General features: G+C 52.9%; 49 protein-coding genes and 3 tRNA genes (1 of these 52 running past the window's edge). 32 read left to right on the plus strand and 20 right to left on the minus strand.

The window, feature by feature from the left end; all coding sequences use genetic code 11:
- From Q0796_RS06105 to Q0796_RS06130, 6 genes are all read right to left on the minus strand, one after another.
- Nucleotides 1–1454: VWA domain-containing protein (locus tag Q0796_RS06105; protein ID WP_298441150.1), on the minus strand; the 1454-nt coding region annotated here is incomplete at its 3' end.
- Nucleotides 1447–2415, minus strand: coding sequence for a VWA domain-containing protein (locus tag Q0796_RS06110; RefSeq protein WP_298441152.1), 969 nt, complete (start codon nt 2413–2415; stop codon nt 1447–1449). The genes Q0796_RS06105 and Q0796_RS06110, both read right to left, overlap by 8 nt.
- Nucleotides 2408–2854 carry a DUF4381 domain-containing protein gene (locus tag Q0796_RS06115; protein ID WP_298441154.1) on the minus strand — a complete coding sequence of 149 codons (447 nt, stop codon included), beginning with the start codon at nt 2852–2854 and terminating at the stop codon, nt 2408–2410. Before Q0796_RS06115 ends, Q0796_RS06110 begins: the two co-directional genes overlap by 8 nt.
- Nucleotides 2851–3759: a DUF58 domain-containing protein gene (locus Q0796_RS06120; protein WP_298441156.1), complete on the minus strand. Its 909-nt coding sequence runs from the start codon at nt 3757–3759 to the stop codon at nt 2851–2853. Before Q0796_RS06120 ends, Q0796_RS06115 begins: the two co-directional genes overlap by 4 nt.
- Entirely contained in the window at nt 3760–4716 is a 957-nt protein-coding gene (locus tag Q0796_RS06125) for a MoxR family ATPase (RefSeq protein ID WP_298441157.1), read from the minus strand. It lies immediately after the preceding gene.
- Nucleotides 4717–4775: 59 nt separating this feature from the next.
- Entirely contained in the window at nt 4776–5117 is a 342-nt protein-coding gene (locus Q0796_RS06130) for a hypothetical protein (protein ID WP_298441159.1), read from the minus strand.
- A gap of 162 nt (nt 5118–5279) precedes the next feature.
- Here Q0796_RS06130 and fadI point away from each other — a divergent pair, with 162 nt between their 5' ends.
- Together fadI and fadJ are read left to right on the plus strand one after the other, a co-directional pair.
- Nucleotides 5280–6584, plus strand: coding sequence for an acetyl-CoA C-acyltransferase FadI (fadI, locus tag Q0796_RS06135; RefSeq protein ID WP_298441161.1), 1305 nt, complete (start codon nt 5280–5282; stop codon nt 6582–6584).
- Complete coding sequence (gene fadJ, locus Q0796_RS06140) at nt 6584–8710, plus strand: fatty acid oxidation complex subunit alpha FadJ (protein WP_298441162.1); 2127 nt, start codon at nt 6584–6586, stop codon at nt 8708–8710. The genes fadI and fadJ overlap by 1 nt, the downstream gene beginning before the upstream one ends.
- 382 nt (nt 8711–9092) lie before the next feature.
- Here fadJ and Q0796_RS06145 read toward each other — a convergent pair whose 3' ends face one another.
- The 3 genes from Q0796_RS06145 to Q0796_RS06155 form a co-directional block, all read right to left on the minus strand.
- Complete coding sequence (locus Q0796_RS06145; RefSeq protein ID WP_298441163.1) at nt 9093–9800, minus strand: hypothetical protein; 708 nt, start codon at nt 9798–9800, stop codon at nt 9093–9095.
- A 63-nt stretch (nt 9801–9863) separates the two neighbouring features.
- The gene (locus Q0796_RS06150) at nt 9864–14066 is read right to left on the minus strand and encodes an EAL domain-containing protein (RefSeq protein ID WP_298441164.1); all 4203 of its coding nucleotides are present in this window, start codon (nt 14064–14066) and stop codon (nt 9864–9866) included.
- Between the two features lie 109 nt (nt 14067–14175).
- The gene (locus Q0796_RS06155; protein WP_298441165.1) at nt 14176–16962 is read right to left on the minus strand and encodes an insulinase family protein; all 2787 of its coding nucleotides are present in this window, start codon (nt 16960–16962) and stop codon (nt 14176–14178) included.
- 306 nt (nt 16963–17268) lie between these two features.
- On the opposite strand from Q0796_RS06155, the gene sixA reads away from it, so the two are divergent.
- Entirely contained in the window at nt 17269–17736 is a 468-nt protein-coding gene (sixA, locus tag Q0796_RS06160; protein ID WP_298441167.1) for a phosphohistidine phosphatase SixA, read from the plus strand.
- Here sixA and smrB read toward each other — a convergent pair.
- The gene (gene smrB, locus Q0796_RS06165) at nt 17716–18255 is read right to left on the minus strand and encodes an endonuclease SmrB (protein ID WP_298441169.1); all 540 of its coding nucleotides are present in this window, start codon (nt 18253–18255) and stop codon (nt 17716–17718) included. The two genes, sixA and smrB, sit on opposite strands and share 21 nt — an antisense overlap.
- A gap of 127 nt (nt 18256–18382) precedes the next feature.
- Here smrB and prmB point away from each other — a divergent pair, with 127 nt between their 5' ends.
- The 5 genes from prmB to Q0796_RS06190 are packed head-to-tail and all read left to right on the plus strand — an operon-like array spanning nt 18383 to nt 23088.
- Nucleotides 18383–19315, plus strand: a complete 933-nt coding sequence (prmB, locus tag Q0796_RS06170; RefSeq protein ID WP_298441171.1) for a 50S ribosomal protein L3 N(5)-glutamine methyltransferase — start codon at nt 18383–18385, stop codon at nt 19313–19315.
- A 23-nt stretch (nt 19316–19338) separates the two neighbouring features.
- Nucleotides 19339–20436, plus strand: coding sequence for a chorismate synthase (aroC, locus tag Q0796_RS06175; RefSeq protein WP_298441173.1), 1098 nt, complete (start codon nt 19339–19341; stop codon nt 20434–20436).
- Between the two features lie 13 nt (nt 20437–20449).
- Nucleotides 20450–21640: an MFS transporter gene (locus Q0796_RS06180; protein WP_298441175.1), complete on the plus strand. Its 1191-nt coding sequence runs from the start codon at nt 20450–20452 to the stop codon at nt 21638–21640.
- A 19-nt stretch (nt 21641–21659) separates the two neighbouring features.
- A complete protein-coding gene (locus Q0796_RS06185; protein ID WP_298441176.1) occupies nt 21660–22805 on the plus strand; it encodes an ATP-NAD kinase family protein in 1146 nt (381 codons plus the stop codon).
- A 10-nt stretch (nt 22806–22815) separates the two neighbouring features.
- Nucleotides 22816–23088 (plus strand): YfcL family protein, encoded by a 273-nt coding sequence (locus Q0796_RS06190; RefSeq protein ID WP_298441178.1) that lies wholly within the window; start codon nt 22816–22818, stop codon nt 23086–23088.
- A 71-nt stretch (nt 23089–23159) separates the two neighbouring features.
- Here Q0796_RS06190 and mnmC read toward each other — a convergent pair whose 3' ends face one another.
- Nucleotides 23160–25160, minus strand: coding sequence for a bifunctional tRNA (5-methylaminomethyl-2-thiouridine)(34)-methyltransferase MnmD/FAD-dependent 5-carboxymethylaminomethyl-2-thiouridine(34) oxidoreductase MnmC (mnmC, locus tag Q0796_RS06195; RefSeq protein WP_298441180.1), 2001 nt, complete (start codon nt 25158–25160; stop codon nt 23160–23162).
- A gap of 126 nt (nt 25161–25286) precedes the next feature.
- Between mnmC and fabB the strand changes: the two genes are divergently transcribed.
- The 10 genes from fabB to purF all read left to right on the plus strand — a co-directional run bounded on the left by fabB (nt 25287) and on the right by purF (nt 36399).
- Nucleotides 25287–26510: a beta-ketoacyl-ACP synthase I gene (fabB, locus tag Q0796_RS06200; protein ID WP_298441182.1), complete on the plus strand. Its 1224-nt coding sequence runs from the start codon at nt 25287–25289 to the stop codon at nt 26508–26510.
- A 95-nt stretch (nt 26511–26605) separates the two neighbouring features.
- Nucleotides 26606–27742 (plus strand): 4-phosphoerythronate dehydrogenase, encoded by a 1137-nt coding sequence (locus tag Q0796_RS06205; protein WP_298441183.1) that lies wholly within the window; start codon nt 26606–26608, stop codon nt 27740–27742.
- Nucleotides 27732–28742 carry an aspartate-semialdehyde dehydrogenase gene (locus Q0796_RS06210; protein WP_298441185.1) on the plus strand — a complete coding sequence of 337 codons (1011 nt, stop codon included), beginning with the start codon at nt 27732–27734 and terminating at the stop codon, nt 28740–28742. The genes Q0796_RS06205 and Q0796_RS06210 overlap by 11 nt, the downstream gene beginning before the upstream one ends.
- Before the next feature lie 69 nt (nt 28743–28811).
- Entirely contained in the window at nt 28812–30377 is a 1566-nt protein-coding gene (locus Q0796_RS06215; protein WP_298441187.1) for a FimV/HubP family polar landmark protein, read from the plus strand.
- 98 nt (nt 30378–30475) lie between these two features.
- Nucleotides 30476–31270: a tRNA pseudouridine(38-40) synthase TruA gene (truA, locus tag Q0796_RS06220; protein WP_298441189.1), complete on the plus strand. Its 795-nt coding sequence runs from the start codon at nt 30476–30478 to the stop codon at nt 31268–31270.
- Nucleotides 31271–31497: 227 nt separating this feature from the next.
- On the plus strand, nt 31498–32409 hold the full coding sequence (gene accD / locus Q0796_RS06225; protein WP_298441192.1) for an acetyl-CoA carboxylase, carboxyltransferase subunit beta: 912 nt from the start codon (nt 31498–31500) through the stop codon (nt 32407–32409).
- Nucleotides 32406–33650 (plus strand): bifunctional tetrahydrofolate synthase/dihydrofolate synthase, encoded by a 1245-nt coding sequence (gene folC, locus Q0796_RS06230; RefSeq protein ID WP_298441194.1) that lies wholly within the window; start codon nt 32406–32408, stop codon nt 33648–33650. Before accD ends, folC begins: the two co-directional genes overlap by 4 nt.
- A 2-nt stretch (nt 33651–33652) precedes the next feature.
- Nucleotides 33653–34219 carry an SPOR domain-containing protein gene (locus Q0796_RS06235; protein ID WP_298441195.1) on the plus strand — a complete coding sequence of 189 codons (567 nt, stop codon included), beginning with the start codon at nt 33653–33655 and terminating at the stop codon, nt 34217–34219.
- A 106-nt stretch (nt 34220–34325) separates the two neighbouring features.
- Nucleotides 34326–34817, plus strand: coding sequence for a CvpA family protein (locus Q0796_RS06240; RefSeq protein WP_298441197.1), 492 nt, complete (start codon nt 34326–34328; stop codon nt 34815–34817).
- Nucleotides 34818–34884: 67 nt separating this feature from the next.
- Nucleotides 34885–36399, plus strand: coding sequence for an amidophosphoribosyltransferase (purF, locus tag Q0796_RS06245; protein ID WP_298441199.1), 1515 nt, complete (start codon nt 34885–34887; stop codon nt 36397–36399).
- A gap of 106 nt (nt 36400–36505) precedes the next feature.
- On the opposite strand, the gene Q0796_RS06250 is transcribed toward purF, so the two are convergent.
- A complete protein-coding gene (locus Q0796_RS06250) occupies nt 36506–37105 on the minus strand; it encodes a Yip1 family protein (protein WP_298441201.1) in 600 nt (199 codons plus the stop codon).
- A gap of 166 nt (nt 37106–37271) precedes the next feature.
- Here Q0796_RS06250 and miaE point away from each other — a divergent pair, with 166 nt between their 5' ends.
- Nucleotides 37272–38006 carry a tRNA isopentenyl-2-thiomethyl-A-37 hydroxylase MiaE gene (gene miaE, locus Q0796_RS06255; protein WP_298441204.1) on the plus strand — a complete coding sequence of 245 codons (735 nt, stop codon included), beginning with the start codon at nt 37272–37274 and terminating at the stop codon, nt 38004–38006.
- A gap of 6 nt (nt 38007–38012) precedes the next feature.
- Here miaE and Q0796_RS06260 read toward each other — a convergent pair whose 3' ends face one another.
- Together Q0796_RS06260 and Q0796_RS06265 are read right to left on the minus strand one after the other, a co-directional pair.
- Nucleotides 38013–38756: a UDP-2,3-diacylglucosamine diphosphatase gene (locus tag Q0796_RS06260; RefSeq protein WP_298441206.1), complete on the minus strand. Its 744-nt coding sequence runs from the start codon at nt 38754–38756 to the stop codon at nt 38013–38015.
- Entirely contained in the window at nt 38746–39240 is a 495-nt protein-coding gene (locus tag Q0796_RS06265; protein ID WP_298441207.1) for a peptidylprolyl isomerase, read from the minus strand. The genes Q0796_RS06260 and Q0796_RS06265 overlap by 11 nt, the downstream gene beginning before the upstream one ends.
- Nucleotides 39241–39455: 215 nt before the next feature.
- Here Q0796_RS06265 and cysS point away from each other — a divergent pair, with 215 nt between their 5' ends.
- Nucleotides 39456–40835 (plus strand): cysteine--tRNA ligase, encoded by a 1380-nt coding sequence (gene cysS / locus Q0796_RS06270; protein WP_298441209.1) that lies wholly within the window; start codon nt 39456–39458, stop codon nt 40833–40835.
- A 74-nt stretch (nt 40836–40909) separates the two neighbouring features.
- Here cysS and folD read toward each other — a convergent pair whose 3' ends face one another.
- Entirely contained in the window at nt 40910–41764 is an 855-nt protein-coding gene (gene folD, locus Q0796_RS06275) for a bifunctional methylenetetrahydrofolate dehydrogenase/methenyltetrahydrofolate cyclohydrolase FolD (protein WP_298441211.1), read from the minus strand.
- A 217-nt stretch (nt 41765–41981) separates the two neighbouring features.
- Between folD and Q0796_RS06280 the strand changes: the two genes are divergently transcribed.
- From Q0796_RS06280 to Q0796_RS06320, 9 genes are all read left to right on the plus strand, one after another.
- Nucleotides 41982–42058 (plus strand) — tRNA-Pro (locus Q0796_RS06280).
- Nucleotides 42059–42086: 28 nt separating this feature from the next.
- Nucleotides 42087–42163, plus strand: a tRNA-Arg gene (locus tag Q0796_RS06285).
- 18 nt (nt 42164–42181) lie between these two features.
- Nucleotides 42182–42257, plus strand: a tRNA-His gene (locus tag Q0796_RS06290).
- 435 nt (nt 42258–42692) lie between these two features.
- Entirely contained in the window at nt 42693–43994 is a 1302-nt protein-coding gene (gene tig / locus Q0796_RS06295; RefSeq protein ID WP_298441212.1) for a trigger factor, read from the plus strand.
- Nucleotides 43995–44093: 99 nt separating this feature from the next.
- A complete protein-coding gene (gene clpP / locus Q0796_RS06300) occupies nt 44094–44708 on the plus strand; it encodes an ATP-dependent Clp endopeptidase proteolytic subunit ClpP (RefSeq protein ID WP_298441213.1) in 615 nt (204 codons plus the stop codon).
- A 67-nt stretch (nt 44709–44775) separates the two neighbouring features.
- Complete coding sequence (gene clpX, locus Q0796_RS06305; RefSeq protein ID WP_298441215.1) at nt 44776–46053, plus strand: ATP-dependent protease ATP-binding subunit ClpX; 1278 nt, start codon at nt 44776–44778, stop codon at nt 46051–46053.
- A gap of 170 nt (nt 46054–46223) precedes the next feature.
- Nucleotides 46224–48566 (plus strand): endopeptidase La, encoded by a 2343-nt coding sequence (gene lon / locus Q0796_RS06310; RefSeq protein WP_298441216.1) that lies wholly within the window; start codon nt 46224–46226, stop codon nt 48564–48566.
- Nucleotides 48567–48856: 290 nt separating this feature from the next.
- On the plus strand, nt 48857–49129 hold the full coding sequence (hupB, locus tag Q0796_RS06315; protein WP_298441218.1) for a nucleoid-associated protein HU-beta: 273 nt from the start codon (nt 48857–48859) through the stop codon (nt 49127–49129).
- Nucleotides 49130–49282: 153 nt separating this feature from the next.
- The gene (locus tag Q0796_RS06320; protein WP_298441220.1) at nt 49283–51148 is read left to right on the plus strand and encodes a SurA N-terminal domain-containing protein; all 1866 of its coding nucleotides are present in this window, start codon (nt 49283–49285) and stop codon (nt 51146–51148) included.
- A 94-nt stretch (nt 51149–51242) separates the two neighbouring features.
- On the opposite strand, the gene Q0796_RS06325 is transcribed toward Q0796_RS06320, so the two are convergent.
- Together Q0796_RS06325 and Q0796_RS06330 are read right to left on the minus strand one after the other, a co-directional pair.
- Entirely contained in the window at nt 51243–51803 is a 561-nt protein-coding gene (locus tag Q0796_RS06325; protein ID WP_298441222.1) for a DUF4136 domain-containing protein, read from the minus strand.
- Between the two features lie 175 nt (nt 51804–51978).
- A complete protein-coding gene (locus Q0796_RS06330; protein WP_298441224.1) occupies nt 51979–52689 on the minus strand; it encodes a sporulation protein in 711 nt (236 codons plus the stop codon).
- A gap of 84 nt (nt 52690–52773) precedes the next feature.
- Between Q0796_RS06330 and yciH the strand changes: the two genes are divergently transcribed.
- Genes yciH through ruvX form a run of 3 tightly spaced genes read left to right on the plus strand, consistent with a single transcriptional unit; the run spans nt 52774 to nt 54085 of the window.
- A complete protein-coding gene (yciH, locus tag Q0796_RS06335) occupies nt 52774–53103 on the plus strand; it encodes a stress response translation initiation inhibitor YciH (protein ID WP_298441226.1) in 330 nt (109 codons plus the stop codon).
- A 2-nt stretch (nt 53104–53105) separates the two neighbouring features.
- The gene (locus Q0796_RS06340; RefSeq protein WP_298441228.1) at nt 53106–53669 is read left to right on the plus strand and encodes a YqgE/AlgH family protein; all 564 of its coding nucleotides are present in this window, start codon (nt 53106–53108) and stop codon (nt 53667–53669) included.
- Nucleotides 53666–54085, plus strand: coding sequence for a Holliday junction resolvase RuvX (ruvX, locus tag Q0796_RS06345; RefSeq protein WP_298441230.1), 420 nt, complete (start codon nt 53666–53668; stop codon nt 54083–54085). Before Q0796_RS06340 ends, ruvX begins: the two co-directional genes overlap by 4 nt.
- A gap of 55 nt (nt 54086–54140) precedes the next feature.
- Here ruvX and Q0796_RS06350 read toward each other — a convergent pair whose 3' ends face one another.
- From Q0796_RS06350 to Q0796_RS06355, 3 genes are all read right to left on the minus strand, one after another.
- Nucleotides 54141–56411 (minus strand): GGDEF domain-containing phosphodiesterase, encoded by a 2271-nt coding sequence (locus Q0796_RS06350; RefSeq protein ID WP_298441233.1) that lies wholly within the window; start codon nt 56409–56411, stop codon nt 54141–54143.
- Nucleotides 56412–56428: 17 nt separating this feature from the next.
- Nucleotides 56429–56557, minus strand: a complete 129-nt coding sequence (locus Q0796_RS18290) for a zinc-finger domain-containing protein (RefSeq protein WP_363322307.1) — start codon at nt 56555–56557, stop codon at nt 56429–56431.
- A gap of 74 nt (nt 56558–56631) precedes the next feature.
- A protein-coding gene (locus Q0796_RS06355; protein WP_298441234.1) for an AAA family ATPase crosses the window boundary here: on the minus strand, nt 56632–57671 show its end. The gene runs 2632 nt beyond the window's last position; the window shows 1040 of its 3672 coding nt (coding positions 2633–3672); its start codon lies off the right edge, out of view — the gene reads right to left on this strand; it ends in the stop codon at nt 56632–56634.

A 57671-nucleotide genomic window follows, 5' to 3' on the forward strand; every position in this document is an offset into this window, starting at 1 on the left:
TGTTGGGACTGGCCGTCTTGTTGGGACTGGCCGTCTTGTTGGGACTGGCCGTCTTGTTGGGACTGGCCGTCTTGTTGAGACTGGCCCTCTTGTTGGGACTGCCCTTCTTGCTGCTGTTGCAGCTGCTCCAATAGCTGCTTATTGCCACTGGCACCGGGGTGATCCGGCTGCTGTTCTAGCACCTGTTCAAACCGCTTCAGGGCTTCATCAAGTTGGCCTAATTGCGCCAGTGCATTGCCTTGGTTGTAGAGGCCATCAATGCCGTCTACTTGATTAAAGGCATCCAGCGCTTGTTGGTAATTGCCCGCCCGATAATGGGCGCTGCCTTGCCAAGCGGGATCGGTGAAGGCTTCAGCGGCTTGCTGATATTGCTGCTGTTGAAACAGTTGCTGGCCTTGCTGATCGCCGGTTAACCAGGGGCCGGCGTTGGCCGGTTGCGGTTGCAGCAGCAAGAGCGGCGCGAACGCCAGTAGGGCGTGACGCCGCAGCGCCAATGCCAGCAGCGGCAACATCAACACAATCAGATAGCCGCCAACGTCTTGCCAGAGAGCGTGACTTTGGTTTTGTTGCCCCGGATTGGCTTGTTCGTTGCCGCTTAGGCGGGGCAATAACCGTTGCAGATCGTCGCCATTGGCCTGATAGGGGATCAGCTGCCCGCCAGAAGCACTGGCAATTTTGGCCAAAGCGGAATAGTTGGTTTGCGCTAAGGCCACGCTGCCGTCGAGAGCTCGGATCAGTTCACCGTTTGGCTTGGCCATGGGCGCGCCTTCGGCACTGCCGATAGCAAGCACCTGAATCGCCCAAGGTTGCTGGCGGGCGATCTCCATGCTGGCTGGCAGGTATTCTGGTAACACATCATCGGTGATCAGAATGATTTCGCCACTTTGGTGGCCAGCGTCGTGCAGCAACTGACCGGCTTGTTCAAGGGCTTTGGGCAGGTTTGAACCCAGCACCGGCATGATCTCTGGGCCAAGGGCTGGCAGCATGTTGGCGATGGTGCTGCGATCGCTGGTCAGCGGCGCCAACGCAAACGCATCGCCGGCATAAGCAACCAGGCCAATTTCGCCTTCATCCAGCAGCGTTAGCAGATCCTGTGCTTTATAACGGGCGTGGGCGATGCGGTTGGGTTTGAGATCCGTTGCCCACATGGAGGCGGACAGATCCAGCACCAGCACTCGCCCTTGTTGTAATTGAAACAGCGGCACTGGCTGCTTTTCCCACGTGGGGCCGGTCAGCGCAACAATCATCAACAATAAGGCGCTCAGTGGCCACGCCAACCGAGCCACGGGGGCATCGCCACTTTGGTTATACAACATCGCGCGTTGCAGGTGCGATGGGATCAATTGGGTGAGTTGCCGACCTTGTTGCTGTTGGCGTTTCATCAGCCAATACAGCGGCGGTAAGAGCACCAGCAGCCACAGGGCAAGTGGTCGCAATAAGTGAAAATCAGCCAAAACGCCTCCCCGCGGCAGACAGCATCAGCAGCAACAGTGCTGGCATCAGTAGATATGGGTACAACTCGGTTTGTGGCCGCCATTTACTTTGCTCGCGTTCAACCGGTTCGAGTTGATCAATGGCAAGGTAGATCTGTTCCAATTGATCGGTTGAGCGAGCGCGGAAGTATTGGCCACCGGTCGATTCACTGAGCCGTTTAAAGGTGGCTTCGGCGGCGTCCAGTTCTTGTGATGGGTTAATGGTGCGACTGCCAAAGAAACGCCGCTGCTGTACTTCGCTGGCGCCGACGCCAATGGTGTACAGCTTTACTCCGGCTTGTTTGGCCAATTGCACCGCTTGTTCTGGGGTAAATTGGCCGGTGGAGTTCTCGCCATCGGTTAACAGCACCAGCACTCGGCTGCTTTGGGGCAGTTGTTCAAACCGCTTGGTGGCTAAGGCGATGGCATTGCCGATGGCGGTTTGGCGACCAACCAAGCCAAGTTCCGCTTCTTGTAAGAAGCGGCGCACGGTGTTGCGATCAAAGGTGAGCGGGGCTTGCAGGTAGGCGTCGTCGGCAAACAGGATCAAGCCAAGGCGGTCGCCGTCGCGCCGCTGGATAAAGTCACCCACCACGCTGCGAACCATGGTAAAGCGATCCACCAACTGACCTTGTAACTGCATATCTTCCAGCTGCATTGAGCCGGACAGATCCACCGCGATCATCAGATCGCGCCCTTCGCGTTTAAGCGCAACAGGCTCGCCCAGCCACAGTGGCCGAGTGCTGGCGAGTACCGCTAAAACCCAGATCAGCAGGGCCACCAGATACCACCCCGAGTGTGGTTTGGCTGTGCTCGCCAGGGGCAACTGCTGGCTTAACAGCCCCGGTAACCGCAGTGCCGCTGGCGGCGCCTTGGGCTGGCGTGGCAGTAACCACGGCAGCGGCAACAGCAGCAACAGCCACGGCCAATGCAAACTAAGCATGGTGGCCCCCTTGGGCGATCTGTTTGATGGCAGCGCGGGCGGCTTGGCGTAGGGCTTCACCGCCGTGTTGGCTTTCCGCCTGATAGGGGTTGCCAAGCAGGGCTGACCAATCCGCGCGGTGCAGTTGATTCAGTTGCTGGTGCCACTGCTGTGAATGCAGTGCCGCGGTGTGTTGGCGCTGACCATAGGCGGCGAGGGTTTGTTTCAGCAGTTCGCTGATCTGCTGGCCAAATTGCGCTTGGCTGCTGTCGAGCTGCTGCAGCTGTTGTTGGGCAAGCACAGCAAAGCGGTTGCGCTGACGCTGGCGTTGCCAGTACCAACCAAGGGCGATAAAGCCGGCTAAAGCGCAGCAAAGTAGCAGCCACCAGCCCCACGCCCAAGGAAAGGCAGTGACGGCGGCGGGCAGGGTAATGTCTTGCAGTTGTTGTAACGGATTCATAGCCACAGTTGCTGCCACTGTTGCTCTAAGGGCAGGGCAGCGCTGATCTCGGTAAACGGAAGTTGATGTTGACGGCCAAAACGTTCGGCCTGTTGCTGTGCTTGATGCCATCGCTGGGCCAGCTGTTGGCTGCCGTGGGGATCAAGCCAGCGGTTGTTGTTGTCTTGCGGCAATCGGACGGGCACGGCGTGGCGCTGCTGCGCTAACTGCTGAAACAGCGGATCGGTGATGCAGAACAAGCGCACTTGCACGTGTTTACGCAGCTGCCGAATGCGGTTGATGGCGGCGTCATTCAGCCCCAATGGGTTGGTGATGATTACCACCTGACTGCCAGGACGCGCCAACCGCTGCAAGCGTTCTAGGGCGTGCAGCCAGTAGTCGCTGTTGCCTTGGCTGGGTTGCTGCAGCTCCACCATCGCTTCAAGCAGTGGCAACAACCCCGCTCGACGTGCCTTGGGCTTTAGTTCGCGGTGTTGTTGTTCGTTGGCGATGACGCCACCTAAGCGATCCCCTTGGCTGCTGGCGTGCCAGCCGATGGTGGCGGCCAAATGCGCCGCTTGCACCGCTTGCAGCACCAGCTTAGAACCCAATTGCATGGTGCTGCCTAAATCGACGCACAGCAGCAGCGGCTGCTCGCGTTCATCGCGAAACAGTTTGGTGTGGGCCTTGCCGGTGCGGGCGGTTACGCGCCAATCGATGGTGCGAACGTCGTCGCCATATTGATAGGCGCGCACTTCCGCAAACTCCATCCCACGGCCTTTAAGGCGCGATAAGCGTTCACCGGCTTGGGCGGCACGGGCGTTGCCAGTATGGTGGCTGCGAACCAAGGTTTGGTGCTCTGCGCGGGCGATCAGTTCTTTTAAGTTCAGGGCAACGCCGTTGCCGTGACGAGGCAAAGCCAGCATCTATGGCACCGCCACCAGTTTCAGTAGGCGGGCAATGACTTGGTCTTTGCTGATCCCTTCGGCTTCCGCTTGATAGCTAAGCAAAATACGGTGGCGTAGCACATTTGGTGCGACCGCTTGGATGTCTTCTGGGGCAACGTAATCGCGGCCGTGGATCCAAGCGCGGGCACGGGCGCAGCGCTCTAGGGCGATGCTGGCTCGCGGGCTAACGCCCCACTGCAGCCATTGTCCCAGTTGTTCATCTAACTGCGCCGGGCGGCGAGTGGCCATGGTGAGTGCCACGATGTAGTGCTCTAACTGCGGCGCTAAGTACAGCTTCAGCGCCGCGCCACGGGCAGCAAACAGTTCCGCTTCGGTGAGCGGCTGTGGCCGGGTTAAGGCTTCGTGCTGGGCTTCATTGCGGGACAACGCCAAAATTTGCAGCTCGGTGTCTGCATCGGGGTAATCCAGCGAGAGGTGCAGCAAAAAGCGATCCAGCTGCGCTTCGGGCAGTGGGTAGGTGCCTTCGTTTTCAATCGGGTTTTGGGTGGCCATCACCAAAAACAGTTTTGGCAGTGGGTAGCTGGTTTTGCCTACGGTGATCTGGCCTTCTGCCATCGCTTCAAGCAGCGCCGATTGCACCTTAGCGGGGGCACGGTTGATCTCATCCGCCAAGATGAGGTTATGAAACAGCGGCCCGGTTTGAAATTCAAACTGGCCGGTTTCTTGGCGAAAAATATCGGTGCCGGTGAGATCCGCTGGCAGCAGATCGGGGGTGAACTGAATGCGGTGAAAATCTCCTTCGATGCAATCGGCTAAGGCTTTTACCGCTCGGGTTTTGGCTAAGCCCGGTGGCCCCTCGACCAAAAGGTGGCCATCGGCGAAGAGGGCAATCAATAACCCTTCCACTAAGTTGGGCTGACCGATCACCATCTGTTGTAGGTATTGTTGGATTTGATTGAGGCGTTGCGGTTGCATCGGTTCTCTCTTGTTGATGATTATCTGTGGCGGTGCGTGCCGCCTATTTTAAACAAATGCTATTGAAAGTACTGCAATATTCGTTCGCCAAGCAAGTAAGGTGCGGCACTGGCAAAAGGCAGTAATGAGGCCAGTACCACCTTGCTGCTATGGGCACCGGCGCGGTTAAGGTGCAGGCTGTAAAACAGGCCATAAGCGAAGATCAGCGGGTACAGCAGCAGAGTTAGACTGATGTAGTAGCGAATTAGTGCCATTGGCAGCTCAACAAATTGTTTTGGCAGGCTAAAGTCGACGTAATGAAAGCCCATCATCCAGAACAGCATCTGCATCCCCAGCGGCACATAGAGCAGGGCGATCCAAACAGAGAGGGGTTTACGGCGGTGATCGGCTAGGGCTTTCATCCTGAACAGCGGTTCCTTTGATGGCGAGTTGATTTGGCTTTTTCAGGCTCAAATTTACACAACTGTTTAAAACCGAAGCAACAGAAGTTAGTATTGGATCACATTTAACTGGTCAGACCTCGATTTGATCACGTGCAGATTGTTGGATGAAGAGGGAACAGAATGAGGCAACAATTGAAAACGGCTGCGGGCGATAGGATCGCGATTGTGGCTGGCTTACGAACGCCATTTGCCCGTCAGGCAACGGCATTTCACGGGGTATCAGCGCTGGATATGGGCAAGATGGTGGTTTCTGAACTGCTGACGCGCCATGAAATTGATCCGGCCATTGTTGATCAGGTGGTGTATGGCCAAGTGGTGCAGATGCCCGCCGCGCCGAACATCGCCCGTGAAATTGTGCTGGGTACTGGCATGTCGGTAAGCACCGACGCTTATTCTGTTAGTCGCGCTTGCGCTACGTCGTTCCAATCTACCGTTAATGTGGCGGAGTCGATCATGGCTGGCAGCGTTGAGGTTGGGATCGCTGGCGGAGCGGACTCCTCTTCTGTACTGCCTATTGGGGTAAGTAAACGCTTAGCTCATGCCTTGGTGGATCTGTCTAAAGCAAAAAGCTTGGGCCAGCGCGCGTCCATTATTTCCCGTTTGAAACTGCGAGATCTGGCGCCGGTGCCACCGGCGGTTGCTGAATTCTCTACCGGCCTATCGATGGGCGAAACCGCCGAGCAGATGGCGAAGAGCCACGGCATTAGCCGCCAAGCGCAGGATGAATTGACGCTGCGTTCGCATCAGTTAGCCCATCAAACTTGGGAATCTGGGGTGTTGGCGCAAGAGGTGATGACCTGCCATGTGCCGCCATATAAGCAGTACATTGAGCGTGATAACAACGTTCGTGACAACATTAAGCTGGAGAAGCTGGCGAAATTGAAGCCGGTGTTTGATCGCAAACACGGTACGGTGTCTGCGGCTAACTCTACCCCGCTAACCGATGGCGCCTCTGCGTTGTTGCTGATGCCAGAAAGTCGAGCTAAAGCGATGGGGTACGATCCGATCGGCTACATCAAAAGCTATGCCTTCAGTGCCATTGATGTGTGGGAAGATCTGTTGATGGGGCCATCTTACGCGACACCAATGGCGCTGGAGCGTGCTGGCATGAAGTTGAGCGATCTGGATTTGATTGAGATGCACGAAGCCTTTGCCGCACAAGCGCTGGCCAACATGAAGATGTTTGGCAGTAAAAAGTTTGCCCAAGAGAAGCTTGGCCGCAGTGAAATTATCGGCGATATCGACATGGCGAAGTTCAATGTAACCGGCGGCTCGCTGGCTTATGGCCACCCTTTTGCGGCCACCGGCGCACGTTTGATCACCCAGTTATGTAATGAGTTAAAACGTCGCGGTGGCGGTACCGGTTTAACCACGGCCTGTGCCGCTGGTGGCTTGGGTGCAGCGATGATCGTGGAGGTGGAGTAATGTCAGACAAGACTTTTAGCTGGCACAAAGATGATGACCAGATCGCGGTTATCACAATGGATGTTCCTGGCGAATCAATGAACACATTGCGCGACAGCTTCAACGATGAAGTTGTTGAAATATTGGCGCAGATTAACGCTGATAGCAGCCTAAAGGGCGCAGTTTTGGTGTCCGGCAAACCGGATTCCTTTATCGCTGGTGCCGACATTGGCATGTTGGCGGCCTGCGAAACCGCCGCGGATGCTGAAGCCATTTCTCGCACTGGTCATGGGGTTTTAGCGAAGTTTGCAGAGCTGAAGATCCCGGTGGTTGCCGCGATTCATGGCCCTTGTTTGGGGGGCGGTTTGGAGGTGGCGTTAGCCTGTGATTATCGCGTTTGTTCCGATAGCCCGAAAACCATTTTAGGGCTGCCAGAATCGCAATTAGGGTTGCTGCCCGGTGGCGGCGGAACTCAGCGTTTACCGCAAATTGTGGGCGTAGCCAAAGGGCTAGAGTTGATGCTGGCGGGTAAGCAGTTGCGTACCAAGCAAGCGAAAAAGCTGGGCTTGGTTGAAGAGGCGGTGCCAAACAGTGTGCTGTTGATGGTGGCCAAAAAGTGGGCGCTAAAAGGCAAGCGCGGCAAGGTAACGCCCAAGTTAGCGGGGATCAGTAAAGCGTTGGAGGCCACTGCGGTGGGTCGCAATGTGATTTACGACCAAGCAGCGAAGGCGGCCTTTAAGAAAACTCAGGGTAATTATCCGGCTGTTGCCAAGATCATCGAAGCGGTGAAAATCGGCAGAGAGCAGGGGATGGAAGCGGGCCTGCAAGCGGAATCAAAAGGATTTGGCGAATTGGTGGCGTCACCAGAATCGGCGGCATTACGTTCTATCTTTTTTGCCACCACCGCCATGAAGAAAGAGACCGGCGCTGGCGATGTGCAACCGGCGAAGATCAACAAAGCGATGGTGCTGGGTGGCGGCTTAATGGGCGGTGGTATTGCCTCTGTTACTGCGCTGAAGGCCAAGGTACCAGCGCGGATCAAAGACATTGCGGAGCCCGGCCTGCAGAACGCGTTGGCTTACACCTATAAGCAGGTGGATCAGCGTGTTAAGCGCAAGCAGATCAGTGCGGCACAGCGTGATAAGCAGATGAGTTTGCTGTCGACCACCACCCAATACGATGGGGTCAGCGATGTCGATATCGTGGTGGAAGCGGTATTCGAAGATCTGAAGTTGAAGCATCAGATGGTGAAAGACGTGGAAGCTAACTGCGCTGAGCACACCATTTTTGCTTCCAATACTTCATCGTTGCCAATTGGCCAGATCGCGGCGGCGGCGGCACGCCCAGAAAATGTCATCGGTCTGCACTACTTTTCTCCCGTTGAAAAAATGCCGTTGGTTGAAGTGATTGCTCACGACAAGACTTCACCGCAAACCATTGCTACTACGGTTGAATTTGCCAAAAAGCAGGGGAAAACGCCGATTGTGGTACAGGATGGTGCCGGTTTTTATGTGAACCGGATCTTGGCGTTGTACATGAATGAAGCGGCAAATCTGGTGCTGGAAGGCGAACCAATCGAAAAATTAGATAAAGCATTGGTGAAATTTGGCTTTCCAGTGGGGCCAGTAACCCTACTTGATGAGGTGGGCATTGATGTAGGTGCCAAAATTGCGCCGATTTTGCTGAATGAACTGGGCCATCGCTTCGAAGCTCCGAGTGCGTTTGACAAGTTATTGGCTGATGATCGCAAAGGAAAAAAGAATGGCCGTGGTTTTTATCAGTTTAACGCCAAGAAAAAAGGCGCCAAACCGGTAGATGAGTCGGTTTATCAAGTACTGGGAGTGACTCCAGACGGGAAGTTGTCAGCGGAGCAGCTGGCAGAACGCTGTACCGTGCAGATGTTAAACGAAGCCGTGCGCTGTTTAGAGGAGGGGATCATCGCTTCAGCTCGTGATGGTGATATCGGTGCCATCTTTGGGATCGGTTTCCCGCCGTTCTTAGGTGGGCCTTTCCGTTACATCGACAGCCTTGGCGCCGACAGCTTGGTGGCAACTCTGCGCAAGTACCAACAGCGCTTTGGTGAACGTTTTGAGCCATGCGACAAGCTGGTGGCAATGGCGGAAAGCGGCGAACGCTTCCATCGCTGAAGCCCTGAGTTAAGAGCTCAGTATCCAGTAATCTAGCAGGAGCCCCAAGGGGCTCCTTTTTTGATTGTGTGTAGCGGAGCAGCGGGAGCCATGGAGCGGTTGTGGCTATCGGGATCTGGAGGCGGAGGTTGCTTGTTGACGCTAAGTGCAGTGTTTCAAGCGGAAAATGACAAATAGCCAGATGCAGCAAAGCCAGCGTATTACGCTGGCTTTGTGCTATTGGATGTTGTGAAGCTAAGGGGCTACTTCCACCAGGCTTCTGCTTTCGTCACTTCCAAGTTCTCAAACCCCGCAAGGTTGGCCACACTGTGACGCTTCTCTTTGCGGCCAAAGGCGACTTTGATCAGGTTAAACATATTGTATTCCTTTTCCTGTCGTTGGTTTAAGAGTTGATTTGGTTAGGCTTTTCATCACCCCACCAAGGTAGGGCAGCGATTTGGTTCGGCTTTTCATCGCCCCACCAAGGCAGGGCAGCGATTTGGTTCGGCTTTTCATCACCCCACCAAGGTAGGGCAGCGATTTGGTTCGGTTTTTCATCGCCCCACCAAGGCAGGGCAGCGATTTGGTTAGGCTTTTCATCACCCCACCAAGGCAGGGCAGCGATTTGGTTCGGCTTTTCATCACCCCACCAAGGCAGGGCAGCGATTTGGTTAGGCTTTTCATCGCCCCACCAAGGCAGGGCAGCGATTTGGTTAGGCTTTTCATCGCCCCACCAAGGCAGGGCAGCGATTTGGTTCGGTTTTTCATCACCCCACCAAGGCAGGGCAGCGATTTGGTTAGGCTTTTCATCGCCCCACCAAGGAAGGGCGGCGATTTGGTTCGGTTTTTCATCACCCCACCAAGGCAGGGCAGCGATTTGATTCGGTTTTTCATCGCCCCACCAAGGCAGGGCAGCGATTTGATTCGGTTTTTCATCACCCCACCAAGGCAGGGCAGCGATTTTATTTGTTTCCGTCGTTGGTTTTGACCAAGGAAGATTTGATTCTGAAGTTGAATCCGATGGATTGGTATCCCATGGCATGCCCGCAAATGCAGTAGCAGAGAAAAGAGCGGCGGCGATCAGAGTTGCAGTTTTGGTTAGCTTTTTCATGGTTCAATCCATCCATAGTATTGGAATTTGTCTGAACCATGAAAAGCAACCTATGTGCCAGTTTTATATGACAATTTCTTGGCGTTTCCCTTCGGGGGTGATTATTTTGTCGTGAACGAGTTTATGTAGCTCTGACTCTTGCACTGGCTTACTGAAGAGAAAACCTTGGATCATTTCGCAATGGAGCTGCTGCAATACCGTAACTTGCGATTCGTGTTCGACCCCTTCAGCCACCACGGTTAATCCCAGGTTGCGTGCGATGGTGATGATCGAATCAACCATGGACTTATCTTCGAGTGAGGTTGAGATGTCATCGACAAAGGATTTATCAATTTTTAAGGTGTTTAACGGCAATTGCTTTAGGTATGCCAATGAGGAGTAACCGGTACCAAAGTCATCCAGCGCCAAACTCACGCCAAGGTTTTGTAACTCAAGCAAGGTTTCTTTAGCGCGCTCTGGCTGCTCAATCACCGCACTTTCGGTTATCTCTAACTCTAAGTGGTGCGCTGGTAGTTGAGTGAGCTCTAGGATTCGCTCTACTTGTTCAGGTAAGTTAGGCATATTGAGCTGTTTAGAGGATAAGTTAACCGCCACACGTCCTTCAAAATAGCCCTCATCCAGTAATTTTTTGGTGGTGAAGCAAGCCTGCTTAAGTACCAGTTCTCCAATCTCAATGATCAGGTTACTTTCTTCGGCTAAGGGGATAAATTGCGCTGGTGAGATCAGCCCTTGTTCAGGGTGGCGTAAGCGCACCAATGCTTCCATGCCGCAGATGGCATAGCTGTCACCATTCACCTTTGGCTGGTAGTGGATCTCATACCAATTTTCTTTCAAGCCCTGACGCATTAAGCCTTCAAGGTTCATGCGTGACATCGCCTGTTTATTCAATTCTTCACTGAAGAACTGATAACGATTCCCCCCTTGGCTCTTAGCGTGGTACATCGCTAAATCGGCTTTTCTTAAGAGAGACTGGGTGTTGTTATCATCATCGGGGAAATGCACCAAGCCCATGCTGGCACTGATGTAGTGCTGTTGATGTTCAATGGTATAGGGCTGTTCAAAAGTCTTTAGCACAGCTTCTGCGCGGCGAGCACTGCGAGCAATTTGGATATCTTCTTCAAAAACGATGGCAAACTCATCGCCCCCTAAACGGTGCAGAATGCTTTGTTTGGGTAACTTGCCTTTTAAGCGACTCGCCACATGGCACAATAACTGATCCCCAGCGCCATGCCCTAAGGAGTCATTTACTCGTTTGAAGTTATCCAGGTCGAACAGCATCAAGCAGAAAGGCTTACTTTGCTCAATTAAGTTATCAATGTGAACTTGAAAGTAGTTTCGGTTTGGCAGCCCAGTTAAGCCGTCGTTGTTGGCAAGTCGGCGCAGTTCGCTGTCAGCCTGCTTACGCATGGTAATATCAGAAAACACGCCAACGTAGAAACAACTGTGGGTGTGTTGATCGAATAATCTATCGATATTAAGTTCCATGTCGATGGATTCACCATTCGCTTTCCTGAATGCAATTTCATCATTCCATCGACCTTGTTTCTCTAACAGTAATTTCAAGTTGGCAAGAAATGTGTCGGGGTATTCACTGAACCAAATCTCACGCCCAATCAACTCTTCTCGGCTATAGCCTGAGATTTGTTTGCAGGCATCGTTCACTTCGATGAAGTTATAATTTTCATCAAGAATGAACATCCCTTCTGAGATGTTGGTTAACGCCTTTTCAAACAGCGACAAACGATCTTCAGAGGCTTTGGATTTTGTGATGTCTTTGATCGTTCCGGTCATTCGTGCAGGTCTATCGGCGCTGTCGCGTTCAACCACTTTGGCTCGGTCAAGGAGCCACACCCAATTTCCTTCATTATTTTTTACACGATAAGCGGCTTCAAAATGTTCACTTTTCCCCTCAAAGTGGCTAATCAAGGTTGAATTCACGCGCTCGATGTCGTCAGGGTGAATGTTTCGAGTCCCAGAACTGATGTGGTCGCCTTGTTCGCCTAAGTTTAGGCTTTTCCACATATTTGATCGGTATATTTTCCCCGCTTTAATGTCCCAGTCCCACATCTCATCGCCGCTTCCCCATAAGGATAGCTTTAGGCGTTCCTCACTCTTTTTAATCTTTTCTTGGACATCTTTTCTTCGATTAAATTCTTTTATTAAAAAGATAATTAATAAAAATAAAATAACTATGTAAATTATTTTGGCATAATGGCTTAGCCAGGGCGGAGGGGAAATGTAAATTTCTAACTGGTTAGTCTCAGATTCGAATTTAGTATTTTTACTTACTAGCTTATATTCTAGTGTGTATTTACCATATGGAAGATTGGTGAAGGTAATACTGTTTATTCCATCTAATTCAATCCACTTCTCTGAGCTTCCCAGTAATCGATATTCATATTTCTTTTCATTTTCAGCTAAACCTGAAAAATCACCAAGTTCAATGCTAAAGGGATAGTCAGAATGTTTTAACTGTATTTTTTTCGCAATGTACGCGGGTTCTTTTTCCCAGCCAACAAATTTAAGTTCTTTATTGAATAGTTTAAACTTATTAATGAATGGAGATATGTTTTGTACATCGTTTTTATATAGTGACTTTATATTCTCAATAGAATTGATGCCGTCAACACCAGCAAAATACAAGTTTTCGTTTGTGCTATTAAGTGACGCCATACCGTTGTATTCTTTTTGTGCGCCACCACTAACTGCAATCGCATTAATAATATTTTCGGATGAAGTGTCATAGATTAATATCTTGCCTTTTGATGATAGTATAAGTAAGTTATCAACCTTTTCTGCACTGTATATTGATTCTGATAATAGTTTTTCTGAATTATTATTTGCTAATTTATATAATCCATTCAATGTTCCAATGTATAAGTTATCATTTATACTATCAATGGAGGTGACAATGTCATTAGGTAGTATAATTTTAGCATTTTCATTATGTTCTTCTAACAGTCCACTTTGAGATCCAATATATAATTTGCCGTTTAAATGGTGAATTTTAAATATTGGTGATTCTCGGTCTATAGAATACAAAGAAATTATTGATTTTTTGTTTGTATCAAATTTAAGCACTTCACCGGAAATTGTACCAAAGGTTAATCCTTCATTACATGTTGAGATCGTAGTGACAATGGTATCTTTATCGCCATATATTTTGTTCGTTTTGCTACCATCAAACAAAAACAGGCCACCCTTTCCACCAATGTAAACATTGGAGTTGTCAACGCAAATTGTCTTTGGGCCAGACACTCCAACATTGATCGTATTTAAAGGTTTTAAATTTGAATTTAAAACCTTTAAATATTCAGTTCTATCGCTATATAGTATGTTTCCTAAGTAGTTAGCGAAGGACCATATAGACTTTGTTGATTTTTCATCAGAAGTGAAAAGCTTAACTTCGGAGTCTATGTTTCTTATTCTAGCTATGCCTTTATATGGAGCGATATACCATAAGTTTCCTGTTTCAGAGACGACAAAATCATTGGTTTTAAAATCTCCAATTTTACTTTTTGTTTCTTCATAAAGATTTATTTTGTAAATTTCTTTTCCAGATAGTATGTAATATTTATTTTTGTGCTTCTGTACTTTAGAAATAGACTCTATATTAAAGTCATTGATAATTACTGAGTTGTTTTTATTTTTTACCGACACTTTCTTTCTTAGGTCAGTAAAATTGTAGCTGTCAACTATGTTCTCGTTTAGATCGTATAAAACTTGATCGTTTGATAAGGTAAAAATATTACCTTTAAGTGAAAGTAGTTTTCGATCTTTATATTTATTGTTAGATAAGGTTTTTGATTCTTTTTTATCTAAAGATAGAATGTTTTTATCGGTTAATATTAAAAGTCTACCATTGTGAGTCGTATAGCTTAAAATCTTATTGTATGGTATTTCTTTTAAAAGATTAAAATAATCTTCTTTAGATTGATAATTATATATTCCATAGTCTGTTACAATCCACATGCTTCCATTTGGAATTGTAACGATATCGTATATCGTAGATGCACTTAAGCCATGTTCATTCGAGTCATCTTTTAAGTACTGTTTGAATTTTCGCCCATCAAAGCGGTTTAGACCATTAATGGTCCCAACCCATATAAAGCCAAAGTCATCCTCGGCGATGCTAAGAACATGAGTCTCTGACAGGCCCTGTTCGATGCCAAAGTGTTGGGTGCGGTAGACCTGCTCAAACCCTGGGGTTTGAGCGAGGATTGAGCTGCTGAAAAGCAGCGCAAAGATAGCGGTCCATAGCCTCATTGTGACTTCCAAATGTTGCTAAACGTAATTCTGCCAAAGTTACCATTCTATCGGGGTGTATCCAAGTAACAGAACAATAGGTGTTGTTAGGCAATGTAAAAAATTATGTTTAAAAATCAATCATTTTGGATTGGTGCTTAAAACCCGCCAAGTCGGTAATTTGACGTTCACCACGTAACGGTGTCATTTCAGTATGAGAGCTGCCACTGGTGTATAACACCAGTCGATTGGGATTCTTGCTGCGCATCCGTTCCATCATAAAGCGGATCAATTCAGCGCGTTCAATACCAGTAAGCAATTCGGCAATTTTCTGACGCTGGTCAAAACTGTGGTCTTTTCCACCAATAGAGACCCAAGCACGCTGGGCTTTGGCTTTTAAATTATTGTCTTGTTCTGTGATTTGATCGGCTAATGCGGTTTTGGTTGATTCCCATTGGCTGCTGGAAATCTGCATTAAGGCGTAACCGAAGTCGCTGATAAATTGATCAATCGATTCGAGCAGTTGTAATGGCCCAGCCACAGGGCTTTGGATGTAAAAGATAATCCCAGGACAGCGACTCATCGGCACATAGCTGGTACCAACCATATAGCCCAGTTGTTGTTTCGTACGCAGTTCGTGGAAAAAGTCGCTAGAGATGGCGTGGTTGAGTAGGCAGAACATCGCCATTTTGTACAGATCATTCGAGCGTGATTGGTAGTACACCAAGATGGAGCTATCAGAGTGGAAGCTGTCGATTTCTCGGAATACCGTGCCACGATCGGCAATGCTGATCAGGTTTCTGGCGACCTCTTTACCGGGCTGACCAACCTCTTTGAGGAGCTGTTCCAGTCGATGGGCTTGGCCAATCGCTTCAGCGCCGGTCCAGTCGCCATACACCATGGCTTCTACTTTTAACTGGGTGTAGAGCTGATCCAGATGCTGATGCAGTTCATCCAAGCTCACCGTTTCCAATTCGTCAGCCATATCCAGCGGACCATAGCTGCGTTGCTGCAGAGTTGTGGTTAAGGCGCTGAATAGCCGTGAGATCGGTCGCGCGTTGCGGCTGCCATTCCAGCTGCGTAACACCTGCTGCTTAATGTCATCAAAGCGAGCTTGGGTGAAGTTGCGTTGGCGCGTGTGGTGCAGCAGCACCGCCAATAATTTCTCTTGGCCGCCAGTAAAGCCACTTAGGTGCAAGGTTAACCCACCCTGATGGGGGTAGATGTTGTAGCTAAGGCCGGCCACTTCGGCAGAATAGGTGATCTCGGTGAGTGCGTCATTTAACAGGCTGATGTACAGCCGCGTCATGGCGGCGGCGCGGCAGGTGTTGTGGCTCTTATCGCTGTCGAGGGCAACAAACAAGTGCGCTTTGGGCACATTAAATTCGTTGTCTTTCTTGTGCCAAAAGATCAGCTGCTCATTTTGGTAGATAACCTCAGGGTTAGGTTGATCGCCTTCGGATGGGCGCGGATCCAACAGTTCACTAAGGTACTCATTTGGCTCTGGCAGCGCTAAGCGCGGTTCCCGTGCGAGCGACAGCCACTGGGTTTTGCGTTCAGCACTGATGGGGGTAACCGCGTATGGGGTGTCGTACCATTGGGCGCTTCTGTCGGTAGCCAGATCGGGGGCCACCACACTTAAGCGCAAATTATTGGCGCTAAAGTGCGCCAAAATTTGCTCGATCACCGGCTGATTCAAACCATCCATGCGGTAGTCACCAAACAAAGTATCTTGCACCTCGTAATGGTGCATGTTGACCGCTAAGTGACTGGCGATGTCCACCGGTTTCGCCTGCTCTTGATAACGAAAGGCCCGCTCTAATAGCCGTTGTCGCTCTTGATAGCGCCATTGCTCGATGCCGGTATCGCTGACCAACTGAATAAACTGAAACGTGAGCGCAATGATGTCGTCAATGCGCTTCAGCCCCAGCTCCGTAAGCTGAAAGCTGATGTTGTAATCTTTGAAGTTGTAGCCGTTAATGCCGCCACCAGCAGACAGCTGCACAATCAATCCATCGTCGCGCAGCACCGACATTAAACTGCCCACGCCTTCGTGCCCTAACAGATAAGACAGGTAGGTCAGAGGCTTATGCCGATACCAGTCATCCAGCGACCCCATAGGGAAGGTCATGGTTAACTGGCGTGCCTTTTTCAGCGGCAGCATTGAGATCTCAATGCCAAGTTCGTTGTCGCTGTACAGCGGCACTTCGGGCAGATCCTTCGCTTCATCGTTGTTGGCAATCTCGCTGAATTGCTCGATAACCAAACGTTCCAGCTCATCCAAAGGCTCTGGTTGCACTAACGCTAGGGTCATTTGATTGGCGGAATAGTGACGCTGATGGAATGCGATCAAGGCATCGCGCACCGGCTTGCCATCACGGTCTTCTAGAGTTTGCTGGTTACCCACCGAAAACTTGGCAAAGGGGTGCAGAGGATTAACGGTTTCTTTATGTACCTGATAGAAGCGGCGGGTGTCGTCTTGCAGCTTCATTTTAAATTCTGAGTCCACCGATTGCCGCTCTTTGTCGACTAAGTGTTCATCAAACAGCGGGGCGGTAAAGAACTGACAGAAGCGATCCAGCGATTCAACAAAGGCTTCGGGCTTCACGTCAAAATAGAAACTGGTGAATTCTGGGCCGGTCCAAGCGTTATGGTTACCGCCATTTTGGCTGATGAACTGCTGGTATTCGCCAGCAATCGGGTATCGCTCGGTGCCTAAAAACAGCATGTGTTCTAAAAAGTGCGCCATGCCTTCTCGGTCGGCGGGATCATCAAATTGCCCCACCTTCACCGCCATGGCACCGGCGGATTTACTGGCTGAAGGATCTTGCACTAATAACACTCGCAATTTATTCGTGAGGGTTAAATAGCGATATTGGCGCGGATCGTTGGGGCTGATTTTAAGTGATTGATGCATGCAGTACCCCAACGGTCAAAAGTGAACGGATGTATCCATATAAGCCTAGTGTGCGCGTAGAACTGAGCAAGAGCAATTGCTTGGGTGATGATCAGACCAATGTCGAGTCGATTGCCGCTATCGATTTGTGAATAATTGTCACAATCTAAGCGGCTTTACATCGAATAATCAGGCTGATAGTGAAATTTTACCCGCTAAAATAGGGGCCAGATCACCAGCGCGGTTCAATAGGGTAGGCGAGATGCTTTTGTGTTGTGAGTTGGCGGAGTACACTGCAGGGCAAGCAAGTAGTAGGTGCAAGATTAAATGAAGATTTATCTGATGCGTCATGGCGAAGCCAGCTTTGATGCGGCAACGGATCGGCAACGACCTCTGACCGAGCTGGGCAAGCGCCAAAGCAAGGAAGTGGCCGAGCAATTTATGCTGGCAATGGAGCGAGTGGACTTAGTGCTGCTAAGCCCTTATCTGCGTACCCGCCAAACCTGGGGCGCAATTGAAGCGCTGTGTAAGGCGTCGCCACCGGTGGAATTGCTGGACGAATTGGTGCCGGAAGCCAACCCCGCGATGGCGCGGGATCTGCTGATTGCGCAAGCGGAAGTGGCACAGGCGGAACACGTCTTGGTGATCTCACACATGCCATTGCTGGGCTACTTGCTGGCAGAGCTGGTACCCGGGCAAGAACCAAGCCTGTTTGCTACCTCGGGCATTGCCCAAATCGCGATGCTGCAGCAACCTCAGCTGGAATGCCGAGTCTCACCGCAACTGCAGATCTGATTCCGGCAGTTCTACTAAGACCAATAATGCGCCGTTGCCACCAAACTCTAACGGCGCTTGGTGAAACGCCATCACATCTGGGTGCTGACACAACCACGCTGGCACCTTCTGTTTCAATACCCCGGTACCAATTCCGGTCATCACATTGGCGCAATGCACGTGCTGCTGCTTGCAGGCGTTAATCAGCGCAATCAGCTCGTGGCGGGCTTCGGCCAAGGTGCAACCGTGCAGATCCAGCATCATATCTGGCACATATTCACCGCGGCGCAGCTTCTTTAACTCGAAACGATCCACATCATCACGGTTCCAACGCATCGGCCCGTCGGCGGGAAACAGCGGCTGATAGCTGTCGGAAAAATAGTGATCCGCCAGTTTCCGTTCCTGCTTTGCTCGGGTTTTATCCGGCGTTGGGATCGCCTTACGGTGGGTCACCTTATCGTTACCTAAAGGTTTAATGTCGCCCATGGTTTGGCGAAACAGGTCAAAATCGTCGTGCTGGTCGTCGCTGGGCTTCGTCATTGTGCTGGTTTTGGCTAATCGGTGAATAACGGTAATGGGGCGCTATTTTAGTGTGCTATGACAAAAATAGGAACGGCCACGACGATTGGGTACAATGTCGGGCATTACAGTTTGAGGGATCTCCTACGTGGAAAAAATCTTTATCGATGAAGCGGTAAACGAGCTTCATACCATTGACGACATGCTGCGCTGGTGCGTTAGCCGTTTTAACGCCGCTGGCCTGTACTACGGTCACGGCACCGATAACCCGTGGGATGAGGCCGTTGCCTTGGTGATGCACACTTTGCATCTGCCGATCGAGCTGGGGCCGCAGGTGCGTAATGCACGCCTAACCAGCACCGAGAAACACCGCATTGTTGAATTGGCTATCCGCCGTGTACGTGAGCGTGTGCCAGTACCGTACTTAACCAACTCCGCTTATTTTGCTGGGTTTGAGTTCTTTGTGGATGAGCGCGTGCTGGTGCCTCGCAGCCCGTTTGCCGAGCTGCTAGAGAACGAATTCAAGCCGTGGATGTACAACAAGAGTGTGCATAACGTACTGGATCTGTGTACCGGCTCTGCCTGCATCGCCATTGCCTGTGCCCACACTTTTGAAGACGCGCAAGTTGATGCGGTTGATATCAGCCCTGAAGCGCTGGAAGTGGCGCAAATCAACATCGAACAGCACGGTTTGTTGGAGCGGGTGTACCCAATCCAGTCGGACGGTTTTGCGGTACTGAAAGGGCAGCAATACGATTTGATCGTATCCAACCCGCCGTACGTGGATCTGGAAGACATGACCGATCTGCCAGAAGAGTTCCATCACGAACCTGAGTTGGGGTTAGCTTCGGGCAACGACGGCTTAGATTTAACCCGTCACATCTTGGCTAATGCTGCGGATCACCTCACCGACGACGGCGTGCTGTTTGTTGAGGTTGGTAACTCGATGGTGGCGTTGTCCGAGCAGTTCCCAGAAGTGCCATTTACCTGGTTAGAGTTTGAAAACGGCGGCCACGGCGTGTTTACCTTAACCCGCGAACAGCTGCTGGCAGCGCAAGCGCATTTCGCCCCCTTTAAGTAACGTTCTGCAGGAGTCACAGCGCCATGGCTGGCAATAGCATTGGAACCCTCTTTCGTGTCACCAGCTTTGGTGAAAGTCACGGCGTCGCGATCGGCGCCATTGTCGATGGCTGCCCACCGGGGTTAACCCTGAGTGAGGCCGATTTACAGGGCGATCTGGATCGACGTCGCCCTGGTACATCGAAGTTCACCACCGCTCGCCGCGAGCCCGACGAGGTTAAGATCCTCTCTGGCGTGTTTAACGGCAAAACCACCGGTACTTCCATCGGCTTAATGATCGAAAACACCGATCAGCGCAGCCGTGACTACTCCGACATCGCCGAAGTGTTTCGCCCCGGCCACGCGGATTACAGCTATCACCACAAGTACGGCAACCGCGATTACCGCGGTGGTGGTCGCAGTTCGGCGCGGGAAACCGCGATGCGAGTGGCGGCCGGTGCCATTGCCAAAAAGTATTTGCAGCAGCAATTTGGCATTGAAGTCCGCGCCTGCATTGATCAACTGGGGCCGATCCACGCCCAGCAGTTTGATTGGCAACAGGTGAACGACAACCCGTTTTTCTTCGCCGATCCCGCCCAGCTGGACACGCTGGATCAATACATGCGTGATCTGAAGAAAGAGGGCGACTCTGTTGGGGCCAAGGTTTACGTTGAGGCCCTGAATGTGCCTGTTGGCTTAGGCGAGCCGGTGTTTGATCGCTTAGATGCCGACTTGGCTCATGCACTGATGGGCATTAACGCCGCCAAAGCGGTTGCCATTGGCGATGGCTTTGACTGCGTTGCCCAAAAGGGCTCGGTACATCGGGACGAGATGCACCCGGACGGCTTTGCCAGCAATCACGCCGGTGGCGTGCTCGGGGGGATCAGCTCTGGTCAGCCGATTACCGCCACGGTGGCATTTAAGCCAACCAGCTCGATTACGGTGCCGGGCAAAAGCATCAATACCCACGGTGAGTCCATCGAGATGATCACCAAGGGGCGTCACGATCCTTGCGTTGGCATTCGAGCGGTACCCATTGTTGAAGCGATGGTGGCCATCACCTTGATGGATCACCTGTTGCGTCATCGGGCACAAAACCTCGATGTGGCGGTTTCAACGCCTGCGTTGCAGATGCAAAAATAATCGGTCAGCCGCAGTGACAAACCAACCTCTATCAGGCCGTCAGGGCAAAGCGCTGGCGGCCTGTTATTTTTATTACTTCGCCATTTTGGGGTTATTGATCCCCTACCTTGGGGTGTATTTCAGCGAATTGGGTTTTGATTCGCTCGAAATTGGCCAACTGATGTCGATCCTTTTTGCTACCCGCATGTTGGCCCCCAACCTATGGGCCTATCTGGCGGATAGGTACGGCCAGCGGGTGCGCTTTATTCAAGGCGGTTCGTTGTTGGCGGCACTGATCTTTGCGATCAGCCTCAGCAACAATACGTTCACCACCTTGGCGTGGGTGCTGTTTGGTTACACCTTCTTTTGGAATGGGATCTTGCCGCAGCTTGAAGTGGTTACCCTGGCCAGCTTAGGAAAAAACAGCCACCACTATGGTCGCATTCGCAGCTTCGGCAGCGCGGGTTTTATCGCCTTGGTGTTGATGGCGGGCGCCTGGTTTGAACGCCACGGCAGCGCCAGTTTGCCCTGGATTGGGTTGGGGCTGTTTGCTTTGTTAACCCTAGCCAGTCTGTGGCTGCGCGAACCCACTCCGGCGGCGCGGCCAAGCGATCAACACGGCAGCTTCTTAGCCACCTTATTTACCCCCAGTATGGTGCTGTTTTTACTGGCCAGCACCTTGCTTCAAGCCAGCTACGGCCCTTATTACACCTTTTTCGTGCTGTATATGGCGGATGTGGGCGTGGGTGAGACGCTGGCTGGGGTTATGGTGGCGCTGGGGGTCTTGGCTGAAATCGGTTTGTTTGCCTTGGCACCAAGGCTACTGGCGCGGTTTGCTTTGGCGGATCTCTTGCTGGCGGTGGCGCTGGTTACGGCGTTGCGCTGGGGCTTAACCTGGCAGATGCAAGGCAGTGAAATTGGCCAATTGTGCGTGCAAGCGTTGCATGGGATCAGCTTTGGCTTGGGCCACGCCTGCGCCATTCAATACATCCACCGCAGCTTTGCCAGCCATGATCAGGGCAAGGCTCAGGCGATTTACGCCAGCATAGCCTTTGGCCTTGGTGGGGCGGCGGGGGCATGGTTGGCGGGCGTAAGCTGGCATAATGGCAGTGGCGCTGCGGTAACTTGGGCTGGGGCGGCTGTTGCGGCGTTGGTGGCCATGGTGATCCTATTGTGGTTTAAACAGCAGCAACGGCTGGCGTCAGCACTGGCCACCAGCAGCTAGGAAACAGACAGGGACAGCTATGTTTAAATTGGGATTGATTGTGAATCCAGTGGCGGGCCTGGGCGGCACCGTTGCCCTTAAAGGCTCAGATAATGTGGCGCAACAGGCGTTGGCGTTAGGGGCTACGCCTAAGGCCGCACTGCGAATGGAACAAGCGCTGCAGGGGCTGCTGCCAGAGCGAGAGCGGCTGACCATCTACAGCGCCAGCGATGGCATGGGCGCAGAATTAGCACAGCAACTGGGTTTTGCGTGCGAGGCGGTGCATCACCCTCAAGCTCGGAGCGAGGAGGGGGCTCACCCAGCGATGACTGCAGCCAACGATACCGTGCTGGCGGCGCAGAAGATGGTGGCGCTGGGCGTCGATTTGCTGCTGTTCGCCGGTGGCGATGGCACCGCGCGCGATGTATATCGCGCTGTGGGCAGCAAACAAGCGGTACTCGGTGTACCGGCGGGGGTAAAAATTCACTCCGGCGTGTACGCCATCACCCCGAAGGCGGCGGGCATTGTGGCCGCGCAAATGGTGCGTGGTGAACTGGTTAGCGTAACCGACGCCGAAGTGCGAGACATTGACGAAAGCGCCTTTCGCCAAGGCCAAGTGAAAGCCCGTTACTATGGCGAGATGATGGTGCCAGAGGCGCTGCGCTTTTTGCAGGCCACCAAACAAGGTGGGCGCGAATGCGAAGCGTTGGTGCTGGATGACATTGCCGCCGAAGTGGTTGAGCAATTGGATGACGATTATCAATACATCATCGGCTCTGGCTCTACCGTGGCGGCGGTGATGACGGAGCTGGGACTGGACAACACCCTGTTGGGGGTCGATCTGGTGCAAGCGGGCAAGCTGCTGGGGCGGGATCTGAATGCGCAGCAGTTACTTGCCGCCTGTGCCACGGTGCCCACCAAGCTACTGATCACCTTAATCGGTGGGCAGGGGCACCTGTTTGGGCGCGGTAATCAACAACTTAGTCCAGAACTGTTACGGCTGCTTGGGCGCGACAACATCCAAGTGATCGCCACTAAAAATAAACTGACCGCCTTAGCTGGGCGGCCACTGCTGGCCGACACCGGCGATGAGCAATTAAATGCCGAGCTGGCGGGGCACTATCGAATTATCACTGGTTATCGGGATGCAGTACTATACCCGCTGGCCAATCCAGAAGAATCCTGAGGAGTAAGCGATGTTAGAGCGCTGGGATCAAATTTGTCATACGTGGATCAACCATACGCTGGAAAACGGCAACGACGATGAGGTGTTCTCAAGCGGTTATCTGCAAGGCCACTTCGCGGTGGTATTGTCGGAGCTTGAGCAGCAGCAACAGGTTGACTTTCCTGCACTGCAGGCGCAAATGGCCAAAAGCCTAGAGCAAGCCAAAAGCGAACTGGCACCGGAAGACATGGTGCTGGTAACCAACGCTTGGCAGCAGTTAGAGCAGCAACTTGCCGCCGCTTAACGCCGCGGCAACGCAAGCTTGAACTTGATAACAACAAGGCCCGCAGTTGCGGGCCTTGTTGTTGCTGGCGGTTAGCGTTCTGGCAGCGGCTGGCCCTTGGCCAGTTTCCGCAACCAGAATCGACCTGGGGCTAACAGCGCTTGCAACTGCTGCGACAGCGGCTGTGGTTCATCCAACAGCTGGCTGATCAGGAGTTCAGCACACAACGGCGCACTGCATAATCCTCGGGATCCCAACCCTGTTAACACATACAGCCCCTGCTGCAGCGGAGCTTGGGCGATCTTGGTATCGCTGTTGATCTTATCCCAATCAAGCACTTGTCCCACCAGCGGTAAGTGATCCCGCACGGCGGCTCGCACGGCGGCTCGGCCCTGATCATCTTGCTGTAATTCACGGCGCCACGGGTACCGACCAAAACTGCGATCCATGCGGTCGTCGATCTCTTGCTTATCTTCCGCGCGCCACTCGCTGCTGCCATCTAAGCGGCCGAAACTGGCGCCACAGGTGAGTCGCCCCTCGAGGCTTGGCACCAGGTAGCCATCAGCGCATAACACGGTTTGCAGCTTGGCGGTGGTGGCTTGCTGCCGTGGGTAAGCGATCTGACCGCGCACCGGATTCAGCGGCAGAGGCTTGGTGGCGTGAAATGCCGCGCTGTGGTGGCCCATGGCCAGAACCACCGTGCTGGCTGCAACGTTCGTCGTGGTGATGCGGTTGTTGCCGTCATTGTGGCTGAACTGCAGTTGCCACTGGTTGCCATCGTGCTGCAGAGCCTGCAGCTGCTGCGTAAAGTGGCAATGCAGCAGCCCAGTCTGTTGCGCTTCAGCAATCGCTGCTTGGGTTAACTGCTGTGGGCACAACCAGCCACCGTTGGGGTAGTACAGGGCGGGTTGCGCTAATGGAATGGCCGCGATGCGGCTGGCTTGCTCGGCATCCACGCCGTGCACTAATTCAGGGCTAAAGGGCATTTGGCTAATGCCTTCAATGCGCTTGGCAACGTTATCGTTTGGGGCCAGTTGCAATACGCCACACCATTGATGCTCGATGTGATGCTTCTGGCTCAGTTGGTTTAGCCGTTGGCGCGCCAGCAGATAACCCTGTTGGTAAAATTGAGCCATGGCGTCGTTGGCCATGTTCAGCAATGGGTACAAGGCGCCTTGGCGATTACCGGATGCGCCTTGGGCTACGTCACTGTCTGCGCAATACAGCGCCACTTTGACGCCTCGGCGAACCAACCCCAAGGCAATATTGGCCGCCGCGACGCCACCACCAATCAGGGTTACCGCGGTTGGGGGAGGGGTACTGGACGAGGTTGGCAATGGGGCACTTGGCGTGAGGTTGTGGTGCTGACGCTGGCCGAAGATCATCTCGCGCTTGCCCCGAAACCCTTGGGCTTTTTCCATGGCAAAGCCTTCGGCAATCAATCCTTTTCGCACGGCACTGGCGGCGGTAAAAGTGGCCACTGTGGCATCAGGGCGGGACAGCCGCGCCATCTGTGCATACAGCTCGGGTTGCCACATCTGTGGGTTTTTACTGGGGGTGAACCCATCCAGAAACCACGCATCGACCACGCCATCGCTGCCGGCGCCCAATTGCGGCAGTTGAGCCAATACGTCCCCCAGCCACAGATCGACAATCACCATGCCGTCATCCAGCACCAAGCGGTGGCAGCCATCAATCGCCATCGGGTAATGGGCGCGGATCTGCGCGGCCATGTCGGCAAACTCCGGCCATTGTTGGTGAGCGCGGTCCAGATCGGAGGCGGTTAATGGGTGTTTTTCAAAGCTAACAAAGTGCAATCGCTGGCAGTGAGCGCTGGGGTTGGCTTGTCTAAACTGGCGGAAATGGCGCCAGAGCACCATCAGGTTCAGCCCCGTGCCAAAGCCGGTTTCGGCCACGCAAAAGTGGCGCCGAGGGTGTGGTTGCCAGCGTTGCGGTAAGTGATTATGTTGAACAAAGACATAGTCGGTCTCTGCAACCCCATCTTTTTTGGAGAAGTAAAAATCCCCAAACTGGTTAGCGAGGGGGGCAGCGGGATCGGACCAATCTATCTGGGCTGGGGTTATCTGGCTCACAGTTTGCACTTCAGTTTTGAACAATGGCAGTCATTCTACCGTGCCAACAGGAAAGCCGACCAGTTTCTAATTCGCTTCGCGCTAGGATAGCGGCGATTGCATAACAGTTATTTTTAGGATGGATCAATGAAAAGAGCGGTCATTACTGGGATCGGCGTGATCTCCAGTATCGGCAACAACGCCGACGAAGTGACAGAGTCACTGCGCGCTGGGCGTAGCGGCATCAATTACTCCGAGCAATTTGAAGAGCTGGGATTACGGAGCCGTGTTTGGGGCGATCTGAAGATCAACCCTGCCGAGCACATCGACCGTAAAGTGATGCGTTTTATGGGGGATGCAGCTGCATACGCTTATTTGGCGATGGAGCAGGCGATCGAAGATGCCAAGCTGTCGCCAGAGCAAGTCAGCAACCCTCGCACCGGCATTGTGGCCGGTTGTGGTGGCGCGTCGTCACTCAACCAGGTTCAGGCGGCGGATACCCTGCGTGCCAAAGGCGTGCGCCGCGTTGGCCCATACTTGGTGCCACGGATCATGTCTTCAACGGCATCGGCTTGTTTGGCCACGCCGTTTAAAATCAAAGGCATCAACTACTCCATCTCATCCGCTTGTGCCACCAGTGCTCACTGCATTGGCCACGCGGTTGAGCAGATCCAGCTAGGCAAACAAGACGTGATTTTTGCTGGCGGTTCCGAAGAACTGCATTGGACTCTGGCGATGGGCTTTGATGGCATGGGCGCGTTGTCGACTAAGTACAACGACGATCCAACCAAGGCATCCCGTACCTACGACACCGAGCGCGATGGTTTCGTGATCTCCGGTGGCGGCGGCATGGTGGTGGTTGAAGAGCTGGAACACGCGCTGGCTCGTGGGGCTCACATCTACGCTGAAATCGTCGGTTACGGTGCTAACTCCGATGGCATGGACATGGTTGCCCCATCTGGCGAAGGCGCAGTACGCTGCATGAACATCGCTCTGGCAGAAGCCAAGGCCGCCGGTGCTGGCAAGGTGCAATACCTGAACACCCACGGCACCTCAACGCCGGTGGGCGACACCAAAGAGCTGGGCGCCATCAATGAAGTGTTTGGTGGCGACATGCCGCTGATCAGCGCCACCAAAGCGATGACCGGCCACGCGCTTGGCGCGGCAGGGGTACACGAAGCGATTTACAGCTTGTTGATGATGAAGCACGGTTTTGTTGCGCCAAGCATCAACGTTGAGCAGCTGGATGAAAAAGCCGAAGGCATGCCGATTGTAACGGAAGCCAAGGACGTGCAACTGGATACCGTTATGAGCAACAGCTTTGGTTTCGGTGGCACCAATGCGGCGTTGATCTTCAACCGCTATAAGTAAACGCCCTTCGGGCATTACTGCAACAGGCTCGGGCTGCGTCCCGGGCCTGTTTTGGTTTACACTGCGCTATCTTTTTTGCCTGCCAAACCTCGCCAATGAATATTGTTGCTGATGAAAACATGGCCGCCCTAACGCCGTTGTTCGCGCCGTTAGGTGCCATCACCGCTTTACCCGGGCGCGACATCACCGCCGCCACCGTCGATCCCAATACCACCGCGTTACTGTTGCGTTCGGTGACAAAGGTCAATGCCGCCCTTTTAGACGCGCTGCCGCAGCTGTCGTTTGTGGGCACTGCTACCATCGGCACCGATCACCTTGATCTGGCTGAGCTGGAACGTCGCAACATCCGTTGGAGTAACGCCCCAGGCTGTAATGCACAGGGAGTGGGTGAATACGTGCTGTCGGCGTTGTTGTGTTTGGCGGAATCGAGCCAAGAATCCCTGCGTGATAAAACCATCGGCATCGTTGGCTTGGGGAATACCGGTAGTGCGGTTGAGCGTCGTCTTAATGCGTTAGGCTGCAAATTGATGCGCTGCGATCCACCGCGACAGCAGCGGGGCGATGCGGGCGAATGGCATTCTTTGCAGCAACTGATCCAGCACTGCGACGTGCTGACGCTGCACGTGCCGCTGCAAGCCGATACGTTTTATTTACTGGATAATCAGCAACTGCGTGCCTTGGCAGCAAACTGCTGGCTAATCAATGCCAGTCGTGGTGAAGTGATTAATAATCGTGCGTTGGTTGAGATTAAGCAGCAACGACCGCAACTGCGGTTAGCCTTAGATGTGTGGGAGAACGAGCCGACGCCGCTGCCTGAATTAGTGGCCTTGGCTGACATTGCCACACCGCACATTGCCGGTTATTCGGTGGAAGGCAAGATCCGCGGCAGCCAGATGTTACACCAAGCGTTACTGCAGTCGCAGCAGCAAGAGCAGCCGTCAACGCCGTCATTGGCGCAATTAATGACCGAAGCGCCGTTGCCAACGCAAAAAACACCGCTGCAGTTAACGCAATCGTGGCTGCATCAGACCTGCCGCTCGGTGTATGATCTGCTGGCTGAAGATAAGTTATTTCGCGCGGCGTTGCCGTTAGGCTTCGACGCCCGCCGTAAAGCCAATCTGGCGCGGCGAGAATTTAGTGCTCTGGGGTTGCACTGTGCCGATAGCGGCATGGCGCAACAGCTGAGTGAGTTGGGTTTCACCTTAGAAGAGAAGATCAATCATGGCATATAACATTGCGGTATTGGGTGCCACTGGCGCAGTCGGTCAAACAATGATCGAAATATTGGCCGAGCGTGAGTTTCCAGTAACAAAACTGTACCCGCTGGCCAGCAGCAACAGCGTCGGCAAAACCGTTAGCTTTAACGGTGAAACGCTGGATGTGATTGATGTGGAAACCTTTGACTGGAGCAGCGTTGAAATTGCGCTGTTCAGTGCTGGCGGTAGCGTATCGGAAAAATGGGCGCCTATCGCCGCCGATGCGGGTTGTGTGGTGATTGATAACACCAGCCACTTCCGTAACGATCCTGAGATCCCACTGGTGGTGCCAGAAGTAAACCCATACGCCTTGGCTGAGTTTCGTAACCGCAACATTATCGCCAACCCAAACTGTTCAACCATTCAGATGGTGGTGGCGTTGAAGCCGCTGCATGACCAGTTTGGCATTGAACGCATTAACGTAGCCACTTACCAGTCGGTATCCGGTGCTGGCCGCAGCGCCATTGAAGAGTTGGCGAAGCAGTGCAGTGCCTTACTGAGCGGGCAACAGGCCAAAGCAGAAACGTTTGAGCATCAAATTGCGTTCAACGTATTGCCAAAAATTGACCAATTCATGGACAACGGTTACACCCGTGAAGAGATGAAGATGGTGTGGGAAACCCAAAAAATCTTTGGTGATGCCTCCATTCAGGTCAATGCAACGGCGGTACGAGTGCCGGTATTCTACGGTCACGCTGAAGCGATTCACTTAGAAACACGCCAGCCAACCACCGCTGAAGAAGCAAAAAGCCTGTTAGAGCAAGCCGATGGCATCAGCTTGTTGGCCGACGACGAAGACTACCCAACTCCGTTTGGGGACGCGCAGGGGAACGATGACGTTTATGTGGGGCGTGTGCGTCAGGATCTGTCCCATCCACACGGTTTGAACCTGTGGGTAGTGGCGGATAATATCCGTAAAGGCGCGGCATTAAACTCGGTGCAAATCGCTGAGCTTCTTATCCGCGACTATCTGTAATATCCTGAAATAACACTAAAAAGAAAAAACAGGGGCGTGGCCCCTGTTTTACTGTGGAAATACTGCCCAATGAGTCACAACCATCGTCGCGCCACGGGCGCCATGCTGCTAACAGCATTGCTGTTTAGCGCCGCCTTGCCGGCACAAACATTATTGATCTCTGGCCCCGATGGCCAAGTTCAAGTGGAAGACCAAGCGTTGGGGCAGTACGGACCAACCAAGCGCAACGATACCCTGTGGCGCATTGCAACCGAAGTACGGCCAGATACGGATCTGACCGTTTATCAGGTGATGCAGGCATTGTTTGATGCCAACCCCCATGCCTTTACCGCCGATAACTTTAACTCGCTGGAACGCAACCACACCCTAACGGTGCCAACCCGCGATGTGATTCAAAGTTACCCCGCCAGTGACGCCAAAGCGCGAGCCAAAAACCACGACAGTGATTGGCAGGGCACACCGGCTGCGAGTAAGCCACAACCGGCCACCAAGCCGCAAGCCCAGAACCAAGCCGTGGCGCAGCCACAGGTAACCGAACAACTATCGCAACTGCAGCAAGAAAATAAACGCCTGCAGAGTGATTTAGATAACCAGAAAGAAGCGGTGTTTCAGCTGCAAAATTTGCGCGCAGAGCTGGATGCCAATGCCGATGAAATGGCGCTAATGGTGCAGCAAAATGCGATGTTGCAACGGCAGATGGAACAGTTGTCGAAAGAGTTAGCGATGCTGCAAAGTGCGCTGGACGAGCAGCAAAACCTCAACCGCACCTTAGAGCAAGAGCTGGACAATCAGCGTTTTAATCAGCCGCAAGTGGCCAGCACCAGCCCCGTTGTGAATGAACCCGAGCCAGAGCAGATGCCTTCGTTTTGGCAAGAGCTCGGCAGCAACACCTTGGTGTTGGTGCTCTTAGGTTCCATTCCGGTATTAGTGGCGATGGCGATCTTTATGATCTGGAATAATCGACGCCACCGGCCAATTTCAGCCAACCCGATTAAAGATGGTGAAATGATCGCGCCGATCTCCACTCCGGCTGATCCATTAACTGAAATGGTGCCAGAGATGCCAGCCAACGTGCAGGCGGCGCAAGCGGCAACTCCACCGCCGCCTCCAGCGGCTTCGGCGCCTGTAGCACCGGCTGCCAGTGAGGAAGCGGGCATTCAATTGGATGGCGATTTAGGTGAAGGCGACATCTTATCGCTGGATGAACTGCTGCAAGACACCGAATTAACGGCACCAGATGCTGATCATGTGTTCAGTGACAGCAGCAGCTTTGATGAAATTCTGGCCACCGCCAACGCCGAAGTGGAATCGGTGTTAACCCCAAGCGAAACGCCAGAGACAACCAGTGGCGGCAGCCCAGATACCTTTGGCAGTGACGACTTTATCGACATCGATAAGTTGCTGGCGGAAAGCGAAAACGCCCCAAGCCCAGATCCGAGCGTAGAAGCCGACACCATTGCGCCCTTAACCGATCCGGTCAGCGACGATGGCGGTTATAACGCCAAGCTTGATTTAGCCCGAGCCTACATCGAGATTGAAGACGTAGACAGCGCCAAAGCGTTGCTGAAAGAGGTGGAAGCGGAAGGCAACGACGCCCAACGCAAAGAAGCCGCATTGCTGCTTGAGCAGCTATGATAGAAACCGCAAAACACCACGGCAGCCTAAGGGCTGCCGTTTTTTTTCCCTACGGCCAGCGGTATACTCCGCGCCTAGATTTTTTATGAGGCAGAAACATGCGGATTGCATTGGGTGTTGAATACGACGGCCACGGTTACTTTGGCTGGCAAAAACAGCGGGAAGTGATTGGGGTACAACAGCGCGTAGAAGAGGCGATTGCTAAAGTTGCCAACCATCCGGTGGAAGTGGTGTGTGCTGGCCGAACCGATGCCGGTGTGCATGGCACCGGCCAAGTGGTGCATTTTGATGCTCAGTTTGACCGCCGTCCGGCGGCGTGGACCTTAGGCTTGAACGCCAATCTGCCGGATAACATCGCCGTGCGCTGGGCTCAGCCGGTATCGGATGACTTTCACGCCCGTTTTAGCGCCACGGCCCGTCGTTATCGCTACGTGATCTACAATCACCGCCTGCGCTCGGGGATCCTGCGCCACGGCGTTAGCCACTACTACCACCAGTTGGATGAAAAGCTGATGGAAGAAGCGGGTCAGGCGCTGTTGGGCGAGAACGACTTTACCTCGTTCCGCGCCATCCAGTGCCAATCGCATAGCCCATGGCGTAACCTGCATCATCTTCACGTTGATCGCTTTGGGGAATACATTGTGGTCGACATTAAAGCCAACGCCTTTGTGCATCACATGGTGCGTAATATCGTGGGATCACTGCTGGAAGTTGGCATGGGTAACAAGCCCAAAGAGTGGATTGCCGAACTGCTGGCGGCGAAAAACCGCGACATTGCCGGTGCCACCGCGAAGGCGGAAGGGCTGTATTTAGTGGCAGTGGATTATCCGCAAGAGTTTGGTTTGCCGCAAAGTGCCCCTGGGCCATTATTTTTGCCAGATAGCCTGCGCTAAATTGCAACGAACTGGTAACGAACAGGTCCGCCAAGCGCGGATTTGGTCGGGTACGACCAGTTTTCGTTAGAAGCCCATAAAGGCTTATGGTTTAATGACCGCTATTCTCTGTCAATGCCGACAGAAACTCGCCTGCAAGGCCATGTTAGCCGTAGTGAATATGCCCTACCATGCGACGAAAACGTCGCCAACATGGTCGAAATTGCCTAGATGGAGACAAGGCCACAATGAGTTGGTTAACAAAGATCTTGCCGAAGAGCCAAGCCGTTTCGGATCGTCGACGTAGCGTGCCTGAAGGCGTTTGGAGCAAGTGTACCGAATGTGATCAGATCCTGTACCGAGCCGAGCTGGCGCGTAATCTTGAGGTTTGTCCTAAGTGTGACAACCACATGCGCATCAACGCCCGCGAGCGTCTGCTGAAGTTGCTGGATAAAGACAGCAGCCAAGAGCTGGGTGCAGAATTAGAGCCGCAGGATATCCTCAAATTCCGCGACTCCAAAAAATACAAAGACCGCATCAGCCAGGCCACCAAGAACAGTGGTGAAAAAGACGCCCTGATCGCCATGCGTGGTGAATTGCAGGGAATGACCGTGGTGGCCGTGTCGTTTGAGTTTGCCTACATGGGCGGCTCAATGGCATCGGTTGTTGGCGCACGCTTTGTTCGTGCCGTTGATGTGGCGCTCAAAGAGAACATTCCGCTGATCTGTTTCTCTGCCAGTGGCGGTGCCCGCATGCAAGAGGCGCTGTTCTCGCTGATGCAGATGGCCAAAACCTCGGCAGCGCTGGCAAAAATGCGCGAACGTGGGATCCCTTACATCAGCGTTCTGACCGATCCCACCATGGGCGGCGTATCAGCCAGCCTAGCGATGTTGGGCGATCTGAACATCGCAGAGCCCAAAGCTCTTATCGGCTTTGCTGGCCCGCGAGTGATTGAACAAACCGTGCGTGAAAAACTGCCAGAAGGGTTCCAGCGCAGTGAGTTCTTGCTGGAAAAAGGCGCCATCGACATGATTGTTGATCGTCGCGAGATGCGCGACACCTTGGCGCGGGTACTGGCTAAGTTTACCCACCAAGCCCCGGTGGCCACCCCAGACGACGAACTGAGCGAAGATACCGCTCCTGAGATCGCCGCTGAATGAGTCCTCGACTCACTGCCAACCACTCCCTAGCGGAGTGGTTGGAACACATCCTTGCGTTACACCCCTCTGAAATTGACCTTGGTCTTGATCGTCTGCGGCATGTTGCCCAGCGAATGGCATTACTGTCGCTGCCTAACAGCACCGTGATCACCGTGGCTGGTACCAATGGCAAAGGCACCAGCTGCGCTTTGTTGGAGCAGATCCTATCCCAAGCCGGTTACCGTGTTGGGGTGTTCAGCTCGCCGCACATTGAACGCTATAACGAGCGGGTGCGGATCGATGGCCAAGAGTTACCGGATCAAGCGCACGTTGATGCCTTTAACGCCATCGCCAGCGCACAGCAACGCACCAGTCTGACCTTCTTTGAATATTCCGCTTTAGGGGCGCTGTGGCTGTTTGCCCAGCACCAACCCGACGTGGTGCTATTGGAAGTGGGTCTGGGTGGCCGTCTGGATGCCACCAATGTGATTGATACCGATTTGGCGCTGATCACCACCATCGATTTGGATCACCAAGAGTATCTTGGTGACAGTCGCGACAGCGTGGCAGTGGAAAAAGCGGGGATCATGCGAGCGAATACCCCAGCCGTTTGCGGCGATCCCAAGCCGCCACAAACGTTGTTCGATGCCGCCAAGCAGCACCAAGCGGATTTGCTGTGCCGAGATCGTGATTTCAGCGTTACGCGTACCGACACCACCTGGCAGCTGCAACTGGGTTCACAGCAGTGGCAACAACTGCCGCTGCCGGCCATTCCTCTGGATAACGCTGCCGCCGTGGTGGTGGCGTTGCAACAGCTGCCACTGGCTATCAGCGATGCCGCTATTCGCGCGGGGTTGGCGCAAGTGTCCGTACCAGGGCGGTTAGAGCGACTGGGCAACAATTTGGTGTTAGACGTTGCCCACAATCCCCAAGCCGCACGCTATTTAGCGCAGTGGCTGCAACAGCAGCAGGCCAGTAAGGTGATTGCGGTGTGCGCCATGTTGGGCGATAAAGACATGCGTAACAGTGTGGCGCCGCTGCTGCCGTTGGTGGATAGCTGGTATACCGCGCCGTTGAATGTGCCGCGGGCTGCGGATGCCGCCACCATGCAGCAACTGTTGCCGCAAGCGATCTGCTGTGATTCAGTCGCTGCCGCCATTGAACAAGCCTGCGCTGTGGCGCGGGAGACCGATCTGGTGATTTTATTCGGCTCCTTTTACACTGTGGCGCAAGCGAAACAGTATTGGCGTCAAAGGAGATAAGCGTGGCGAGTGCTTTTCAAAATCGACTCGTTGGCACGGTTGTGCTGGTGGCTGTGGCGGTATTGGTGCTGCCAGAGATCTTAGATGGTGAAAAAGCCACCTTTGAGCAACAGTTTGCGACCATTCCATTGCGCCCATCGGTGGCGGTGGCTGAGGTGTCTGCCGTGGCGATCCCAGCCCAGCAAAACAAACCGACTTGGCAGATTGAACCGGATGAGCCAAGCAGCGAAGCTAAGGCGAAGCCAAGTGCGGCTGCGTCCGACGCAACCACCAAGCCAAAGATCAGCAAACCTGCGGTGAAACCGGTGCCCAAGCCAATTAAGGCGGGCTGGAGCGTGCGTCTTGGCAGCTTTAAAAATGCCGCCAACGTCAATCGACTAGTTGCCAAGCTGCGACAACAGCAGTTTCCGGCTTACACCATTCCTGCTAAACCGGTGGATGGCCAACTTACCGTGGTGTTCGTTGGGCCTGAAATTGATCAAAAACGGCTGCAGCGGATGCGCGCCGACTTAGCGAAAAAAGTCGATATCACTGGTAAAATTGTGCCCTACGATCCATTACAACTGTAATGACGTAATAGATAAAAGCTCGCTACGGCGGGCTTTTATTTTGGGTGAGAAACATCAAAGGGTTTGCTACCATTGCGCCCAAAATAATGGACTGATTTTGGTTCCTATGCTTTGGATTGATTACACCATCTTGGCCATCATTGGCCTGTCTGTACTGATTAGCCTTGTGCGCGGTTTTGCGCGAGAAGCGATGTCGTTAGTCGTGTGGATTGGTGCCTTCTTTATTGCCAGCAACTTCTATCAAGATCTGGCGGTATTCCTTACCCAAATCGACGATGTCACCCTGCGTTCTGGCGCGGCGGCGGCCATCCTCTTTATTGCCACCCTGATCCTCGGTGCGCTTGTGAACTACCTTATTGGCCAACTGGTCGATAAAACCGGTTTAAGCGGCACCGACCGTTTGCTTGGTGCCTGTTTTGGTGCCTTGCGCGGCGTATTAGTAGTGTCAGCGTTGCTGTTTTTCTTAGACACCTTTACTGGCGCGTCAGATGCCAGCTGGTGGGGGGATTCGCAACTTATCCCCGAGTTCAAAGTCGTTATTCAATGGTTCTTTGAACACCTAGAACAGTCATCGAGTTTCATCAACAAGGCAGGGTAACCTGCCTTATTTATACCTATAAGAAAAACCCTAAATAGAACATCGACCTTTGTGAGGACTTTAAACCATGTGTGGTATTGTCGGGATAGTTGGACACGCCCCGGTCAATCAGCTGATTTATGATGCCCTGACCGTTTTGCAACACCGCGGCCAAGACGCCGCCGGCATCGTAACCGTTGACGATCAAGCCTTCCGCCTACGTAAAGCCAATGGCCTAGTGAAAGATGTGTTTGAAATTAAACACATGCATCGTCTGCAAGGGAACACCGGTTTAGGCCATGTCCGTTACCCTACCGCAGGCAGCGCCAGTTCGTCGGAAGCGCAGCCGTTTTACGTTAACTCACCGTTTGGGATCTCCTTAGCCCACAACGGCAACCTTACCAATTACCGCGAACTGATCGCGTCGATGGCGACCATGCGCCGTCACATCAACACCACCTCTGATTCTGAATTGATGCTGAACGTCTTAGCCCACGAACTGCAAAAATTCGACACTCTCAAGCCAACGCCAGCGCAGATCTTTACTGCGGTCAGTAAGTTGCACCAGCAGGTGCGCGGCGCTTACGCCTCGGTGGCGTTGGTGATCGGCATCGGCTTGGTGGCGTTTCGCGATCCCTTTGGCATTCGTCCGTTGGTGCTGGGGCGTAAGATCACCGACGCTGGTACCGAATACATGGTGGCGTCTGAATCGGTCGCGCTGGATGCTTCTGGCTTTGAGACCATGCGCGATGTGGCACCGGGTGAAGCGATCTTTGTTGATTTTGATGGCAACCTGCACACCGAACAGTGCGCCCATAATCCGCAACACGTGCCATGTATCTTTGAATACGTTTATTTTGCCCGCCCAGACTCCACCATGGATGGCATTTCAGTGTATGGCAGCCGCGTTAACATGGGTCGCAAACTTGGCGCGAAGATCAAACGCGAATGGGAAGAACACGACATCGATGTGGTGATCCCAATCCCTGAAACCTCTTGCGATATTGCCCTGCAGATCGCCAACGAATTGGATCTGCCCTACCGCCAAGGTTTCGTGAAGAACCGTTACATTGGCCGTACCTTTATTATGCCGGGGCAGGTCGAGCGGAAGAAATCGGTGCGCCGTAAACTCAACGCTATAGGCGCGGAATTTAAAGGCAAGAATGTGCTGCTGGTGGACGACTCCATTGTGCGGGGCACCACTTCAGAGCAGATCATCGAGATGGCCCGTGAAGCGGGGGCGAACAAGGTCTATTTTGCCTCTGCCGCCCCTGAAATTCGTTTCCCGAACGTTTATGGCATCGACATGCCAAGCCCGAACGAGCTGATCGCCCATGGCCGTGAAGTGGATCAAATTCGCGATCACATTGGTGCCGATGGTCTGATCTATCAAGACATTGCCGATCTGGAAGCGGCCGTGCGTGAAGGCAACCCAAACATTGCCCATTTTGAAACCTCGGTGTTTAGTGGCCGTTACGTAACCAACGATGTTGATCAGCGCTACTTGGATCAATTGAATGAATCACGTAACGACAACGCCAAAACCGCCGGGGCGGGCGAGCAAAGCAGCAACCTAGAGATCCATAATGTCTGTCACCCATAACCGGGAATAGGCCATAAAAAACGCCGCGGCTCTGCCGCGGCGTTTTGCTATCTGTTTGGCTGGCTCGACCAACGCTGGATCAAGGTTGGTGGTTCAGTCAGCCGCTTTAACCGATGTAAGAAGGGCCAAAGCCGTGGCCCCATAAAATCACCGAACCGGCCATCAGCGCCACCAGCAGCACTAAGCCGCAGGTCACCACCGAACTGGCGTAGATAAAGCCACGCTCTTCAGGGATGTTCATGATGATCGGTACGCCGGAATACAGTAAATAAACCGAATAGGCGATGGCGGCAAGGGCGGCCATCATCACAAACCACAGCACCGGATAAAGTGCAGCAAAGCCGACCATGAACATCGGTGTAGCGGTGTAGGCGGCCAGTTCCAGCGCTTGGGAAAAGTCAGGTTTAGCCCCAAAGGTTTTTGCCATCCAGTGGGTGAGGTAAGCCAGCGCAAAAACCCCCGCGATTAGGCCAACGTACATGGCCAACGCCATTATTTGTGCGCTTTGTTGGGTTAAGCGAATGGGCTCGCCTGCGCCAATAGACCAACCGATGTGGGCGGTGGCAAAATAGCTACAGATGCTGGGGATCAGCGCGATGATGAGGATGTGGGTCAGGCTGGAATTAATGCCTTCGTGGCTGCGCTCGATGGATTTCCACTCTTGGCGTGGATGCGCGTACAGACCCCATAGATGGTTCAAAATCATAGTTATCGTCCTTTTTTATCTGGTCACTCTTGGTGTCGATACCGCAGACAAAACAACTACTGTGCACCTCTAGTTATTGGTGATCATCAAACCCGAGTCAAGCACTACCTGAATACGAGTACTGCGGTGATATGGCATTTCGATTATTTTTTAAGGATAGAAGCAGATGGAATCACTGTTGCAGCCAATCCGTACTTTTTTACACACCACCACGCCTGCGGCGTGGCTGGCGCAAGTGCCGCAGCAACAACAGGTGTTGCTGGTGGATCATGCCAATTGCGAATTGAAGGCTGCTCAGGCGGCGGTGCGGATCTTGAAATTATATGGGCCAACCGAGTTATCGCAGCAATGCCTGAACTACCTAAAACCCTATGAGGATGTGGCTTACGGCCGGATCCCGGTGGAACGCTTTTTGGCGATGCGGTTAGCACGGCCGACGTTCTCGAGTGATCACTCCCCGATGGTGGAAAAGCTGCTGCTGTTAATTCGCGAAGAGTTACACCATTTTCATCAGGTGCTAACCATCATGGCGGCCAGAGGTGTGGCTTATCCTTATCAGTCTTCTTCGCGTTACGCGGCAACGCTGCACCGTGCTTGTCGCCACCACGAGCCACAACGGCAAATCGATATGTTGATTGTGGGAGCCTATATCGAAGCGCGATCTTGCGAACGTTTTGCGGCGATGGTGCCGTACATTGATGAAGAACTGGGGGCGTTTTACACGTCGTTGTTACGATCTGAAGCGCGCCACTTTGAGGATTACCTGCAGTTGGCGCAGCAATTAAGTGATGAGCCCATTGACGAACGAGTTACTGAATTTGGCCGTTTGGAAGCGCAGTTGATCGACTCAGTGGATGATTGTTATCGCTTTCACTCTGGGGTGGTACCGCTGGCCCAATAGGCTGGGCTACAGCGGTTGGCTGCGTAACTCGCAACCATCAGGGCGCAGCACCAATACGCTGTCTTGGTGGTACCAATCGCCAACCACCAAACGCTGCTTGTTCGCTGCCAAAGCGTGGATTGCAGGGCGGTGGGTGTGGCCGTGGATCATTTGGCTGGCGTGATGCTGGCACAGCATCTGTTCTACCGCACTGGCGGTTACATCCATGATCTCTTGGCTGAGCTGTTGGGTTTTTGCTTTGCTGCGGGCTCGGGCATCAGCGGCCATCCGTTGCCGTTTGCTTAAGGGCAGAATGCGCGCAAGCAATTTATACAGCCACCAGCGGCGGCGAAAGCGCTGATAGTCGTGATCCTCGGTGCAGAGCAGATCGCCATGCAAGATAACGGTGTTGATCCCGTACAGCTCAAGGCAATGGACTTCTGGCAACAGTTGCATGCCAGCACGACGAGCAAACCGTTGTCCGAGCAAAAAATCCCGGTTGCCGTTGCAAAAATAGATGGGCAGTTGGTGGCTGGCTTTAAGCAGCATGGCGGCGACAGCGTCGGTAAAATCATTGCGGTCGTCATCGCCAATCCAGGCTTCAAATAGATCGCCGACGATGTACAACGCATCAGCGCCCATTAGCTCAGTGTTCAGAAAGCGATGAAAAGCGGCAAGGATATCGGGGCGATCGGCGCTCAGGTGCAGATCGCCAATAAAAAGAGTGCGAGGGCCAGAACTGGCCCCCGCGGATTGAGCATTAACCTTCAACGGTTACGGTCTCAATGATCACCGCTTCCAGTGGCACATCTTGATGCATGCCGTGGTTGCCAGTGCTAACACCTTTGATCTTCTCAACGATGTCCATGCCTTCAACCACTTCGCCAAATACGCAGTAACCAAAGCCTTGCATGGATTCATTTTTGAAATCCAAGAAGGTGTTGTCGTTTACGTTCAGGAAAAACTGAGCGGTAGCGGAGTGTGGATCTGGGGTACGAGCCATGGCAACGGTACCGGTCTTGTTCGACAGGCCGTTAGACGCTTCGTTTTGAATGCCAGCGCCACAAGGCTTCTGCTGCATGTCGGCGTCGAAACCGCCACCTTGTACCATGAAACCGTCGATTACACGGTGGAAGATGGTGCCGTTGTAGAAGCCATCGTTGGCGTACTTCAGAAAGTTTTCAACGGTGATAGGCGCTTTTTCTGCGTTCAGTTGCAGTTTGATGTCGCCGTGATTGGTATGCAAAGTAACCATGTGGTCAGTCTCTTAGTGAATAAAGCAAGCGCAGAGTTTACCTAATCCCACCGACAGTAAAAAGGTGGTGGCTAGGGTGTTTGTCTAATCCTATGCAATCTTTTGCTGATTGGCTTTAAATCCCGCACTGGTGTCATGCCACCCTTTGCATTTGCATGATAGAATGCCGCTTTATATCTATTTTCAGTCTTCACGACCTAAGTAAGAGCGTAACGATGCTGCAGATCTATAACACCCTGACCAGACAGAAAGAGGAATTCAAACCAATACAACCCGGCAAAGTTGGGATGTATGTCTGTGGGGTAACCATCTACGACCGCTGTCATATCGGTCACGCTCGTACCTACATCGCCTTTGATAACGTGGTGCGCTACTTGCGTAGTAAAGGGTTGGAAGTGAACTACATCCGTAACATTACCGATGTGGACGACAAGATCATCAATCGCGCCGCCGAAAATGGCGAAAGCTGCGATGAACTGGTGGCGCGCTTTACCAAGCTAATGCACCAAGATTTTGATGCGCTGAATATGCTGCGCCCAGATATGGAGCCCACCGTAACTGGCCACATGCCAGAGATCATCGCCATCATTGAAAAACTGGTTAGTAAAGGCCACGCCTACCACGCCAGCAATGGTGATGTGCTGTTTGAAGTGAAAACCTTTGATGATTACGGCAAGCTGTCGAAGCAAGATCTGGAACAGCTGCAATCCGGCGCCCGTGTTGAAATCGACGGCGCGAAGCGCAATCCAATGGACTTTGTGTTGTGGAAAAGCGCCAAGCCAGGCGAGCCACAGTGGGATAGCCCGTGGGGCGCAGGCCGTCCGGGCTGGCACATTGAATGCTCCGCGATGAACGGCAAGCATCTGGGTGAAGTGTTCGACATTCATGGTGGCGGCAGCGACTTAATGTTCCCCCACCACGAAAACGAAGTGGCCCAGAGCTGCTGTGCCCATAACGGCGAGTACGTTAACTACTGGATGCACTCCGGCATGGTGCAGGTGAATAAAGAGAAAATGTCTAAATCCTTGGGCAACTTCTTCACCATCGGCGATGTATTAGAGCAATACGAAGCGGAATCGGTGCGTTACTTCTTGCTGTCTAGCCATTACCGCAGCCAGTTAAACTACTCGGAAGAGAACTTAGGTCAGGCTCACTCGGCGCTGGAGCGTTTATACACCGCGTTGCGCGGCGTAACTCCGGCGGCACAAGCTCAGTTGGATAATGATTATGTGGCGCGCTTTAACGCGGCCATGGACGACGACATCAACACCGCTGAAGTGCTTCCGGTGCTGTTTGAGTTAGCGCGTGAAATCAACACCTGCAAAGACAGCGATGACGAGAAAGCGTCTGAACTAGCGGCGTTGCTGTTGCACTTAGCTGGGATCATCGGCTTGTTGTACCAAGATCCAGAAGCGTTCTTGCAAGGTGGCGGTAACGACGACGAAGTGGCGCAGATTGAAGCGTGGATCAAGCAACGTAATGAAGCTCGTGCCAGCAAAGATTGGGGCAAGGCTGATGAAGCCCGCGATGCCTTGAATGCCATGGGCGTTGTGCTAGAAGACGGCACCAACGGCACCACATGGCGCCGTAAATAACACCTCTGCATCACAAAAAAACGCCCGCAACCTAAGGTTCGCGGGCGTTTTTGTTTTTCGGTGCAGCGGTTCACTTAGCGGTGGTACTGCTCGCACGCAAACAAAGTGTTTTCTAATAAACTGGCGATGGTCATGGGGCCAACACCGCCGGGCACAGGGGTAATGTAGCCCGCGCGTTGCTGCGCCACATCAAATTCAACATCACCAACCAGTTTGCCGTTCTCTAGGCGGTTGATGCCCACATCGATCACAATGGCGCCAGGCTTGATCCAATCACCGGGAATAAAGCCCGGCTTACCAACCGCCACAATTAACAGATCCGCTTGCTCAACATGATGACGCAGATCGGCAGTAAAGCGGTGGCAGGTGGTGGTGGTGCAGCCAGCCAGCAGCAACTCTAAGTTCATGGGCCGGCCAACAATGTTGGAGGCGCCAACCACCACGGCGTGCAGTCCTTGGGTACGAATGCCCGTAGAGCGCACTAAGGTCATGATCCCTTTCGGGGTGCAAGGGCTAAGCACGGGGATCCGCTGAGCCAAACGGCCAATATTGTAAGGGTGGAACCCATCCACGTCCTTATCTGGGTTGATGCGTTCAATCACTGCGGTGGTGTCGATGTGATCCGGCAGGGGCAACTGCACTAAGATCCCATCAATGTCGGTGGCGTCGTTTAATTCGTCAATTAACGCCAACAACTGATCCTGACGGGCGTGTTCCGGCAGATCAAAGCTACGGGAAACGTAGCCCACCTGTTCGCAGGCGCGGCGTTTGCTATTGACGTACACCGCCGAAGCCGGATCTTGGCCAACCAAGATAACCGCAAGGCCAGGCGCACGCTTACCGTCAGCGATGCGCCGTTCGGTTTGCAGTTTGAGATGATCACGTACTTCCGCGGCAATTCCTTTGCCATCAATGATCTGAGCAGTCATTTTATTCCAGTGCTATGTTGGTGTGAGGGCGGCCGCATTTTAGCTGGCAACCTCGCCGCTGTCACGTTTATAGGCGCGGCGCTGTTGAAAGCTTGAGCGAATGAACTGATAACCGAAAAAAGTGTTTGACGGGATTCAGGGGCGCCGCTAATATCCGCCCCCGTTGAGAGGCGAAAGCCAGCCGGTAAGCGAAAACGCTTAGTGGTCTTAATACTGTCGGTGATTAGCGCAGCCTGGTAGCGCATCTGGTTTGGGACCAGAGGGTCAGAGGTTCGAATCCTCTATCACCGACCAAATTTTAAAGTGTACGCACGTAGACTTTGCGCCCGTAGCTCAGTTGGATAGAGCATCCGCCTTCTAAGCGGATGGCCGCGGGTTCGAATCCTGCCGGGCGTGCCATTAAAAGCAGTATCAGTGGTGGCTATAGCTCAGTTGGTAGAGTCCCGGATTGTGATTCCGGTTGTCGCGGGTTCAAGTCCCGTTAGCCACCCCATCATTCAGATTAAGCCGCTGTCCTTTGGACAGCGGCTTTTTCGTGTCCGTTGTATTTTATTTCTTTAGCCATCGTTGCAAACCGCTGTTTTTTGCAACAATCACGGTCGTTACGGTTATCACAACTAGGTATTTTTACCTTTAAATTCAGATTGATACCCCATTGCGTCGGTTGCAGCTAAGCCTGTCTCGACTCTTGTCAATGCTACCGCTATAATGGCGCGTCCTTATTTTAGGTATCGATGCCTGTAGTACCGCACAGCACAGGTGAGCCGGCCATTAAATGGCCGCTTCATTGGGCGTCGGTATGGTTCGAAGGTTAGCGGCAACTTATATCAAGACACATGACATTGGTATTTGCCCACCAGTATCGAATTATCCGTTGTTGACCAAGATCAGCAGCGTGCAAAAGAACACGATTATTTGAGGTAGCGTAATGCAAGTTTCCGTAGAAACCACTCAGGGCCTGGAACGCCGTATGACCATCACTGTGGCTGCAGCTGACTTTGAGCCAAAAGTGACTGAAGAGATGAAGAAAGAATCCAAGCGTGTACGCCTGGATGGTTTCCGCCCTGGCAAAGTGCCAATGTCTGTATTCAAGAAGCGCTTTGGTGCTTCTATCCGCGCTCAGGTGCTGGGTGACGTAATGCAGAACTCTTTCTTTAAAGCCGTAATGGACGAGAAAGTAAACCCAGCTGGCATGCCACGCTTTGAGCCTATCGATACTAACGAAGGCCAAGATCTGCAGTTCGCTGCAGTATTTGAAGTGTACCCAGAAGTTGAACTGGCTGGTCTGGACGCGATCGAAGTTGAAATGCCAACTTGCGACGTAACCGACGCAGATCTAGACAACATGCTGGAAACCCTGCGTAAGCAGCACGCTGAGTTCAACGCTGTAGAGCGTGAAGCTGGCGACAACGACCGCGTTAAAATGAACTTCGCTGGCACCATCGACGGTGAAGAGTTTGAAGGCGGCAAGTCTGAAGGCTTCGATCTGGTTATCGGTTCTGGCCGCATGATCCCAGGCTTTGAAGAAGGCGTTAAAGGCCATAAAGCCGGTGACGAATTCACCATCGACGTAACCTTCCCAGAAGAGTACCACGCGGAAAACCTGAAAGGTAAAGCCGCTCAGTTCGCCATCACTTTGATTGAAGTGAGCGAGCAGGTATTGCCAGAACTGAACGACGATTTCGTGGTTAAGTTTGGTATCGCTGAAGGTGGCGTAGAAGCCCTGAAAGCCGAAGTTCGTAAGAACATGGAACGCGAACTGAAGCAAGCGCTGAAGACCGCAACCAAAACTCAGGTTATCGACGGCCTGCTGAAAGCCAACGACGTTGCTATCCCATCGGCTCTGATCGCTCAGGAAGTTAACGTTCTGCGTCAGCAAGCGATGCAGCGTTTCGGTGGCGCTCAGGCGCAAAACATGCCAGAACTGCCTGCTGAACTGTTCGAAGAAGACGCTAAGCGTCGCGTACAGGTTGGTCTGCTGTTGGGCGAAGTGATCAAAACCAAAGAGCTGAAAGTAGAAGATGAGCGCGTTAACGTGCTGATCTCTGAAATGGCTACCGCGTACGAAGACCCACAAGAAGTGGTTGATTACTACGCACAGAACGACGAAATGATGCAGAACATGCGCAACGTTGCTCTGGAAGAACAAGCGGTTGACGCTTTGCTGGCAGAAGCTAAAGTTACTGAGAAAGCAGTGAACTTTGAAGAGTTCATGAATCAGCAACGCTAAGTCCAGCTCGATTTGACTTGGCCGCCTCGGCCAATCATATAATGGCTCGTATGAGGCTCGTTCCCCATACGAGCCATTTTGTTAGGGAATAAACAAACTATGCTGCAAGACTCCCCGATTAACGCATTGGTGCCTATGGTGGTTGAACAAACCGCGAAAGGTGAACGCTCTTACGATATTTACTCTCGACTATTGAAAGAGCGCGTGATCTTTTTAACCGGTCCGGTTGAAGATCACATGGCGAACTTGGTGGTGGCTCAATTGCTGTTCCTCGAGTCGGAAAACCCCGACAAAGACATCTACCTCTACATCAACTCACCAGGTGGTTCGGTAACTGCTGGCATGTCGATCTACGACACCATGCAATTTATCAAGCCAGACGTGAGTACCGTATGTATGGGTCAAGCGGCAAGCATGGGCGCGTTCCTGCTGGCCGGTGGTGCGAAAGGTAAGCGTCATGTACTGCCTAACGCCCGGGTGATGATCCACCAACCGCTGGGTGGTTTCCAAGGCCAAGCCTCGGATATCGCTATCCACGCCCAAGAGATCATTGGCATTAAGCACAAGTTGAACACTTTGCTGGCCGAACATACCGGTCAACCGATGGAGATCATCGAACGCGACACTGACCGTGATAACTTTATGAGTGCAGACGCAGCCGTAGAATACGGTCTGGTGGACTCGGTGTTATCTCGCCGCACCTCGGCGGAATAACGCAAAAGCCAAGCCACTGGCTTACACTGTACAGATACCGTAGAACGCCTGGATGAAGGGGTTGTGAATGAGTGATATCCAAAAGGGTGACGGTGACAACAGCAAGCTGTTGTACTGTTCTTTTTGCGGCAAAAGTCAGCACGAAGTACGAAAACTGATCGCTGGTCCATCCGTTTATGTGTGTGATGAGTGCGTTGAATTATGCAACGACATCATCCGCGAAGAAGTCAAAGAACTGGCTCCGAAGCGCGAAGCAGACAAACTGCCAACGCCGCATGAAATTCGTGCGCATTTGGACGAGTATGTTATTGGCCAAGAGCCGGCTAAAAAAGTTCTGGCGGTTGCGGTATACAACCACTATAAGCGCTTGCGCCACGGTGGTGATAAGGCAGAAGTGGAACTGGGCAAGAGTAACATCTTGCTGATTGGCCCAACCGGTAGCGGCAAAACGCTGCTTGCGGAAACCATGGCTCGCTTACTGGATGTGCCATTTACCATGGCCGACGCCACCACCTTAACCGAAGCCGGTTATGTGGGTGAAGATGTTGAAAACATCATCCAGAAGCTGCTGCAGAAGTGCGATTACGATGTAGAAAAGGCCCAGCGTGGCATCGTTTACATTGATGAGATCGATAAGATCTCGCGCAAATCGGATAACCCGTCCATCACCCGTGATGTGTCGGGTGAAGGCGTGCAGCAAGCCTTGTTGAAACTGATTGAAGGCACCGTGGCTGCGGTACCACCACAGGGTGGTCGTAAGCACCCGCAGCAGGAGTTCTTGCAGGTTGATACCTCTAAGATCCTGTTTATCTGTGGCGGCGCCTTTGCTGGTCTCGATAAGGTGATTGAACAGCGTGCCCACGTTGGCACCGGCATTGGCTTTGGGGCGGAAGTACGCAGCAAAGACGATGGCAAATCAATCTCTGAAGCCTTTAAGCAGGTTGAGCCAGAGGATCTGGTTAAGTACGGCCTGATCCCAGAGTTCATCGGTCGTTTGCCAGTGGTTGCCACCTTGGGCGAGCTTGATGAAGACGCCTTGGTGCAGATCCTCAACGAACCAAAGAACGCACTGACCAAACAGTACGGTGCCCTGTTTGATTTGGAAGGGGCTGAGCTTGAATTCCGCGATGATGCCTTGCGTGCTATTGCAGCGAAAGCAATGGAGCGTAAAACCGGTGCACGTGGTTTGCGCTCTATCGTAGAAGGGGTTCTGTTGAACACCATGTACGATCTGCCATCGAAAGAGAACGTAGAGAAAGTGGTTGTGGATGAGTCGGTAATTCGCGGCGAATCGGAACCGCTGCTTATCTACCGCAGCGAAGCACAAGCCGCTGCATCAGAATAGAGATAAATCTATTTTACCAAAGGGGCCAATCGGCCCCTTTTTTGTTGCCGCTCATTGAATCGCAGCTGAACGGCCCCATATACTCAGTTACAGAGAGAGCCAATCCTCAATTTCCCCTCACAATTGATTGGAAATAATCAAATTTTTACCGCAGCAAAAGGAATCGAGCGATGACATTAGAGCGTACTGATCACGTCGTCATACCGGTACTGCCACTTCGTGATGTGGTGGTTTACCCTCATATGGTGATCCCGCTGTTTGTCGGCCGACAGAAGTCGATAAGCTGTCTAGAAGCGGCGATGGAGCAAGACAAGCAGATTTTGCTGGTAGCGCAACGTGAAGCGGATCAAGACGATCCCCAAGAAGACGATATCTACCACGTCGGCACTATCGCCTCGATTTTGCAACTGCTGAAACTGCCTGATGGCACCGTTAAGGTGCTGGTGGAAGGTGGTCAACGGGCCAAGGTTCGTCAGTTTACCGATAACGATCCCTTCTTTGTGGCTGAAGCGGAATTCTTAGCCTCTAAACAGATCCCAGAGCGCGAAGAAGAGGTGCTAGTACGCACCGCCATCAGCCAGTTTGAAGGCTACATCAAGCTGAATAAAAAGATCCCGCCAGAGGTGCTCACCTCGCTCAATGGCATTGATGAGGCCGCGCGCCTTGCCGATACCATGGCGGCACACATGCCATTAAAGCTGACCGAGAAACAAGCCGTTGTAGAGATGGTTGATGTGTCAGAGCGGTTGGAATACCTGATGGCCACCATGGAGTCGGAGATCGACATTCTTCAAGTTGAGAAGAAGATCCGCACTCGGGTGAAGAAGCAGATGGAGAAAAGTCAGCGCGAGTATTACCTCAACGAGCAGATGAAGGCGATCCAGAAAGAGCTGGGTGAGCTGGATGATGCGCCGGATGAATTTGAAGCGCTGGCGATCAAGATTAAAGACGCCAAGATGCCAACGGAAGCGGAAGAGAAGGCCAGTGCTGAACTCAACAAGCTGAAGATGATGTCGCCAATGTCAGCGGAAGCAACCGTGGTACGCAGCTACGTTGACTGGATGATTGGTGTGCCTTGGGCGAAGCGTTCTAAGGTGAAAAAAGATTTGGCGATTGCCAGTGATGTGCTCGACTCCGATCACTTTGGTCTTGAAAAGGTCAAAGAGCGGATCTTGGAATACCTTGCAGTGCAATCGCGAGTGCGCCAGTTGAAAGGGCCAATCCTTTGTTTAGTTGGGCCACCTGGGGTGGGTAAAACCTCGCTAGGGCAGTCCATCGCCAAGGCAACTGGGCGTAAATACGTGCGGATGGCATTGGGCGGCGTACGCGACGAAGCCGAGATCCGTGGCCATCGCCGTACCTACATTGGTTCAATGCCAGGTAAGTTGATCCAGAAAATGAGCAAGGTCGGGGTGAAGAACCCACTGTTCCTGCTTGATGAGATCGACAAAATGAGTTCTGACATGCGTGGCGATCCGGCCTCGGCCTTATTGGAAGTGTTGGACCCAGAGCAAAACAACGCCTTTAACGATCACTACCTCGAGGTCGATTACGATCTGTCTGATGTGATGTTTGTGGCCACGTCGAACTCGATGAACATCCCTGGGCCACTGCTGGATCGGATGGAGGTGATTCGCCTTTCCGGTTACACCGAAGATGAGAAACTCAACATCTGTAAGCAGCATCTACTGGACAAGCAGATCAAGCGTAATGGCTTAAAAACCGGCGAGCTGGTGGTGGAGGATTCCGCCATTATCGGCATCATTCGTTATTACACTCGTGAAGCTGGGGTACGAAGCCTGGAACGCGAAGTATCGAAGATTTGCCGCAAAGCGGTGAAAAAGTTGCTATTAAAACAAGCCACCAAGCCGGTGATTGTGGATGGCGATAATCTGCACGAATATTTAGGCGTGCAGCGTTTCGACTACGGCAAAGCGGAAGAGAGTAATCAGGTTGGCCAAGTAACTGGGCTGGCGTGGACTGAAGTGGGCGGCGAACTGTTGACCATTGAAACCACCTCGGTGCCGGGCAAAGGCAAGCTGGCTTACACGGGATCGCTTGGTGATGTGATGCAAGAGTCGATTCAAGCGGCGATGACGGTGGTGCGTGCTCGCGCTGAAAAACTGCGCATCAATGCCGACTTTTACGAGAAGCGCGACATTCACGTGCACGTGCCTGAAGGGGCCACGCCGAAGGATGGGCCGTCGGCAGGCATCGCCATGTGTACTGCGTTGGTGTCCTCGCTTACCGGCAACCCAGTGCGTGCTGATGTCGCGATGACCGGTGAAATTACCCTACGCGGTGAAGTGTTGCCTATCGGCGGTTTGAAAGAAAAACTGTTAGCGGCACACCGTGGTGGCATCAAACGTGTGCTTATTCCAAAAGAAAATGAGCGCGATTTGAAGGAGATCCCAGATAACGTGAAGGCGGATCTAGAGATTTTACCGGTTCGTTGGATTGATGAAGTTTTGTCACTGGCGTTGCAAGATGCACCAACTGGCGTAAGTAGTTAATTCTAGAATTGTAATTTTTCCTTTTAAAATGCGCCTTTTAAGGCGCATTTTTGCTTATTTTTAGCGAAAAAGGGGTTTTCAATGAAAAAATACGTGGTAGTGTAGTCATCGAAACTCAGAATGCGCTGGAAAGCCCAGCAGCACTGGGTTTTAGCCGTATCCAAATAAATGGAATTAGCAGTCTGGCAGGTGCTTGAACTTGTAATTCAGGCTTGATATAAAACCCACCGCAGACCGCGCTGAAACATGGATTTCACGGCGGCGCGAATAATAGAATTCAAGGGGATGAAATGAACAAATCTCAACTGATCGATCAAATTGCTTCTGGTGCTGATATCTCTAAAGCGGCTGCTGGCCGTGCACTGGACTCTTTCATCGACTCTATCACCGAGTCTCTGAAAAGCGGCGACAAAATCTCTCTGGTAGGTTTCGGTACTTTTGAAGTACGTGAACGTGCAGAGCGTACTGGCCGTAACCCACAGACCGGTAAAGAGATCAAGATCGCAGCAGCGAAGATCCCTGCTTTTAAAGCCGGTAAAGCGCTGAAAGACGCAGTAAACTAAAAATCAGTTTATCGTCTAACGCTCAAGTCACGGCTTGGGCGTTGTTATTTTGGCGACGTGGCATTGCTAATTCGTCAGAGATAAAAAGCGCATCCGTTGGTGGTGCGCTTTTTTGCGTTAATTTTGACCATATAATTAAAAAAGAGAAGGCAGATGCTTGAGAAGATCCGCGAAGGCTCGCAAGGCGTAGCTGCGAAGATCATCCTCAGTTTGGTGATCCTGTCGTTCGCCCTGACCGGCGTATACAGCTACCTGGGTTCGAACACCGACCAAGTGGCGGCGATAGTTAATGGCGAAGAGATCAGCCGCTACGATCTGGATAAAGCCTTCCAGAGCGAGCAAAACCGTATGCGCGGTCAACTGGGTGAGATGTTTGACACCCTGATGGCTGACGCAACCTACATGGATAACATGCGTCAAACCGTGTTGGACCGCCTAGTGGCTGAGCGTTTGCTTGACCAAAAGGTGAAAGCGATGGGGCTGCGCGTGTCTGACGCTCAGATCCAGCAAGCGCTGCTGGCCATGCCAGAGTTTCAGGTTGACGGTAAGTTTGATAACGAACGCTACCAAGCGGTGCTGCGTCAAAACAACCTCAGTGGCAACCAGATCCGTGACATCATGCGTGGTGACATGGCACGTCAGCAGTTGCTTGTGGGCTTGTTGGGTACGGAATTTGCTACCGCAGCGGATGCTAAGAGCATTGCGCAATTGCAGCAGCAAACTCGCGACGTCCGCGTTGCGACCGTAACGGCAGAGCAGTTCAGCGCAGACGTAACCGTAGACGACGCTGCCATTGAAGCTTACTACAACGGTAATGCCGCGCTGTTTGTGCAGCCAGAGCAGGTGCAGTTGGAATACGTTGAGCTGAATGTGGCTGATTTAGGCCAAGGCATCGACATTGATGAGCAAGCCGCTCGCGATTATTACGCGGAAAACGGCCAAGCTTACAGCATGCCAGAGCGCCGTTTGGCTGCCCACATGCTGTTCAGTGGTGACGACGCCAAAGCGCGTGCTGATGCGGCACTGGCGCGGGTTAACGCCGGTGAAGCCTTTGCCGATGTGGCCAAAGATGCGTCTGACGATTCCTTTACCGCTGAAAATGGCGGTGAATTGGATTGGATGACCCGTGGCACCATGGAAGCGCAGTTTGACGAAGCCCTGTTCGCTTTAGAGCAAGGTGGTGTGTCAGCGGTATTTGAGAGCGAGTACGGTTACCAAATCGTGCAAGCGAAGCAAGTGGAAGCGCGTACCCAGCGTCCATTTGAAGAGATCCGTGGCGAAATCGAACAGGCCTTAAGCAAAAACAGTGCGCAGCAAGAGTTCTACCAATTGCAGCAGCAGTTGGCTGACGTCAGCTTCGAAGTGCCGGATTCACTGCAAGAGACTGCCGATGCCATCGGTGGCGAAGTGAAGACCAGCCCACTGTTTGATCGCGTTTCTGCCCCTGCTCCGCTGAATAACCCGCGCTTGTTGGCGGCGGCGTTCTCCGATTCTGTTGTACTGGATCAGATGAATTCCGACGTGATCGAAGTGGGTACCAGCCACCTGATTGTGGTTCGTGCGAAAGAGTACAAGGCCGCTGGCACCAAGCCATTGGCTGAAGTGCGCGCTCAAATTGAAGCAACCTTGCTGCAACAGCAAGCTTCTGAGTTAGCACAGCAGCAAGCCGATAAGCTGTTGGCGGATTGGCAAGCGGGCACTGCCCCTGCTGATATGATCACAGCCAAAGCGGTTAACCGCATGGGCAGCGCAGAACTGGATCGCACTTTGGTGCAAGAGCTGTTCAAGCTGGCGCAACCGGTTGATGGTGCCACCTTTGAATCGATTAAACTGGCCAATGGTGACATTGCGGTTGTCGCTCTGGATGCGGTAAACACCCCAGCCGAGTTGCAAGACTTGGATGCCATGCGTGCCCGTTTGGGGCAGCAGTTGGGTCAAGCCAGCTATCAAGCGTTGGTTGCGAGCCTGCGTGCAGAAGCTGAAGTGGTTTACCCACAGTTGGTTGACAGCGCCCAGTAAGCGCGAACAGCCCATAAAAAAAACCACCGCATGCGGTGGTTTTTTTGTGTCTGCAGTCTTGTTATTTCACTGAGCAATAGGCTGGTGGCGTTGATCAGTTCCCGCTCTGAGGTGGGAATTGCGCCAAAATCGCAGTGACCGTTTGCTGTATTCGGTCGCTTTTTTGCTGTGGTGTTTGGCGCTTCTTAACGTTGCTGGTGGCGCTGCCACGCCACACCAGTTGGCGACTGTCGGCATCAATCAAATCGATCATTAAGGTGCCTTGCTGGTACTCACGGACACGGGTTTCAGTACCGAAACCTGCACTGAGCGGGTAATGCTGGTAGTAGGGATGGTAACCAAAGTTGCCGTAGAAGGTATCCACATCAATTTTGGTCTCTACTGAGGTGAGGGTATTTACCAGCAGATCGGCCCCTTCGGCACTAACCTGCGCCAGCCCTTGCTGCTGCAGTTGTGCCGTTACCGCGGCTCGGATCCGTTGTTCATTTAAGCCATCTTGTTGGTAGGGCGAAACGCCGTTGCTGTCGTCTGGGCTGATCCATGCCCAGCTGCGGTACTGATTAAAATCGACTTGGGTGCTGTAGTCGCTGTCGGTCGAGATAGAGGCGCAACCGCTTAAGCTCAGCGCCAAAGAGAGTAACAACACAGGTTTCATCATAAGTTTCCATAGGGCCGGGATGTTAATTAAGACCAAAGTCAGAAGCGATTGGTTCCAGTAGTAACCATAGCGGGTTGCCATTGGGCAGAGCAAACCGCGTGATTACGGCGGTTTGCTGCTACTGGCGAGAGGATTCTTCGTTATGTGAGGGCGGGTTTGTGTCGAGTGAAAATTAGCGCGGATTATTGTTGTCGAGCAGCTGCTTAAGCTGCGAATGCAACCGTGCCTGTACCGGCTCTCGCACTTCCAGTCGATGGTTTAAGGTGCTGCCTGCGCTGGTCTCTTCGGTGATCAGCAGTTCAAATTCGCTGTTGTTGGGCTCCCACGCAATTTGCAGCCGGCTGTGGTAGTGGCTACCGGCTTGAGGGTGGAAGTGAAACTGCTGCAAAAAAGGCACTTGATAACGGCTTTGCTGCGGCAGCGGTTCCAGCTCGGTGTGATCCAATTGATAGCCCAACTCTTGCATCAGCGCGAACACCTGTTGTTGCTCTTCGGTGGCGACGATCTCGATGGCATCAGTGTCTTGTGGATCCGGTGCTAGTGGGATATCCAGTTCCGTTTGCAGCCAAGTGGACACGCCGCCGAGTGACAGCGGGGTGAAATCCGGCAGTGACAGTTGCACCGGCAGCCGTTGTTCGCTGTTGGCGTCAATTCGCAACTGCTCAGCAATCACGCAGTGGGCTATCTGCACTGGCGGCTGAGATTGTGCTTGGGTCCACACCGAAAACTTAACCGCATCCACCTTGGCGGCGCGGTTGCCGCCGTTGATCTGTACCTTGGCGTGCAATGGCTCCCCAGGCTGGTGCTGCTGTTGTTCAAGCAAGGTGTCAACCCGAGTGCCATTGATGCCGATGGTCGACATCACTTTTCCAATCCAAGACACATTACACCTCTGTTTGATGACGCTGGAGCAGGGGCGTTGATCTGATACAATCAAGCCCATTCTCAAAGTTAATTGCAGCACTTTATGATTTCCGACAACAACTCGCAACTAGTCTATAGCACTGATTCTGGTCGTATTGATCAGCCCAAGACGGTGGATGAAGCGCCGCAAGGGGATGGCATTGTGCGGATTAAAATGGATCGCAAAGGCCGTAAAGGCAAAGGCGCAATGGTGATCACCGGCCTAGGCTTAGAAGCCAAAGCGTTGAAGACGCTGGCGCAAGAGCTCAAGAAGAAGATGGGCTGCGGTGGGGCGGTAAAAGGATTTGATATTGAGATCCAAGGTGATGACCGCGATAAATTAAAAACCTTGCTAGAGCAGCGCACCTACAAGGTGAAATTAGCCGGAGGCTAACCATGCAACGCTTTGAGCACCATCTGTTGATCGCCATGCCGTCATTGCAAGATCCCTATTTTAATCGTTCGGTTACCTATATCTGTGAGCACAATGACGACGGTGCCATGGGGCTGATCATCAATCAGCCGGTGGATATCTCGCTGGAACAATTGTTGGTGACCTTAGCGTTAAAGCCTGAAGGTTTTACCGTACCGACGGGCAGCAACAACCAAGTGATGATGGGTGGGCCGGTGAACAGCGAACGTGGCTTTGTGCTGCATTCGCCAATCGCCGGGCTCGCCAATAGCCACCAATTTAGTGAGGAGATCATGCTGACCTCGTCGCGGGATGTGCTGGATCTGCTTGGTTCCGAACGGCAACCACAACAGTATTTGGTGGCGCTGGGGTATGCTGGTTGGGCTGCCGGGCAGTTAGAACAAGAGATAGCCGATAACTCTTGGTTAACCATCCCCGCCGAGTCGGAATTGATTTTTAACGTGGCCCCTGAGCAGTTGTGGCAGCAAGCCACGGCGCGTTTAGGGATCGACGTATGGCAACTTTCTAATGATGTAGGGCACGCATGAGCACCGTATTAGGGTTTGATTTTGGCACCAAAAGCATTGGTGTGGCAGTAGGGCAAAGCATCACTGGCACCTCCCGCCCACTGGTTGGCATTAAGGCCCGTGATGGGATCCCCAATTGGGATCAAATTGCCGCCTTGGTTAAAGAGTGGCAACCAGACAAATTGGTGGTGGGTCTGCCGCTGAATATGGATGGCAGCGAGCAAGAGGTGACGCGGTTAGCGAAGAAGTTTGCCGGCCGTTTGTTTGGTCGTTACGGCATCGAAACGATCACCCACGATGAACGGCTAACAACCGTTGATGCCAAGGCGGATCTGTTTGCCCGTGGCGGCTATAAGGCGCTCAGCAAGGGCGCGGTGGATGCCCAGTCGGCCGCTGTGATTGTAGAAAGTTACTTTGAGTCGCAATACGGTCAGTAAAGCCGATTGGCAACCAAAAAACGGGGAAGCATAGGCTCCCCGTTTTTTATTGCTGTTAAGCCTGTGGCAACGGTTTGGAGGCCGGTTGAGGCCGTTTGGTTTCGCTTGTTTTTGTTGTGGTCTTGGCTTGAAACGATTGTTGTAACAGCTGCTGGCAGGCTTCAGCGGCCAATGGACGGCTGAACCAAAAACCTTGCATTACATGGCATTGGTGCTGCTGTAACCAGTGGCGTTGTTCGTCGGTTTCCACCCCTTCGGCTACCACGGTTAATTGCAAATGCGCCGCCAGATCCAAGACCGAGCTGACAATGGCACTGTCTTGCGCATCATCGGGCAGATTTGCCACAAAGCAGCGGTCTACTTTGAGGGTATCCACCGGAAAACGCTTCAGGTAAGCCAGCGAGGAGTAACCGGTACCAAAGTCGTCGATGGCCAACTGCACCCCCAGTTGCTTTAACTGCCGCAACAGTTCGTTGGTGGTGGCAATGTCTTCCATCAGCAGGCTCTCCGTCAGCTCTAATTCAATCAAGCTGGGGTCGACTTGGGTCTGGGTTAAGATGGCCGCGACCTTATCGACAAAGTGAGGCTGCTGAAACTGCTTGGCCGATAAGTTAATCGACATCCGCACCGGCAACCCTTGTTGGTGCCATTGCCGCGCTTGGGCACAGGCCGTGCGGAGCACCCAGTCGCCAATGGGAATGATCAACCCGCTTTGCTCGGCCACGGGAATAAACTCGGCGGGTGAGATCAGCCCTCGTTCGGGGTGACGCCAGCGGATCAGCGCTTCAGTGCCGTAGATCTGTTGCCGCTGTAACTGCAGTTGTGGCTGATACATGAGGGTTAATTCCCCCCGCTGTTCTGCCCCGCGCAGCTCGTTTTCAAGTTGTGCAAATTGCTGCTGGCGTTGGTGCATTTGTGGTTCAAACAGCAGGCTTTGTTGGTCGCAGTGCAGGGCCTCACGGGCGGCGATGTCGGCAAAGGCCAACAACTCGGCCACGGTTTTCGCTTGGGTAGGGTAGGCGGCGTAGCCTTGGTTAATGGTGAGGTGGAAGGTGTGCAGTTGATCTGAGGTGGTTAATGGCCGTTGGCACGATTGCAGTAATTGCTGTGCGACCAGTTGCAGCGATTCCTTCTGACACTGGTGCACCAGTAGCACACCATAATGGGTCCCCTCAAACCGGTACAACTTGGCCTCGGCCAAATTCAATTGATGTAACGCCAAGCTGAGGCGGCGACTGAACTGCTGCATGATCTCGTCGGCGCTGGCAAAACTCAGTTGATTGGATACGCGTTCAAACTGCTGCAAGTTAATGGTGCCAAAACTAAAGCAGCAGCCCGGCTGTTGGCTCCAATAATCACACTCTTGCAGGAGCTGTTGTCGATTGGGCAAACCGGTTAGGGCATCAAAGTTACTGCGATGGGCCAGTTCTTGCTGTGCTTGGTGAGCGCCAGAGTCATTCAGTAGGTGAATTTGCACTAGCTCAGCCCCCAGCAATAGGGTGGCGTTAACGCTGTAATGATCGGTACCGATCTGTTGTTGCCACTGGGCTTGGGTATGGCCCAGCCGCCCCAAGGTTTGAATGCGGCCGCTGAGATCCGGCAGCAACTCTGCTTCGGAGTGAACGCCATCGGTGTTGTTAATCAGCGCCTTGGTGGCGGGGTTGGCATATCGGATCACCCCATCGCTGCTGCAGCGTAAAATCGGCAAAGGGCTTTGTTCTGCAAACGACGCCAAGCGCAAGCGTTGTTGGTATTCGGTGCTGCCACGGTAGAGGCCAATGGCGGTTACTAAGCTGGTGCCGCTCAACAGCAACGCCAGCCAGAGGCTGCGCTGATGGTTGGTGCGCATGGCTTGGCGTTGTTGGCCAAGCTGTTCGTTCAGTTCCAAGTTGAAGCGGGCGTTCAGCTGAGTTAACGCTGCGGTATTGCTGGCGATGAGTGCGCTGATCTCAGTGGCTATGCTGGGGTTGTTACTCCGGCGCTGTTGCTCAGCCAGATCCAGCAGCTGCGACTGACTGAACAGCAGTCGCCGCAGAGGTTCATGAATTCGGGCGGGTAGCCGCTGCGAGCCGGCATGCTGATAATAGTGGCGCAGCTGTTGCTGCAACTGTTGTCGCAACGGCGTGAAGGACGTTTGCTTGCTGGCGTGGATGACTGCGAGCGTAAGTTGCTGTTGTAACTGCCCCAGCTGTTGCAACTGAGTCAGTGTAGGCAGGTGCTGCTGCAAAATCGCATCGGTTTGTTGGCTGGCGTCATTGGCGCTGCGGTGCTGATACCAACTGAGGGCGGCACTGCCGCAACCAAAGGCCAGCAATAACAGTATCAATAATTTTCGAAAGCGGGTTATTTCCAACCACAGCATAGTAACCACAATCCCTGTAAAAACAGTGCCTCACCCACTGGGCACTGCTTAAAGCATAGGGGCTTGTATTGGCTCTTGCGGGCCGATTGGCGGAATTTGTTGGAATGAATGCTCTAGTCATAAAAAATGCCAATGACAACAAGCAGCTGCTGTCGTCATTGGCATTGTTAACCCTTCGCAACGATCAGCCGTTGAGCCGATATTGCGGCGCTAACTTGCTGATCCCGAGCCCCGCCTGTTTTTCAATCTCAATCTGTACTGGCAGCCGCTCTTTCAACGCTTCGACGTGGCTGATCACCCCAATGGTTTTGCCGCTGGCGTTTAACTGATCCAGTGCATCTAAGGCGGTATCAAGGGTGTGAGGATCTAAGGTGCCAAAGCCTTCATCCAAGAACAGCGAATCGATGCGGGTTTTGTGGCTAACCAGATCCGACAGCGCCAGCGCCAGTGCCAAGCTGACCAAGAAGCTTTCGCCGCCGGACAGGGTTTTGGTGTCCCGCTGGCTCTCCCCTTGCCACGTATCCAGCACCAACAGCTCTAACGCTTCCCCAGCTTTGCGGGTCAGTTGGTAGCGGCCATGCAGTTTATCCAGCTGGCGATTGGCCAGATGAATTAGGTGATCCAGCGTCAGCCCCTGGGCAAAGCGGCGGAACTTGGCGCCGTCGCGAGAGCCGATCAAGCTATTAAGGTGGGCCCAATCGTCATAGCTTTGCTGTTGGCTTTGGATCTGTTGTTGCAACTGCTGCTGGGACTCGCGCTGCTGTTGATCTCGCTGCAGTTCGGCGTCCAGCTGGCCTTGGCTTAGCAGGTTGTGCTGCTGGGCTTGCTGCAGTTCCGATTGCTGCTGACCCATCTGGCTGGCATCCGGCTCGGCCGCCAAACTGTCTGGGCGGTTTTGTTGCAGCTGGTGCTGCTGCATCGCCAGCTGCGCCACCGTGGCATTGGCGCGCTCTAACGCTTGCTCTAACTGGCGCTGCAGCTGCTGCAGTTGTTGGTATTCGTCATTGCTCAGCAACGCCTGCTGCAATGCCGCCAAATCGGCAAAGCCCGCTTGCTGAGCTTTTGCTAGCAGCGCGGCGGTGGCGGCATCGGTTTGTTGCTGCAGCTGGGTTAACTGGGTTTCGCTGCTGCGCTGCTGGCCGTTAAGCTCGCTGTGGCGCTGCTGGAGGCTGCGCTGGGCTTGCTGTTGGCTATCTAAGGCTTGCTTGGCGTCGTCCAGTTGCT

Source organism: uncultured Ferrimonas sp. (genome assembly GCF_947489035.1).
Lineage (GTDB): Bacteria > Pseudomonadota > Gammaproteobacteria > Enterobacterales > Shewanellaceae > Ferrimonas.

Bases quoted from the DNA above. Each gene is read 5' to 3' on its own strand.
- miaE (WP_298441204.1), top strand. From the start codon at position 37,272: ATGGAATCACTGTTGCAGCCAATCCGTACTTTTTTACACACCACCACG.
- Q0796_RS06185 (WP_298441176.1), top strand. From the start codon at position 21,660: ATGTTTAAATTGGGATTGATTGTGAATCCAGTGGCGGGCCTGGGCGGC.
- Q0796_RS06125 (WP_298441157.1), bottom strand. From the start codon at position 4,716: ATGCAACCGCAACGCCTCAATCAAATCCAACAATACCTACAACAGATG.
- folD (WP_298441211.1), bottom strand. From the start codon at position 41,764: ATGACTGCTCAGATCATTGATGGCAAAGGAATTGCCGCGGAAGTACGT.
- cysS (WP_298441209.1), top strand. From the start codon at position 39,456: ATGCTGCAGATCTATAACACCCTGACCAGACAGAAAGAGGAATTCAAA.
- Q0796_RS06240 (WP_298441197.1), top strand. From the start codon at position 34,326: ATGCTTTGGATTGATTACACCATCTTGGCCATCATTGGCCTGTCTGTA.
- Q0796_RS06120 (WP_298441156.1), bottom strand. From the start codon at position 3,759: ATGCTGGCTTTGCCTCGTCACGGCAACGGCGTTGCCCTGAACTTAAAA.
- Q0796_RS06145 (WP_298441163.1), bottom strand. From the start codon at position 9,800: ATGAAAAAGCTAACCAAAACTGCAACTCTGATCGCCGCCGCTCTTTTC.
- aroC (WP_298441173.1), top strand. From the start codon at position 19,339: ATGGCTGGCAATAGCATTGGAACCCTCTTTCGTGTCACCAGCTTTGGT.
- fadI (WP_298441161.1), top strand. From the start codon at position 5,280: ATGAGGCAACAATTGAAAACGGCTGCGGGCGATAGGATCGCGATTGTG.
- hupB (WP_298441218.1), top strand. From the start codon at position 48,857: ATGAACAAATCTCAACTGATCGATCAAATTGCTTCTGGTGCTGATATC.
- Q0796_RS06130 (WP_298441159.1), bottom strand. From the start codon at position 5,117: ATGAAAGCCCTAGCCGATCACCGCCGTAAACCCCTCTCTGTTTGGATC.
- lon (WP_298441216.1), top strand. From the start codon at position 46,224: ATGACATTAGAGCGTACTGATCACGTCGTCATACCGGTACTGCCACTT.
- Q0796_RS06205 (WP_298441183.1), top strand. From the start codon at position 26,606: ATGAATATTGTTGCTGATGAAAACATGGCCGCCCTAACGCCGTTGTTC.
- Q0796_RS06110 (WP_298441152.1), bottom strand. From the start codon at position 2,415: ATGCTTAGTTTGCATTGGCCGTGGCTGTTGCTGCTGTTGCCGCTGCCG.
- Q0796_RS06155 (WP_298441165.1), bottom strand. From the start codon at position 16,962: ATGCATCAATCACTTAAAATCAGCCCCAACGATCCGCGCCAATATCGC.
- Q0796_RS06150 (WP_298441164.1), bottom strand. From the start codon at position 14,066: ATGAGGCTATGGACCGCTATCTTTGCGCTGCTTTTCAGCAGCTCAATC.
- yciH (WP_298441226.1), top strand. From the start codon at position 52,774: ATGATTTCCGACAACAACTCGCAACTAGTCTATAGCACTGATTCTGGT.
- purF (WP_298441199.1), top strand. From the start codon at position 34,885: ATGTGTGGTATTGTCGGGATAGTTGGACACGCCCCGGTCAATCAGCTG.
- Q0796_RS06320 (WP_298441220.1), top strand. From the start codon at position 49,283: ATGCTTGAGAAGATCCGCGAAGGCTCGCAAGGCGTAGCTGCGAAGATC.
- Q0796_RS06340 (WP_298441228.1), top strand. From the start codon at position 53,106: ATGCAACGCTTTGAGCACCATCTGTTGATCGCCATGCCGTCATTGCAA.
- truA (WP_298441189.1), top strand. From the start codon at position 30,476: ATGCGGATTGCATTGGGTGTTGAATACGACGGCCACGGTTACTTTGGC.
- folC (WP_298441194.1), top strand. From the start codon at position 32,406: ATGAGTCCTCGACTCACTGCCAACCACTCCCTAGCGGAGTGGTTGGAA.
- tig (WP_298441212.1), top strand. From the start codon at position 42,693: ATGCAAGTTTCCGTAGAAACCACTCAGGGCCTGGAACGCCGTATGACC.
- fadJ (WP_298441162.1), top strand. From the start codon at position 6,584: ATGTCAGACAAGACTTTTAGCTGGCACAAAGATGATGACCAGATCGCG.
- fabB (WP_298441182.1), top strand. From the start codon at position 25,287: ATGAAAAGAGCGGTCATTACTGGGATCGGCGTGATCTCCAGTATCGGC.
- sixA (WP_298441167.1), top strand. From the start codon at position 17,269: ATGAAGATTTATCTGATGCGTCATGGCGAAGCCAGCTTTGATGCGGCA.
- Q0796_RS06265 (WP_298441207.1), bottom strand. From the start codon at position 39,240: ATGGTTACTTTGCATACCAATCACGGCGACATCAAACTGCAACTGAAC.
- Q0796_RS06210 (WP_298441185.1), top strand. From the start codon at position 27,732: ATGGCATATAACATTGCGGTATTGGGTGCCACTGGCGCAGTCGGTCAA.
- clpP (WP_298441213.1), top strand. From the start codon at position 44,094: ATGCTGCAAGACTCCCCGATTAACGCATTGGTGCCTATGGTGGTTGAA.
- Q0796_RS06325 (WP_298441222.1), bottom strand. From the start codon at position 51,803: ATGAAACCTGTGTTGTTACTCTCTTTGGCGCTGAGCTTAAGCGGTTGC.
- Q0796_RS06190 (WP_298441178.1), top strand. From the start codon at position 22,816: ATGTTAGAGCGCTGGGATCAAATTTGTCATACGTGGATCAACCATACG.
- smrB (WP_298441169.1), bottom strand. From the start codon at position 18,255: ATGACGAAGCCCAGCGACGACCAGCACGACGATTTTGACCTGTTTCGC.
- accD (WP_298441192.1), top strand. From the start codon at position 31,498: ATGAGTTGGTTAACAAAGATCTTGCCGAAGAGCCAAGCCGTTTCGGAT.
- clpX (WP_298441215.1), top strand. From the start codon at position 44,776: ATGAGTGATATCCAAAAGGGTGACGGTGACAACAGCAAGCTGTTGTAC.
- Q0796_RS06215 (WP_298441187.1), top strand. From the start codon at position 28,812: ATGAGTCACAACCATCGTCGCGCCACGGGCGCCATGCTGCTAACAGCA.
- ruvX (WP_298441230.1), top strand. From the start codon at position 53,666: ATGAGCACCGTATTAGGGTTTGATTTTGGCACCAAAAGCATTGGTGTG.
- Q0796_RS06250 (WP_298441201.1), bottom strand. From the start codon at position 37,105: ATGATTTTGAACCATCTATGGGGTCTGTACGCGCATCCACGCCAAGAG.
- Q0796_RS06115 (WP_298441154.1), bottom strand. From the start codon at position 2,854: ATGAATCCGTTACAACAACTGCAAGACATTACCCTGCCCGCCGCCGTC.